At 68.8% G+C, this 56263-nt stretch carries 54 protein-coding genes, 1 tRNA gene and 1 pseudogene (2 of these 56 running past the window's edge); 24 read left to right on the top strand and 32 right to left on the bottom strand.

The window, feature by feature from the left end; all coding sequences use genetic code 11:
• From dhaL to EAO79_RS14410, 3 genes are all read left to right on the top strand, one after another.
• Positions 1-12 carry the end of a dihydroxyacetone kinase subunit DhaL gene (gene dhaL, locus EAO79_RS14420; protein WP_124769391.1) on the top strand. 630 nt of this gene lie to the left of the window's left edge, so 12 of the gene's 642 nt are visible here — the last part of the coding sequence; the start codon falls outside the window, past its left edge; it ends in the stop codon at positions 10-12.
• A complete protein-coding gene (gene dhaM / locus EAO79_RS14415) occupies positions 9-719 on the top strand; it encodes a dihydroxyacetone kinase phosphoryl donor subunit DhaM (protein WP_124769390.1) in 711 nt (236 codons plus the stop codon). The genes dhaL and dhaM overlap by 4 nt, the downstream gene beginning before the upstream one ends.
• Before the next feature lie 83 nt (positions 720-802).
• On the top strand, positions 803-1027 hold the full coding sequence (locus EAO79_RS14410; RefSeq protein ID WP_124769389.1) for a hypothetical protein: 225 nt from the start codon (positions 803-805) through the stop codon (positions 1025-1027).
• A gap of 21 nt (positions 1028-1048) precedes the next feature.
• Here EAO79_RS14410 and EAO79_RS14405 read toward each other — a convergent pair whose 3' ends face one another.
• Complete coding sequence (locus EAO79_RS14405) at positions 1049-1627, bottom strand: TetR/AcrR family transcriptional regulator (RefSeq protein WP_124769388.1); 579 nt, start codon at positions 1625-1627, stop codon at positions 1049-1051.
• Between the two features lie 264 nt (positions 1628-1891).
• On the opposite strand from EAO79_RS14405, the gene EAO79_RS14400 reads away from it, so the two are divergent.
• From EAO79_RS14400 to EAO79_RS14385, 4 genes are all read left to right on the top strand, one after another.
• Complete coding sequence (locus EAO79_RS14400; protein ID WP_124769387.1) at positions 1892-2794, top strand: ATP-binding cassette domain-containing protein; 903 nt, start codon at positions 1892-1894, stop codon at positions 2792-2794.
• A 29-nt stretch (positions 2795-2823) separates the two neighbouring features.
• Positions 2824-3645, top strand: a complete 822-nt coding sequence (locus tag EAO79_RS14395; protein WP_079705993.1) for an ABC transporter permease — start codon at positions 2824-2826, stop codon at positions 3643-3645.
• Positions 3646-3708: 63 nt separating this feature from the next.
• The gene (locus tag EAO79_RS14390) at positions 3709-4920 is read left to right on the top strand and encodes a sensor histidine kinase (protein ID WP_124769386.1); all 1212 of its coding nucleotides are present in this window, start codon (positions 3709-3711) and stop codon (positions 4918-4920) included.
• Positions 4917-5621 carry a response regulator transcription factor gene (locus EAO79_RS14385; protein WP_256386802.1) on the top strand — a complete coding sequence of 235 codons (705 nt, stop codon included), beginning with the start codon at positions 4917-4919 and terminating at the stop codon, positions 5619-5621. The genes EAO79_RS14390 and EAO79_RS14385 overlap by 4 nt, the downstream gene beginning before the upstream one ends.
• 111 nt (positions 5622-5732) lie before the next feature.
• Here the strand turns inward: EAO79_RS14385 and EAO79_RS14380 are convergent.
• Positions 5733-8004, bottom strand: a pseudogene (locus EAO79_RS14380) (ATP-binding cassette domain-containing protein).
• A gap of 142 nt (positions 8005-8146) precedes the next feature.
• On the opposite strand from EAO79_RS14380, the gene EAO79_RS14375 reads away from it, so the two are divergent.
• Positions 8147-8740 carry an HdeD family acid-resistance protein gene (locus tag EAO79_RS14375; RefSeq protein ID WP_164486949.1) on the top strand — a complete coding sequence of 198 codons (594 nt, stop codon included), beginning with the start codon at positions 8147-8149 and terminating at the stop codon, positions 8738-8740.
• A 73-nt stretch (positions 8741-8813) separates the two neighbouring features.
• Here the strand turns inward: EAO79_RS14375 and EAO79_RS14370 are convergent, their stop codons facing one another.
• A complete protein-coding gene (locus EAO79_RS14370; RefSeq protein WP_079705991.1) occupies positions 8814-9578 on the bottom strand; it encodes an SDR family oxidoreductase in 765 nt (254 codons plus the stop codon).
• Between the two features lie 194 nt (positions 9579-9772).
• Here EAO79_RS14370 and EAO79_RS14365 point away from each other — a divergent pair, with 194 nt between their 5' ends.
• The 4 genes from EAO79_RS14365 (at position 9773) to EAO79_RS14350 (ending at position 12563) form a co-directional block, all read left to right on the top strand.
• Positions 9773-10264 carry an NfeD family protein gene (locus EAO79_RS14365; protein WP_124769384.1) on the top strand — a complete coding sequence of 164 codons (492 nt, stop codon included), beginning with the start codon at positions 9773-9775 and terminating at the stop codon, positions 10262-10264.
• Positions 10265-10266: 2 nt separating this feature from the next.
• On the top strand, positions 10267-11286 hold the full coding sequence (locus EAO79_RS14360) for an SPFH domain-containing protein (protein ID WP_124769383.1): 1020 nt from the start codon (positions 10267-10269) through the stop codon (positions 11284-11286).
• Positions 11287-11293: 7 nt separating this feature from the next.
• The gene (locus EAO79_RS14355; RefSeq protein ID WP_124769382.1) at positions 11294-12073 is read left to right on the top strand and encodes a glycerophosphodiester phosphodiesterase family protein; all 780 of its coding nucleotides are present in this window, start codon (positions 11294-11296) and stop codon (positions 12071-12073) included.
• A 127-nt stretch (positions 12074-12200) separates the two neighbouring features.
• The gene (locus tag EAO79_RS14350) at positions 12201-12563 is read left to right on the top strand and encodes an RNA polymerase-binding protein RbpA (protein WP_064296965.1); all 363 of its coding nucleotides are present in this window, start codon (positions 12201-12203) and stop codon (positions 12561-12563) included.
• A gap of 60 nt (positions 12564-12623) precedes the next feature.
• Here the strand turns inward: EAO79_RS14350 and lnt are convergent, their stop codons facing one another.
• From lnt to EAO79_RS14305, 9 genes are all read right to left on the bottom strand, one after another.
• A complete protein-coding gene (gene lnt / locus EAO79_RS14345; protein WP_241160892.1) occupies positions 12624-14207 on the bottom strand; it encodes an apolipoprotein N-acyltransferase in 1584 nt (527 codons plus the stop codon).
• On the bottom strand, positions 14204-16624 hold the full coding sequence (locus tag EAO79_RS14340; protein WP_079705988.1) for an RNA helicase: 2421 nt from the start codon (positions 16622-16624) through the stop codon (positions 14204-14206). Before EAO79_RS14340 ends, lnt begins: the two co-directional genes overlap by 4 nt.
• The gene (gene tatC, locus EAO79_RS14335) at positions 16621-17382 is read right to left on the bottom strand and encodes a twin-arginine translocase subunit TatC (RefSeq protein WP_071260381.1); all 762 of its coding nucleotides are present in this window, start codon (positions 17380-17382) and stop codon (positions 16621-16623) included. The genes EAO79_RS14340 and tatC overlap by 4 nt, the downstream gene beginning before the upstream one ends.
• 138 nt (positions 17383-17520) lie before the next feature.
• Positions 17521-17790 carry a Sec-independent protein translocase subunit TatA gene (gene tatA / locus EAO79_RS14330; RefSeq protein ID WP_124769381.1) on the bottom strand — a complete coding sequence of 90 codons (270 nt, stop codon included), beginning with the start codon at positions 17788-17790 and terminating at the stop codon, positions 17521-17523.
• 81 nt (positions 17791-17871) lie between these two features.
• The gene (locus tag EAO79_RS14325; protein ID WP_079705986.1) at positions 17872-18882 is read right to left on the bottom strand and encodes a YafY family protein; all 1011 of its coding nucleotides are present in this window, start codon (positions 18880-18882) and stop codon (positions 17872-17874) included.
• Positions 18875-19915, bottom strand: coding sequence for a YafY family protein (locus tag EAO79_RS14320; protein WP_079705985.1), 1041 nt, complete (start codon positions 19913-19915; stop codon positions 18875-18877). The genes EAO79_RS14325 and EAO79_RS14320 overlap by 8 nt, the downstream gene beginning before the upstream one ends.
• Before the next feature lie 78 nt (positions 19916-19993).
• Positions 19994-20950: an FKBP-type peptidyl-prolyl cis-trans isomerase gene (locus EAO79_RS14315; RefSeq protein ID WP_124769380.1), complete on the bottom strand. Its 957-nt coding sequence runs from the start codon at positions 20948-20950 to the stop codon at positions 19994-19996.
• Positions 20951-21021: 71 nt separating this feature from the next.
• Positions 21022-22086 carry a tRNA (adenine-N1)-methyltransferase gene (locus EAO79_RS14310; protein ID WP_124769379.1) on the bottom strand — a complete coding sequence of 355 codons (1065 nt, stop codon included), beginning with the start codon at positions 22084-22086 and terminating at the stop codon, positions 21022-21024.
• On the bottom strand, positions 22083-22787 hold the full coding sequence (locus EAO79_RS14305; RefSeq protein WP_241160891.1) for an HAD family phosphatase: 705 nt from the start codon (positions 22785-22787) through the stop codon (positions 22083-22085). Before EAO79_RS14305 ends, EAO79_RS14310 begins: the two co-directional genes overlap by 4 nt.
• Before the next feature lie 81 nt (positions 22788-22868).
• On the opposite strand from EAO79_RS14305, the gene EAO79_RS14300 reads away from it, so the two are divergent.
• Positions 22869-23795, top strand: a complete 927-nt coding sequence (locus tag EAO79_RS14300) for a PAC2 family protein (protein ID WP_064296958.1) — start codon at positions 22869-22871, stop codon at positions 23793-23795.
• A 46-nt stretch (positions 23796-23841) separates the two neighbouring features.
• On the opposite strand, the gene mshC is transcribed toward EAO79_RS14300, so the two are convergent.
• The 3 genes from mshC to EAO79_RS14285 all read right to left on the bottom strand — a co-directional run bounded on the left by mshC (position 23842) and on the right by EAO79_RS14285 (position 27335).
• The gene (mshC, locus tag EAO79_RS14295; RefSeq protein ID WP_124769378.1) at positions 23842-25080 is read right to left on the bottom strand and encodes a cysteine--1-D-myo-inosityl 2-amino-2-deoxy-alpha-D-glucopyranoside ligase; all 1239 of its coding nucleotides are present in this window, start codon (positions 25078-25080) and stop codon (positions 23842-23844) included.
• On the bottom strand, positions 25077-25901 hold the full coding sequence (locus EAO79_RS14290) for an undecaprenyl-diphosphate phosphatase (protein ID WP_071260226.1): 825 nt from the start codon (positions 25899-25901) through the stop codon (positions 25077-25079). The genes mshC and EAO79_RS14290 overlap by 4 nt, the downstream gene beginning before the upstream one ends.
• A 114-nt stretch (positions 25902-26015) precedes the next feature.
• Entirely contained in the window at positions 26016-27335 is a 1320-nt protein-coding gene (locus EAO79_RS14285; RefSeq protein ID WP_124769377.1) for a M20/M25/M40 family metallo-hydrolase, read from the bottom strand.
• A 176-nt stretch (positions 27336-27511) separates the two neighbouring features.
• Between EAO79_RS14285 and EAO79_RS14280 the strand changes: the two genes are divergently transcribed.
• Positions 27512-27595: transfer RNA gene (locus tag EAO79_RS14280), tRNA-Leu, on the top strand.
• 224 nt (positions 27596-27819) lie between these two features.
• On the opposite strand, the gene EAO79_RS14275 is transcribed toward EAO79_RS14280, so the two are convergent.
• On the bottom strand, positions 27820-29637 hold the full coding sequence (locus EAO79_RS14275; RefSeq protein WP_229938898.1) for a DEAD/DEAH box helicase: 1818 nt from the start codon (positions 29635-29637) through the stop codon (positions 27820-27822).
• 148 nt (positions 29638-29785) lie between these two features.
• On the opposite strand from EAO79_RS14275, the gene EAO79_RS14270 reads away from it, so the two are divergent.
• Positions 29786-30595: an SGNH/GDSL hydrolase family protein gene (locus EAO79_RS14270; protein WP_079705978.1), complete on the top strand. Its 810-nt coding sequence runs from the start codon at positions 29786-29788 to the stop codon at positions 30593-30595.
• 39 nt (positions 30596-30634) lie between these two features.
• Here the strand turns inward: EAO79_RS14270 and EAO79_RS14265 are convergent, their stop codons facing one another.
• The gene (locus tag EAO79_RS14265) at positions 30635-31879 is read right to left on the bottom strand and encodes a D-alanyl-D-alanine carboxypeptidase family protein (protein ID WP_124769375.1); all 1245 of its coding nucleotides are present in this window, start codon (positions 31877-31879) and stop codon (positions 30635-30637) included.
• Between the two features lie 84 nt (positions 31880-31963).
• On the bottom strand, positions 31964-32767 hold the full coding sequence (locus EAO79_RS14260; RefSeq protein ID WP_124769374.1) for an RNA methyltransferase: 804 nt from the start codon (positions 32765-32767) through the stop codon (positions 31964-31966).
• A 138-nt stretch (positions 32768-32905) separates the two neighbouring features.
• Between EAO79_RS14260 and EAO79_RS14255 the strand changes: the two genes are divergently transcribed.
• Positions 32906-33808, top strand: a complete 903-nt coding sequence (locus EAO79_RS14255; protein ID WP_124769373.1) for a Sir2 family NAD-dependent protein deacetylase — start codon at positions 32906-32908, stop codon at positions 33806-33808.
• A gap of 4 nt (positions 33809-33812) precedes the next feature.
• Here the strand turns inward: EAO79_RS14255 and EAO79_RS14250 are convergent, their stop codons facing one another.
• Entirely contained in the window at positions 33813-34715 is a 903-nt protein-coding gene (locus tag EAO79_RS14250) for an alpha/beta fold hydrolase (RefSeq protein WP_079705975.1), read from the bottom strand.
• Positions 34716-34819: 104 nt separating this feature from the next.
• Here EAO79_RS14250 and EAO79_RS14245 point away from each other — a divergent pair, with 104 nt between their 5' ends.
• Entirely contained in the window at positions 34820-35593 is a 774-nt protein-coding gene (locus tag EAO79_RS14245; protein WP_124769372.1) for a 3'-5' exonuclease, read from the top strand.
• Positions 35594-35665: 72 nt separating this feature from the next.
• Here EAO79_RS14245 and EAO79_RS14240 read toward each other — a convergent pair whose 3' ends face one another.
• The 3 genes from EAO79_RS14240 to glgA all read right to left on the bottom strand — a co-directional run bounded on the left by EAO79_RS14240 (position 35666) and on the right by glgA (position 38129).
• Entirely contained in the window at positions 35666-35914 is a 249-nt protein-coding gene (locus tag EAO79_RS14240) for a type B 50S ribosomal protein L31 (protein ID WP_056005588.1), read from the bottom strand.
• 157 nt (positions 35915-36071) lie between these two features.
• Entirely contained in the window at positions 36072-36884 is an 813-nt protein-coding gene (locus tag EAO79_RS14235) for an ABC transporter ATP-binding protein (RefSeq protein WP_085510924.1), read from the bottom strand.
• A gap of 63 nt (positions 36885-36947) precedes the next feature.
• On the bottom strand, positions 36948-38129 hold the full coding sequence (glgA, locus tag EAO79_RS14230) for a glycogen synthase (RefSeq protein WP_086473253.1): 1182 nt from the start codon (positions 38127-38129) through the stop codon (positions 36948-36950).
• Between the two features lie 45 nt (positions 38130-38174).
• On the opposite strand from glgA, the gene EAO79_RS14225 reads away from it, so the two are divergent.
• Together EAO79_RS14225 and serB are read left to right on the top strand one after the other, a co-directional pair.
• Positions 38175-39419 carry a glucose-1-phosphate adenylyltransferase gene (locus tag EAO79_RS14225; protein ID WP_064296946.1) on the top strand — a complete coding sequence of 415 codons (1245 nt, stop codon included), beginning with the start codon at positions 38175-38177 and terminating at the stop codon, positions 39417-39419.
• Positions 39416-40111, top strand: a complete 696-nt coding sequence (gene serB / locus EAO79_RS14220; protein WP_124769371.1) for a phosphoserine phosphatase SerB — start codon at positions 39416-39418, stop codon at positions 40109-40111. Before EAO79_RS14225 ends, serB begins: the two co-directional genes overlap by 4 nt.
• A gap of 58 nt (positions 40112-40169) precedes the next feature.
• Here serB and fabG read toward each other — a convergent pair whose 3' ends face one another.
• Entirely contained in the window at positions 40170-40880 is a 711-nt protein-coding gene (fabG, locus tag EAO79_RS14215; protein ID WP_124769370.1) for a 3-oxoacyl-ACP reductase FabG, read from the bottom strand.
• Positions 40881-41041: 161 nt separating this feature from the next.
• On the opposite strand from fabG, the gene EAO79_RS14210 reads away from it, so the two are divergent.
• Genes EAO79_RS14210 through EAO79_RS14200 form a run of 3 tightly spaced genes read left to right on the top strand, consistent with a single transcriptional unit; the run spans position 41042 to position 42416 of the window.
• Positions 41042-41350 (top strand): DUF3099 domain-containing protein, encoded by a 309-nt coding sequence (locus EAO79_RS14210; protein ID WP_086473255.1) that lies wholly within the window; start codon positions 41042-41044, stop codon positions 41348-41350.
• Positions 41347-41571, top strand: coding sequence for a hypothetical protein (locus EAO79_RS14205; protein WP_079705968.1), 225 nt, complete (start codon positions 41347-41349; stop codon positions 41569-41571). The genes EAO79_RS14210 and EAO79_RS14205 overlap by 4 nt, the downstream gene beginning before the upstream one ends.
• Complete coding sequence (locus tag EAO79_RS14200; protein ID WP_085510918.1) at positions 41568-42416, top strand: SURF1 family protein; 849 nt, start codon at positions 41568-41570, stop codon at positions 42414-42416. Before EAO79_RS14205 ends, EAO79_RS14200 begins: the two co-directional genes overlap by 4 nt.
• 51 nt (positions 42417-42467) lie before the next feature.
• Here the strand turns inward: EAO79_RS14200 and abc-f are convergent, their stop codons facing one another.
• The 7 genes from abc-f to sufB all read right to left on the bottom strand — a co-directional run bounded on the left by abc-f (position 42468) and on the right by sufB (position 49535).
• Positions 42468-44066, bottom strand: a complete 1599-nt coding sequence (abc-f, locus tag EAO79_RS14195) for a ribosomal protection-like ABC-F family protein (protein ID WP_056005615.1) — start codon at positions 44064-44066, stop codon at positions 42468-42470.
• A gap of 120 nt (positions 44067-44186) precedes the next feature.
• Complete coding sequence (locus EAO79_RS14190) at positions 44187-45353, bottom strand: MalY/PatB family protein (RefSeq protein WP_124769369.1); 1167 nt, start codon at positions 45351-45353, stop codon at positions 44187-44189.
• Positions 45354-45446: 93 nt separating this feature from the next.
• Entirely contained in the window at positions 45447-45776 is a 330-nt protein-coding gene (locus tag EAO79_RS14185) for a metal-sulfur cluster assembly factor (protein WP_056005622.1), read from the bottom strand.
• 28 nt (positions 45777-45804) lie between these two features.
• The gene (gene sufC, locus EAO79_RS14180; RefSeq protein ID WP_064296938.1) at positions 45805-46581 is read right to left on the bottom strand and encodes a Fe-S cluster assembly ATPase SufC; all 777 of its coding nucleotides are present in this window, start codon (positions 46579-46581) and stop codon (positions 45805-45807) included.
• A 4-nt stretch (positions 46582-46585) separates the two neighbouring features.
• The gene (locus EAO79_RS14175) at positions 46586-46909 is read right to left on the bottom strand and encodes a non-heme iron oxygenase ferredoxin subunit (protein WP_064296937.1); all 324 of its coding nucleotides are present in this window, start codon (positions 46907-46909) and stop codon (positions 46586-46588) included.
• Positions 46909-48117, bottom strand: a complete 1209-nt coding sequence (gene sufD / locus EAO79_RS14170) for a Fe-S cluster assembly protein SufD (RefSeq protein WP_124769368.1) — start codon at positions 48115-48117, stop codon at positions 46909-46911. Before sufD ends, EAO79_RS14175 begins: the two co-directional genes overlap by 1 nt.
• The gene (gene sufB, locus EAO79_RS14165) at positions 48117-49535 is read right to left on the bottom strand and encodes a Fe-S cluster assembly protein SufB (protein ID WP_079705963.1); all 1419 of its coding nucleotides are present in this window, start codon (positions 49533-49535) and stop codon (positions 48117-48119) included. Before sufB ends, sufD begins: the two co-directional genes overlap by 1 nt.
• Positions 49536-49843: 308 nt before the next feature.
• On the opposite strand from sufB, the gene EAO79_RS14160 reads away from it, so the two are divergent.
• On the top strand, positions 49844-50815 hold the full coding sequence (locus EAO79_RS14160; RefSeq protein ID WP_371413693.1) for a heme A synthase: 972 nt from the start codon (positions 49844-49846) through the stop codon (positions 50813-50815).
• A gap of 87 nt (positions 50816-50902) precedes the next feature.
• Here EAO79_RS14160 and EAO79_RS14155 read toward each other — a convergent pair whose 3' ends face one another.
• Together EAO79_RS14155 and EAO79_RS14150 are read right to left on the bottom strand one after the other, a co-directional pair.
• Positions 50903-53452 (bottom strand): RNA helicase, encoded by a 2550-nt coding sequence (locus EAO79_RS14155; RefSeq protein WP_124769366.1) that lies wholly within the window; start codon positions 53450-53452, stop codon positions 50903-50905.
• A 4-nt stretch (positions 53453-53456) separates the two neighbouring features.
• On the bottom strand, positions 53457-54377 hold the full coding sequence (locus tag EAO79_RS14150; RefSeq protein ID WP_064296933.1) for a heme o synthase: 921 nt from the start codon (positions 54375-54377) through the stop codon (positions 53457-53459).
• Between the two features lie 377 nt (positions 54378-54754).
• On the opposite strand from EAO79_RS14150, the gene tkt reads away from it, so the two are divergent.
• Positions 54755-56263: the 5' portion of a transketolase gene (tkt, locus tag EAO79_RS14145; RefSeq protein WP_064296932.1), read on the top strand. It continues 582 nt past the right edge of the window; only the first 1509 of its 2091 coding nucleotides appear in the window; the start codon lies at positions 54755-54757; its stop codon lies off the right edge, out of view.

Raw genomic sequence — 56263 nt, 5'->3', positions numbered from 1 at the left:
GGTGCTGCATGAGCGGGGGAGCCGTCGGCCTCGTCTTCGTCTCGCACAGCGCGCTGATCGCGGAGGGGCTCATCGCCTTGGCGCGGCAGATGGCGCCCGACGCGGCCCTCGCCGCAGCCGGCGGTACCGATGAGGGAGGGATCGGCACGAGCTTCGAGCTGGTCTCCGCCGGGATCGCCTCCGTGGACTCCGGGGCCGGGGTGGTGGTGCTGTGCGATCTGGGATCGGCGATCCTCACCGCTGAGACGGCACTCGACTTCCTCGACGACGATGTCCGGGGCCGGGTACGCATCGTCGACGCCCCGCTCGTCGAAGGCGGGGTCGCCGCAGCCGTGGCCGCGCAGACCGGCGCGTCGCTCGACGAGGTTGTGGCCGCCGCGCGGTCCGCAGCCGGTGGTGGCCCTGCCCAGCACGGCGCCGACGAGGCGATTCAGGCGGGTGGGTCCGACGACCCGACAGCGTCCCACGCCGCAGCCTCCGTGACCCTGCGGAACAAGGACGGGCTCCACGCTCGACCCGCTGCGGAGTTCGTGAAGCTGGCGAGCACGTTCGCGGCCAAGGTGGTCGTGAACGGGAAGGACGCCAAGAGCCTGCTCGGGATCATGTCACTGGGCCTCGTCAAAGGGGCGGTCGTGGAGCTGCAGGCGGACGGTCCGGACGCGAAGGATGCAATCGGGGCACTGGCGTCGCTCATCGAATCCGGCTTCGGAGAGGTCTGACGGGCGCGCTCGGGGCGGAAGCAGGTCGGCGCCCCGTGCGCAACGGGGTGGTCGACGCCGACGGTCGGCGTAGCATGACCCGCATGAACGAGCAGACGAAGACGTCGGACACCGAAGACCGCCAGTGCACGGTCTGTGGCCATCCGCTCGCCGAGCACACCTTCGACCGTTCCTCCGGGCACGATCACTTCATGACCTGCCCGACGGGGGAGCGGCTTCCGGACCCGGCGCAGTCCGCCATCCCGGTCAATGAGTTCGGGATGCCGCTCTGGGACCAGGACCCCGATCGACCTGCTCCGTCGGCCTGACGACCGCGGTGGTCTGCGCCGTCAACCGAGGAGGAGCAGCGACCGGACGGCGACGCTGACACCCGTTGTGCTCGACGCCGGCGTCTCGTGCAGTGCGCTGCCGTCGACGAGCCAGCGCACCCATCGGACGAGCTGCTCCGGCGTGGCGTCGGAGCGGGCTGCGCTGGTGCGAACCGCCTCGGTGATGTGGTCGAGGAGGAAGCGGTCGACCATGTCCCGCTCGACGTCGAGGACGGCCGCCACGGTGTGAAGATGCGCCATGCCCTGGACCGCGCGAGCGAAACCGACCGTCTGGTCGGCGGCCCGTTGGCGGTCGAGTGCGCCCAGATAGGTGGTCAACGCAGGGCGCCCAGGCCCGGCGCGCGTGGCGAGGTGCAGTTGCTCCTCGGTCCAGGCGGCGCTCACGCGCAGCAGCGTGACCAGGATGTCGAGCTTGGTGGAGAAGTAGTGGAACAGGGTCCCCGAGGAGATGTCCGCCGCTCGGCAGATATCAGCCGTCGACGTGGTCTCATACCCCTCGGTGGCGAAACAGCGGTAGGCCGCAGCAAGGATCGCGGTCTGGCGCGCGGTGAACCGCTGTGGGTCGACGATTCTCGGCATGACTACTCCCGTATTCCTAGTGCACCTACTCTAGAGCACGCACTCTATGAATTCGGTCCTGGTCAGAGCTGACTTTCCCGCCGATGCGATCATGGCGCGCAGCTCGGAGCGCACAGCGGTGCTCGCCTCGCGGTCGGACGCTGGACGGTCAGGCCGCCGCTGGGTCCGATGATGATGATCAACCCCTGGTTGGCAGTCGCCGACGCACACGCGTCCGTAGCGTCCATGGCACGAGGTGACCGCTACGAGCAGGAGGAAGACGCCATGACGATCGACGTGGAGGGGCTGACCAAGACGTACCGAGGCACGTACGCGGTGCGCGATGTGAGTTTCAGTGTCCAATCGGGCAAGGTCACCGGGTTCCTGGGGCCGAACGGCGCCGGCAAGTCCACGACGATGCGTTCGATCGTCGGGCTCGACCGTCCCACCGCTGGTCGTGCACGTATCGACGGCTCTGAGTACCGGGCGTTGGCCGCGCCGCTGCGCGAGGTCGGTGCTCTGCTGGACGCGAGGGCGGCGCACCGCTCGCGGTCGGCGCTGAACCACCTCACCGCGATTGCGGCGACGCACCGCATCCCGCGCTCGCGCGTCGACGAGGTGCTCGAGGCGACGGGTCTCAGCGCGGTCGCCAGGAAGAAGGTCGGCGGGTTCTCCCTCGGGATGGGTCAGCGCTTGGGGATCGCCGCGGCACTGCTGGGCGATCCGGGCACGCTCATCCTCGACGAGCCGGTCAACGGCCTGGACCCCGAGGGCGTGACCTGGGTCCGGGAGCTCCTGGCCCGGCTGGCGGCCGAGGGGCGGACGGTGTTCCTGTCCTCGCACCTCCTGAACGAGCTCGCGCTCATCGCGGACCACGTGATCATCATCGGTCGCGGCGAGATCATCGCGGACGCACCCATCGGTTCGCTCACCGAGCAGGGGGACGGTCGTGTCCGCGTTCGCACCCTCGATGCGCCTGCACTCACTCGCCGGATCACCTCAGCGGGGGCGACCGTCGCGTCGAGCGAGCCGGGCGTACTGGACGTGGAGGGCCTCTCCGCGGAGCAGATCGCCCGTGCCGCAAACGAGGCGGGAGTGCTGATCACCGAGCTGACGCCCCTGCGCCAGACCCTCGAAGAGGCCTACAACCGACTCACCCGCGACGCGCAGGAATTCGTCTCCGCCTGACGTCGCGCCCCCTCGAAAGGACCATCCTCATGAGCACCACCACCGACATGGCCACGGCACCCGTCGTGCGGCGCTTCCCCGCAGGCGAGGTCAGCCTCGCCGGCACGATCGTCTCCGAATGGATCAAGTTCCGTGGACTCGCCTCGAACCACGTCCTCGCAGGATTCGCGTTCCTGCTGCTGACCGCGAACGGGATCGCGATGCCCTGGGCGTACGTCTTCCGCGACCGCGGGTCACCGAAGGCGAACTACGACGCCTACCCCGAGATGATCGTCGACAAGACCGGTTACGTCGGGATCGTCCTCGCGGTGCTCGCCGTCCTGATGATCACGAACGAGTACCGGTCCGCGCAGATCGGCACGACACTGCTCGCGGTTCCGCGGCGGACGGCGGTGCTCGTCGCGAAGGCCTCGATCATCGCGGGTGTCTCGTTCCTCATCGGTGTCGTCAGCTCAGCCGTCGGGTTCGCCCTCGCGCCCATCATCCTGGCCGGGGGCGGATACGGCTATGTGCTGGAGACACCCGAGCTGGCGCGGTTGGTGCTCGGATCCGGGCTCTACCTGGCGGCCCTCAGCATCCTCGGAATCGCACTCGGCACCATCATCCGCAACGTCGTCGCCGCGGTGCTCGCGACGATCGTGCTCCTCCTCATCGTGCCGGTGATCCCGCAGATGTTCTCCGAATACGGCACGGAGATCACCCGCTTCTTCCCGATCCAGGCCGGCTCCCTGCTCCTCGCCCCGACTGGTACGGACCCGATGGGACCGTGGACCGGGTATGCCGTTCTGCTGATCTGGACGCTGGCGTCGTTCGTCGTCGCAGCGATCACGTTCTTGCGCCGCGACGCCTGAACGGTGCTCACGAGGGGCGCGAGGGAGAATGGGAGCCGAGCTCAGCGTGGAGGTGGCAAGGGTATGAGTGCGATCCAGCCGGTCATGGACGCCGCGGAGGTCGACCGTGTCCTCGGCACACGCGTGCTGCGCTGGTTCAGCGCCCACCAGCGTGTGGTCGACGCACTGGTCGCTGTGACCTGTCTCCTGGTCCAGGCGCTCGGGCTGGTCCTGCCGGGTGCGCAACCGCTCTGGCCGGGGTTGCCGTTGGTGATCCTCTCGAGCGCGCTCCTGTTGTGGCGGCGTCGGTATCCGCGGGCGATCCTCGTCGCCGTCGCGCTCGCGAACACGGCGGGTGTGCTCCTGCCCGCCCCCGTCGCACCGGTGACGCTGCCCGCCGCCGTCGCGCTGTATACGGTAGCCGCCATGCTGCCCACCAGAACCGCGCTGTCGGGCTATGCGGTCCTCGTGGGACTCCCTGCGGCGGTACTGCTCGTCCGTCTGCTCATGACGGGTTCGTCCCGGGCCCCGTCGTTGCTGGAACCGCTGGCGCTGCTCGCTCTTGCCGCAGGTGTCGCCGCCCGCGGTGTGACGCAGCGACGAGCGGCCCTCACACAACTCGTGAACCAACGACTCACCACGGCGCGGGTGGTGGAGCGGCAGCGGATCGCCGCGGAGATGCACGATGTCGTCGCCCACTCGCTGTCGACGATGATCTCCCTCGCGGACGGGGCGTCCAGCGGCTGGGAACGGCACCCCGAGCGGTCGGCCCGAGCGCTCGCGCAGCTGGGTGGCGTCGGGCGCAGCGCGCTGGGCGAGATGAACCGCGTCCTGCAGGTACTCCGAGAGGGGGATGCGGTGCTGGATCAGCGCCTGCACCGGTCGGGACACAACGTCTCCGACGTGGAGGAGGTCGTCGAGGTCTTCCGCAGCACCGGCATGCCCGTCACGCTCACCCGCTCCGGCGGGGCGATGCCGGAGCAGCCCGCTCTGGTGACGACGGTCTACCGGATCGTCCAGGAGTCGCTCACCAACGTGTTGCGGTACGCCGTCGACCCCACGCGAGTCGAGGTCGGCATCGACGTGGCGCCCGGCACCGTCGCGGTGCGGGTCACCGACGACGGCCGCATCGACACCCACCGAACTCGAGCTCCGAGCCAGGGGAGTGGGCAGGGGCTCCCGGGTATCGCCGCTCGAGCCGCGGCGTACGGTGGCACGAGCGAAGCAGGGCCGTGCGGGGGCGGGGGCTGGTCGACGAGCGCGACGCTGCACATCGAGCGAGGAGCAGCGACGTGAGCGCGACCAGTCCCTCGATCATCAGCGTGCTGGTGGTGGACGACCAGGAACTCGTCCGGATGGGCAGCGCGCTGACCCTGGACTCCGCGCCCGACATCGAGGTCGTGGGGGAGGCGGCGACGGGTGAGGAGGCGATTCGGCGTGCACGGGAACTGCGACCGGACGTCGTCCTCATGGATGTGCGGATGCCCGGCATGGGCGGCGTCGAAGCGACCAGGATCATCACCACGGTCCACCCGGCCACACGCGTCCTCATCCTCACCACGTTCGACATCGACGAGTACGCGTTCGGAGGCCTCGACGCCGGCGCCAGCGCCTTCCTGCTGAAGAGCACCCCACCAGACCGGTTGCAGGAGGCTGTCCGGACGATCCATGCCGGCGATGCCGTCGTCGAACCCAGGATCACGAAGCGACTCATCGAGCACTATGCCTCCGGTGGACGGTCGCGCGAGCATGGGGGAGCAGGTGGGACAGCCCACCCGCTGGACCCGCTCAGTCCGCGCGAGCTCGACGTGTTCGGATGCATCGTCGCCGGGCTGTCGAATCGTGAGATCTCCGACGCACTCCACCTGTCGCCGTCCACGGTCAAGACGCACGTCAACCGGATCTTCGCCAAGTTGCACCTCCGCGACCGGGTCCACGCGGTGATCCTGGGACAGGAGCTTCGAACCCGCGCCGTAGGGCGGGTCAGATTCGACTGAGTTGACATAATGTGCATTATCAGCTCTTTCCAGCCCGCCGCGAGCGGGGTCCGATCGGGTCACGTCCGCCTGCATCACCGAGCTGAGGATCGCGGCGACGACCGGGGCGCGTCAGGAGCCGATGTACCGAGCGAGATGTTCTCCGGTCAGCGTCGAGCGATCGGCGACGAGTGCTGCGGGCGTCCCGGTGAACACCAGACGTCCGCCGTCGTGACCTGCGCCGGGTCCGAGGTCGATGATCCAGTCCGCATGCGCCATGACCGCCTGATGATGCTCGATGACGATGACCGACTTGCCGGAGTCCACCAACCGGTCCAGGAGCCCGAGCAGGTTCTCCACGTCGGCGAGGTGCAGGCCCGTCGTCGGCTCGTCCAGGATGTAGACCTCGCCCGAGTCGGCCATCTGCGTCGCCAGTTTGAGTCGCTGTCGTTCGCCTCCTGACAGGGTCGTCAACGGCTGTCCGAGGCTGAGATAGCCGAGCCCGACGTCGGCGAGTCGCGCCAGGATGAGGTGCGCGGCTGGCGTCCGGGCCGGCCCGTCGGCGAAGAAGGCCTCGGCCTCCGTCACCGACATCGCGAGCACCTCGCTGATGTCCCGCTCCCCCAACTGATATTCCAGAACGGAAGCATCGAACCGGCGACCCTCGCACACCTCGCAGACGGTCGAGACGCTCGCCATGACGCCGAGATCGGTGAAGACGACCCCGGCGCCGTTGCAGTTCGGGCATGCGCCCGCCGAGTTCGAGCTGAACAGCGCCGGCTTGACCCCGTTGGCCTTTGCGAACGCCTTGCGGATGGGCTCGAGCAGACCCGTGTACGTCGCCGGGTTGCTGCGACGCGAGCCGCGGATCGGGCTCTGGTCGACCGTCACCACACCGGCACGCCCGGCGACCGAGCCGTGGATGAGGGAGCTCTTGCCCGAGCCGGCGACACCCGTGACGACCACGAGGACGCCGAGCGGCACGTCGACGTCGACGCCCTGCAGGTTGTGCCGGTCGGCGCCGCGGATCTCGATGACACCGGTCGGTCGACGCAACGCCGACTTGAGCGCGGCGCGGTCGTCGAAGTGGCGTCCGGTGAGCGTGTCGCTCGCCCGGAGGCCGTCCACACTCCCCTGGAACGTCACCTGTCCCCCGCTGGATGTCATGCGGGTGCAGTCCGACGGTCGGCTCGTCGAACACATAGGTCACGTCGGTGAGCGACGACCCCAGATGGCGGATCATCTTCGTCCGCTGCGCCTCCCCACCAGAGAGGGTGCCAGTCGTGCGGTCGAGCGACAGATACCCCAGCCCGATGGCGACGAAGGAGTCCAGCGTCTCCTGGAGGACCGTCAGGAGTGGGCGCACCGACGGTGCGTCGAGCGCCCGGGTCCACGCCGCGAGGTCGCTGATCTGCATCGCGCACAGTTCGGCGATGTTCCGACCGGCGATGCGCGAACTCCGTGCGCCCTCGCTCAGGCGGGTCCCCTCACACGCCGGACACGTGGTGAAGGTGACGGCGCGGTCGACGAATGCGCGGATGTGCGGCTGCATCGCCTCACGGTCCTTCGAGAGGAAGGACTTCTGCACCTTCGGGATCAGGCCCTCGTAGGTCATGTTGACGTCGCCGACCTTGACCTTCACCGGCTCCTTGTGGAGGAAGTCGTGGAGCTCCCGCTCCGTGTAGTCCTGGATGGGCTTGTCCGCGTCGAGGAATCCGGATCCGGTGAAGATCCGCACGCCCCAGCCGTCGGGTGTGTAGCCGGGGATCGTGAGTGCACCCTGGTTGAGCGACTTCGTGGCGTCGTAGAGCTGGGAACGGTCGATGTCGTTCACGGTCCCCATCCCCTCGCACCGAGGGCACATGCCGCCGGTGATCGAGAAGCTCCGCCGTTCCTTCGTGCTCTGTCCCCCGCGCTCGATGGTCACCGCTCCGGCGCCGCTGATCGAGGCGACGTTGAAGGAGAAGGCCTGCGGAGACCCGATGGACGGGTCTCCGATACGACTGAAGAGGATGCGCAGCATGGTGTTCGCGTCCGTCGCCGTGCCCACCGTCGAACGTGAGTTCGCGCCCATCCGCTCCTGGTCGACGATGATCGCCGTGGTGAGTCCCTCGAGCACGTCGACGTCGGGCCGCGCCTGCGACGGCATGAAGCCCTGGACGAACGCGCTGTAGGTCTCGTTGATCATCCGCTGCGACTCGGCGGCGATCGTCCCGAAGACGAGTGAGCTCTTCCCCGAGCCGGACACACCGGTGAACACGGTGAGGCGGCGCTTCGGGAGGTCGACGTCGACGTCGCGCAGATTGTGCTCGCGGGCACCCCTGACCCGGATGACGTCGTGGCTGTCGGCGGCCCTGGTGTGCATCGGCGTCTCGCTCATGGCGATCAGCGTATCCGTCGTCATCGTCGGCGTCTCGCCTCGATCGGCACTGGACCCGCGCGACATGAAAGGTCATGCTGTGAAACACCTGTGTGAATGCGTCACACTGGTGGAACGCACCCGGTCTGCTCGGGAGCGCCGCACTGTCCACCGTCAGGAGCCGACCATGTCCGAATCATCCACCACCACCTACACGCTGAACTCCGCCAAGCTGACCGCGAGCCAGATCTCCGGTGTCCGATGGGCCTTCGCCGTCGGTGGGATCCTCACGATCCTCTTGGGTGTCTTCCTGCTGGTCGCGCCGAAGGCCTCGCTGGTCGCCGTCGCGTGGATCTTCGCCGTCTACTTCCTGGTCGCCGGGATCGCCCGCATCACGCGTGGCGTCGTCGCTCGGGAGCACGGCGGACTCTGGCGGGTCCTCACGATCGTGTTCGGTGTGCTGCTGCTGGCCGCCGGCGTCTACATCTTCATCGATCCGCTGCTCGGCATCGGCGCGCTCGTCTTCGTGATCGGTGTCTCCTGGATCGTCGAGGGCGTGGCCTCGCTGTTCGACTCGGCACCCGACGTGTCGCGGTGGATCACGATCCTCTACGGCGTCATCAGCGTCGTCGCAGGCGTGTTCGTCCTCGCGAACCCGCTGCTCGCCGCCGTGACCCTCCTGCTCGTCACCGCGTTCTTCCTCATCGCGGCCGGCGTCGTCGAGATCATCCAGGCGATCACCTTCGGCAAGCAGGTGAAGCGGGCCGGTCTCGCCGGCTGACACCTGGTGGCAGGACGACGAACGCCCGGTCCCTCGAAGGACCGGGCGTTCGTCGTCGTGTCAGGATCGTCGATTACTCGGCGATGAAGTCGCTCGTGTCCCCCACGTAGCGGGTGTGGTCCTCGGGGATCGGGTCCACGGCGGCCGAGGCGACCTCGGCCGCGAACTCGCCCACGTTGTAGAGACGACCGGCCGACTCCTTGCGGGAGCTGATCGCACCGGGGTTGGCGCGTTCGAGGAGGGTCGCGGTGATGGTCCCCTCGATCATGTCGCCTGAGACGACCACGAACTCGACACCGGCCGCGTCGAACTGGTCCTGCTTGGCGCGGAGCGCGTCCTCGCCTGCCCGCTTGGACGTCGCGACCGGGACGTACTCGGGCATCGTCGGCGTGGTCCGGATGAAGTGCGCCTGGTGGCTCGTGACGAACACGATCCGCGAGCCGGGGCGGAGCAGCGGGAGGGCGTGTTCGACGACGCTCACCTGCGCGTCCCGGTTGAGCTGCATGGCGTAGTCCTCGGCCATGCCGCTCTCCATCCCTCCGGAGGCGTTCAGCACCAGGACGTCGAGGTCGCCGAGTTCGGCCTTCGTCGTCGCGAACATGGCGGCGACCGAGGTGGGGTCGGTGAGGTCGGCTCCGACCACCAGGGCCTGCACACCGAGGGCTCGCACTTCGTCGGCGAGCTTGACGGCGCGAGCCTCCTTGTTCCGGTAGTTGATCACGACGTTGGCGCCGGCACCGGCGAAGTACCGGATGGTGTCGGCACCGATGCCGCGGGACGAGCCCGTCACGAGGACGTTCTTCCCGGAGAGTGATCCGGCGGCCAGGGGGTTCGTCACGTGAGGGCTCCTTCAGATCTGGGGCCGCTCATCGGCGGCTGGTTCCAGCCAACGACCTTACCAACAACCGGCAGACGGATCCGGTTCGGCGGTCCACCCAGCTGATAGCGTTGAACCCGACCGGCGCACCGTCTCGCGCTCCCCCGGACCGCGAGGCGGCAGACGCGAGAGCCGATCCGGGAGGAATCCGCACCATGGACGTCATCACCGATTACGCCTGGATCGCTTGGTTGGTCCTGATCCTCGTGTTCGTCATCATCGAGATCCTGTCGCTCGAGTTCACCTTCCTCATGCTCGCGCTCGGCGGCACCGTCGGGCTGCTCTCCGGCCTCCTCGGCGCTCCGTGGTGGCTCCAGCTGCTCATCGCAGCCGCTGCCGCCCTCCTGCTCCTGTTGGCCGTCAGGCCGCCGCTGCTCCGAGCGCTGCAACGCGGAGCGGACCCGGCGAAGAGCAACGTCGACGCGCTCCTCGGCATGCCGGGGCTCGTGCTCTCGACGGTGACCCCGCACGGTGGCCAGGTGAAGCTCGGCAACGGCGAGGTCTGGACCGCCAGGACCCCGCACGACTCCCCCGCGTCGTCCCTCGAGCCCGGCACGCGCATCGTCCTGTCCGTCGTCGACGGTGCCACCGCCGTCGTCGTCCCCGTCCCAACCCACCCGGCACCGCTGGGCGAGCAGAAGGAGTAGTCGTGAACGACATCTCATCAGGAGCGATCATCGGCTGGGTGATCGCGGCCATCGTCGTCATCTTCGTGCTGGTGGTGCTGTTCCGATCCATCCGCATCATCCCGCAGGCGAGCGCCGGTGTGGTCGAGCGGCTCGGCAAGTACCACAAGACCCTCTTGCCGGGTCTGAACCTGCTCATCCCGTTCATCGACCGGTTGCGGCCGCTCATCGATCTGCGCGAGACCGTCGTCTCCTTCCCGCCGCAGCCGGTGATCACCGAGGACAACCTCGTCGTCTCGATCGACACGGTCGTCTACTTCCAGGTGACCGACGCCCGAGCCGCGACGTACGAGATCGCGAACTACCTGGGAGCCGTCGAGCAGCTGACCACGACGACGCTCCGAAACGTCGTCGGCGGGCTGAACCTCGAGGAGGCGCTGACGAGCCGCGACGAGATCAACAGCAAGCTCCGCATCGTGCTCGACGAGGCGACCGGTAAATGGGGTATCCGCGTCGGACGCGTCGAGCTCAAGGCGATCGACCCGCCGCTCTCCATCCAGGACTCCATGGAGAAGCAGATGCGGGCCGAGCGCGACCGTCGAGCCCTCATCCTCACCGCTGAGGGAACCAAGCAGTCGGCGATCCTGACGGCCGAGGGTGCGCGGCAGGCTGAGATCCTCCGCGCCGAGGGTGATGCCCAGGCAGCCGTGCTCCGTGCTCAGGGTGAGGCGTCCGCCATCCAGACGGTGTTCAAGGCCATCCACGACGGCGACCCCGACGAGAAGCTCCTGGGCTACCAGTACCTGCAGATGCTCCCGAAGCTCGCGGAAGGCCAGGCGAACAAGCTCTGGGTCATCCCGAGCGAACTGACCGAGGCGCTCAAGGGCATCGGCTCCGCCTTCGGGCCGGGCAACACCCGCGACCCTGCGGCCACGGCACGGGCGGCGGCCGCAGCTGCGCAGACGCCCTCCTTCACCACAGCGCCGGCCGCGTCACCCCAGACGCCGCCGGCGCCGACGACCCCCGTCCAGCCCGAGGGCTGAGTACGCGGTGACGACAGCGGTCCTCCCCTACTTCCGTCCGGCCCGCCCTCGGGTCCTCGCCCATCGAGGGCTGGCCGGGCCGGGAGTCCCCGAGAACACGCTGTCGTCCTTCCGCCATGCACTGGCGGCCGGCGCCGAGTACGTCGAGACCGATGCGCACTGCACGCGCGACGGACATGCCGTCCTCTTCCATGACCCGTCCCTGCGCCGCATCACCGGCGATCCGAGACCGATCGCCGACCTCGAACTCGCGGAACTCCAGCGGATCGACCTCGGCGGCGATCGCATCCCGACGTTGTCGGAGGCACTGGCCGAGTTCCCCGGGGCACGCTTCAACCTCGACATCAAGGCGGCGGTCGCGGCTGCGCCGGCGGCTGCGGCGATCGTCGGCGCCGGTGCCGCCGATCGGGTGCTCGTCACCTCCTTCGACGAGGGCAGACGTTCCGCGATCGTGCGGGCCGTGGGGCTGGAGGCCGGTGCCGGCTCCGTGGCCTCATCCGCGTCGGCCCGGATCCTGCTCCGCGTCCTCCCCGCGGCCACCCTCGGTCTCCGCGGAGCACTCCGTCGGTCGCTCGACGGTGTCCAGGCGCTCCAGGTGCCCGAACGGTTCCGCGGCGTGCCCGTCGTGACGAAGCGCCTCCTCGCACAGATGCACGCGCTCGGTGTGGAAGTGCACGTGTGGACGGTCAACGACCCCGACGACATGCGACGACTGCTGGATCTCGGTGTCGACGGCCTCGTCACCGACCGCTGTGATCTCGCGCTCGACGTGGTCCGCTCGCGCTGACGGCTCAGCTCTCCGCATCCGGCGTGGCTGCAGCTGGGCATGAGCTGATAGCCAGATGGGTGAACGGAACAGTTTACCCAGCTTGTGGGTTTATAACTGTGGATGCCGAGCGAGAGGAGACCACACAATGGCAGATCGCAGTTTGCGCGGAATGCGCCTGGGCGCCCAGAGTCTACAAACGGAAGAGGGCGTCATATTCTCGGCGCGGAGCAACCACATCTACCGGTGTCAGAGTTGCGAGCGCGAGACCACCATGACCTTCGCCGCCGATGCGGAAGTCCCCGAACTGTGGGAGTGCCGGCACTGCGGTGCGGAGGCCGTCCTCCTCGTCGACTCGAAGCCCGTCGTCGTCGACCGCGGTGATGTGAAGACGCCCCGCAGCCACTGGGACATGCTGCTCGAGCGCCGCTCGCGCGATGAGCTCGAGGAGCTGCTCGAAGAGCGCCTCTCGTATCTCCGGGCCCGTCGCGGCCAGCAGAAGAGCGCGTGACACCGAGCCCCTGACAGGCCTCCCCTCGATCGGCTGATCCGGTACCGGATCAGCCGATCGTCATGTCCGGGGCCGGTTCGGGACGCGCCGGGGCCTGCCGGCGAAACCGGCGAGGACCAGCGAGGCGAGTCCCATGCCACCGATGAACATCTCGAGCTGGTGACCGAAGGCCATCGACGGCGTGACCGTGTCCGTCAGCGGCACCTCGGAGACCATCGAGCCGGGGCGGAAGGCCGGGATGCTGTCGATCGTCGAGCCGTCGGGCCCGATGATCTGGCTGGTCCCCACCGTGGAGATGTTCACCACGGACCGAGCCGATTCGATCGCCCGGAGCCGTGCGATCGCCAGCTGTTGCTGGTTCTCGTCCGTCTGCCCGAAGTCCGCGTTGTTGGTCTGGGCGAACACGATCCGCGCGCCGCCCGCCACCGCGTCGCGGGTGAGCTGGTCGTCGGCGATGTCGAAGCAGATGCTGATCCCTGCGAGCACGCCGTCGATGTCGAAGACGTTGTCCTTCGTGCCCGGGGTGTACTCGCGCTGGATGAGGCCGATGAGGTCGGGTGCGAACGGCTCCCAGAACTTCCGGTCCGGGACGTATTCACCGAACGGGACCGGGTGCTTCTTGTCGTAGACGTCGCGGACGCCATCCGAGGCGTCCCAGAGGAGTGACGAGTTGTAGTAGCGGTCGCCGCGTTGGGAGATCGCACCGACGACGAACGGTGCGTCCATGCGACGGCTCAACGCGTCGAGGGCCGCAGCCGATTGAGGAACCCGCTGCGGGTCGAGGTCTGCGCTGCCCTCGGGCCAGACCACGACGTCGACGTCCGCGTCGAGCACCTGCAGCGTCTCGTCGATCTGGGTCTGCATGACGGTGCCGGGTGCTGCGGCGTCGAAGTAGCCGGCGGGGCCGTTGCCCTGGATGGCAGCCACCCGCATGCTCCCGGTCGTCGCCGTCGGCCATGCCGGCACGACGAGCACCGCGATGACCGCGAGGACCGCGGTCCCGACCCGGCTGACCGTCGGGAGCTCGGCGGTCGCCGCGAGCTGGAGGGCGAGTGCCACGAGCAGCACCATGAGGAACGACAGCCCCGAGAACCCGACCCAGGCCACGAGTGGTGCGAACGGGCTCTCGGACTGGCTGAGCGCCATCCTCGCCCACGGGAATCCGCCGTAGGGCCAGGTGCTCACGAGCGTCTCGCGCGCGGTCCACAGGGCGGCGACGACCGCGGCGGTCAACCAGACCCGCCCCCCGATCCCGGGGAAGGCGCGCGGCACCCAGCGGTACGCCAGGGTGATGAGCACGGCTCCGAGCGCGAAGAAGATGGCCTCCAGCGTCGACAGTGCCGCCCACGGGACGGGACCCAGATAGGCGGTCGCCCACTCGATGTGGATGAGGTAGAACGACTCCCCCGCCAGGAAGCCGACGAGGAGCGCACCGCCGACGCTGCGCCCCATGAGGGTGAGGAGGACGAGGGCGATGCCGACGAACGTCAGGGGCCAGACCCCGCGGTCCGGGAAGCCGGCGTCGAGGACCGGGCCGGCGGCGATGGCCACGACGGCCGCGAGCCAGAGCGGGAGCGGCGGACGACGGTCGATCAGCGCGTCGATCGGTCGGAGCCGGTCGCTCCGACGGTGCAGGGACCTCACAGCGAGCTGTACGCGACGATGCCGCGTCGGATCGAGTCAAGCGCCTCACGCGAATGACGACCCACCGGTCCGTCGACGACGCGGAGCTGATCGAGCAGGTCGATGGTCTGCTTGCACCACCGCACGAAGTCGCCGGCGGCGAGTTCCGCCTCGATGAGCACCGTGTCGAGGTTCGCACCCTTGGCCCACTGGTGCATCGCGAGGGAGAGACCGGTCGAGATCGGGTTGCTCCCCGGGAGGCGGTGCTCCCGTTCGCTGTCGTCGAGCCGGCTCCAGAGGTCCTGCGTCCGTTCGAGCGCGGAGCGGAACGGGCCGCGGGGCAGGAAACGCTCCGGGGTGTTCTGCTCCTCACGCCGTGGTTCGTACACGATCGCGGCGGCCATCGCCGCGAGGGATGCGGCATCGAGGTCGTTCCAGGCACCGGTTCGCAGGCATTCCGCCACGAGGAGGTCCCGTTCTCCGTAGATGCGCTTCAAGGTGCGTCCGGGAGCCGCGACGACGACCGCGCCGTGCTCGTCGCGTGCCAGGTACTCGTACTCGAGCAGGACGTCGACGACCCGGTCGAACACGCGCGCGACCGCGCCCGTCCGCGTCTGGATCTGCTGCCGCAGCTGGTCGGTCTGCTTCTTGAGCTTGAACCATCGTTCCGCCCAGCGAGCGTGGTCCTCGCGGTGCGGGCAGACGTGGCAGGCATGAGCCCGCATCCGCTTGCGGAGTTCGGCGAGCTTGCGTTGGCGACGGTCCTTCGACGCGCGCGAGCCGTTCGGTTCGCCCTTGCGTTCGAGGTCCGTGAGCTCACGGCGAATGCCCGCGTACTCGACGAAGTTCCCGAGGTGGCAGGCCATGGACTTCTCGTAGCCGGCGAGCGACGACTCCTGCTCGCGCACCTTCCGGGCGATCCCGACGACGGCTCGGTCCGCCTGGAACTGTGCGAAGGACGACTCGAGGATCTGACGGGTGCGTTGACGGCCGAACTGGTCGATCAGGTTGACCGCCATGTTGTAGGTCGGGCGGAAGCTGGAGTTGAGCGGGTAGGTGCGTCGGGAGGCCAGCGAGGCGACGGATTGCGGGTGCAGCCCCTCGGTCCACTGGATCACGGCGTGGCCCTCGACGTCGATGCCGCGGCGTCCGGCACGCCCGGTGATCTGGGTGTACTCCCCCGGGGTGATCGGGACGCGTGCCTCACCGTTGAACTTCTCGAGCTTCTCGAGGACGACCGTCCTGGCCGGCATGTTGATGCCGAGCGCGAGGGTCTCGGTCGCGAAGACGACCTTCACGAGCTTCCGCCGGAAGAGCTCCTCGACGACCTCCTTGAACGCCGGGAGGAGACCGGCGTGGTGGGCGGCGACGCCCCGCTCCAGACCGTCGAGCCACTCCCAGTAGCCGAGGACGGCGAGGTCCTCGTCGAGCAGGGTCCGGCAGTGCTCGTCGACGATCTGGCGGATCTCGTCGCGTTCGTGCGCCTCGGTCAGCCTGATGCCGGAACGGAGGACCTGCTTGACGGCCTGGTCGCACCCGACACGGCTGAAGACGAAGAAGATCGCAGGGAGCAGGTGGTGGTCGTCGAGCATCTGGACGAAATGCCCACGGTCGAGCTTCTCGGCCCGATGCGGGGCTCGGCGCTGGTTGTAGCGGCTGACGTCCTTGTATTGACGGCTGTTCGGCGCACGGCCACCGAACTGCGCCATGCGGACGAGCTCCGGGTTGACCTGATGGGTGTCGGCGAGGCTCGGCGCGGCGAACAGGTCGATGAGTTTGTTGCGCATCAGCACGTGCTGGGTGAGGGGCACCGGTCGCTCCTCGGACACGATCACGGCGGTGTCGCCGCGGACGGCCTGCAGCCAGTCACCGAACTCTTCGGCATTCGACACGGTCGCGCTCAGCGACACCATCCGGACGGCCTGCGGGAGGTGGATGATGACCTCCTCCCACACCGCTCCGCGGAACCGGTCCGCCAGGTAGTGCACCTCGTCCATGATGACGAAGGCGAGGTCGGTCAGCGCGTCGGAGTCCGCGTACAGCATGTTGCGGAGGACCTCGGTCGTCATCACGACGATGCGGGCGTTGCCGTTCACGTTCGTGTCGCCCGTGAGCAGGCCGACGTGCTCGGACCCGTACTCGGCGGTGAGCTCCTGGAACTTCTGGTTGCTGAGCGCCTTCATCGGCGTGGTGTAGAAGACCTTGCCGCGGTCGCCGTGCATGGCCAGCGCGATCGCGAACTCGGCGACGATGGTCTTGCCGGCACCCGTCGGTGCTGCCACGAGGACACTGCTGCCGTTCTCGATCCGCTCGCACGCCTCGAGTTGGAACGCGTCGAGGTCGAAACGCTGCCTCGCGCGGAACTCCTGGAGCCTCGGTGTCGCGTTCCGGACCGCTGCTGCCCGATACCGCTCGGCAGGGGAAGCGGTGTCGCTCATGCGAGCCCCGCGCTACCGAGTTCGGCGTCTATGCGTCGCTGCCGCTTGGCCGCACTGCGGTCGTGGAGGACGGCGACGCCGTAGGCCGCGAAGTACAACAGGACCATCGGGATCGCCAGGACGAACATCGACACGATGTCGGCGGCGGGCGTGGCGATGGCCGTGAAGAGCACGATGACGAGGATCGCGACCCGCCACGCCTTGATGATCGCCGCCGCGGAGAGCACGCCGACGAAGTTCAACAGGACGAGGAACACGGGCAGGACGAAGGCGACACCGACCGCGAGCACCAGCTTCAGGACGAAGTCGTAATAGGTGGTGGCGTCGAGGAAGTTGGCCGCCGCCGTCGGGGTGAAGCCGAGCATGAGCTCGACGATGTGCGGCAACACGAACCAGCCCGCGTAGCAGCCCGCCAGGAACAACGGCACCGCGGTCGCGAAGAACCCGATCGCGTACTTCAGCTCCTTGCGCGTCAGGCCGGGCACGAGGAACGCCCAGATCTGGTAGAGCCACACCGGGCTGGACAGGACGACGCCGGCGGTGAGGGCGATCTTCATCCGCAGGTCGAACGCGCTCGTGACGTTGGTGAAGTTCAGGAACGCCTGCCCGCGATCGTCGGCGATGACGAGGATGGGGGCGCTCATCGCCTCGATGATCCACTCGGAGGCGATGAAACCCGCGACCATGCCGACGATGATGCCGATGGCGGAGTAGAACAGCCGCTTCCGCAACTCGACGAGGTGCTCGCCGAGCGACATACGCCCTTCGCGGTTCTGTTTCTTGGGACGCTTCTCGGTCAGGGCCACGGCGACATCGTCCGTTCCTGAGCAGCGTGTTCGAGGCGCACTCGTCGGGGGCCAGGTGCTGGCGTCATCGGGCTCGGGTGGTCCTCAGGGTTACGGCTTGACCGGCGGGTCGGTCGGCTTCTGCGGGGCCGTCGTGGCCGGAGTCGGGTCGGCGGGCGTCGTACTCGCGGGCGGAACCGTGCCCGTCGCGTCGGGCGAGGCGGGCTCGTCGTCGCGCATGCTCTTGACCTCGCTCTTGAAGATCCGCATCGACTGGCCGACGCTGCGGGCGAGACCCGGGAGCTTCGGTGCTCCGAACAGCAGCAGGACGATGAGGAGGATGATGACGAGGTGCCACCCGGTGAATGCGTTGCCGAACATAGTCTTCGTTCCTGATCTTCGAGGTCGAGGTCCACTCACTCTACCCTGCATCTCCCGCTCTGCTGCCGGGAGTCTCGGGAGTCAGCTCGCGGATGTCGTGCGGTACTGCGCGAGACCGGCGGCCGCCCAATCGGCGACCGCGTCGCGCGCGTCCGCCGGGCCGAGCACGGTGATGAGCCCGGGGTGTGCGGCGACCAGTCGTTTGAGGCCGTGATGGTGCGCGAGGCGTAGGGTCGCGGTCACCTCGGCGTCGCTGTCCTCGCGGGCTGCGGAGCCGCCTGGTGCGCTGTCGACGGCGACCACGTAGTCGTCGATGAGCGGCAGGACCGAGCGTCGGACGAGCACGGTGACGTTGCGGTCGGAGTCGCTCGGCTCGAACAACGCGGTCGGGACGACGACGTCCGCTTCGCGGAACACGACCTCGGCGTCGGTCTCCCGCAGCTCGGTCATCCGATCGAGACGGAAGCGACGCGTCGCCTCGCGCAGGTGGCACCACCCGTAGAGATACCAGTCCTGATCCTGGGACTCGAGACGCAGCGGGTCCACCAGTCTCGCCTCGGTCGCCCCACTCGCGTCGACGTAGTCGAACGCGACGCTGTGGCCGGCGGCCAGAGCCGACCGGATGATACCGACCGCGTGTGCTGAGTAGGACTCGGTGACCGCGAGCTGGCCCGGTGCGGACGACGCCCCGCGGGCGAGCTTCGCCATCACGCCGCCGATGACGTCGCTGTCGACGAACTCGGGAAGGCGCTGGAGCGACTGCAGGCCGGCGATGAGGGCGGAGGCCTCGCGGGCTGAGAAGCGAGGACTGTCGTCGAGGGCGACCCGGTGGGTGAGGACGATCTCGTCGTCCTCCTCGAAGCTGCCCCAGTCGATGTCGAAGAGGTCGCCGGCGAGGTACTGCCGGGTGTCGCCCGGCACGCCGGACACCGTCAAGAGCTCGACCGCTTCTCGGATCTGGCGCGGGGACAGACCGAAGTGCCGAGCGGCCTCGTCGACCGTGACCCGCTCGCGGTCGATGAGGTACGGCACGAGCGAGAGGAGGAAGATCAGCTTGTCCTGGGCGCGGGGCGCCGCCGGTCGCTTAGCCACGGGCGGTCTCCTCGGGGTGGGGTGCGTCGTCGGTCGCGCGGTGGCGGGCGACGACCAGCTCGAGTCTGGACGCCACGGCCTCGACGAGCGCCGGAGGGTCGAGGACGACGACCTCCGGGCCGAACCCGGCGAGCTCGTCGGCGAGGATGTGGTGGTCGAGGTACGGGATGGTGAGTTCCGTGCGCTCCGTGTCGCTGACGCCGTAGCGGTTGCCGAGGCGGGCCGCGGCGTCGGTCCCGGGCCGGACACGGACGAGGGCGCGTTGCGACGAGGACACGCGGCGCAGGCCGTCGATCGCGTCGGCGGCGTGGTCGCGGTCGTCGGCGGGGAACGACTCCCCCGTCGGCTTGACCGGACCGACGATCCGCGACAGGAGGAACGTCCGGGGCTCGTCCACCGTCCGGTCGGTCGCGTAGAGGTGCCAGCGACCCTCGTGCTGGACGAGCGCCAACGGTGCGACGGTGCGGACGCGTGGCCGCGCCTCGCCGGGCTTCAGGTAGGGGAAGGCGACCACGGACCGACGTTCGAGGGCCGCGTCGAGCGGTTCGAACGAGGCCTCCCGGGTGCGGAGTCTCGGCGCGTATCCGATGATCGGTTCGTCGGGCTCGATGCCGAGCGACCGCAACTTCGTCATCGCGCGCTGCGACTGGCCGGAGAGCGACCCCTCACGCCAAACGGTGGCTGCGAGCGACAGCAGTGACAGCTCCGCCGGGGTGAACCGGACGTCGGTGGGGAGCTCGTAGGCGCCCTTCGGGATCCGATAGCGCATCGACTGGTTGTTGCCGGGTTCACCCGGCTGCTCGATCGTCTCGAGCGGGACGCCGAGTTCGCGGATGTTGTCCTTGTCGCGCTCGAACTGTCGCTCGAGGCTGGCGTTGCCACCGCCACTCGAATACTGCTGGCGGTACCCCTGGACGGTCGACAGGATCTCGTTCTTCGTCAGGCCGGTCTGCGTGGCGAGGAGCGCGAGCACGAGGCTGAAAAGTCGCTCCTCCACCGGGACCGGCTTCGGGGACTCGCGGGCTGAGGACACCGGTCCAGTCTACCGACGGACGGCCCGTCCCCCACCCGCGACGCGGGCGTGGGACGGGCCGTATCCGAGGCGTGTCGGTTACTGCGCCGCGCGCTGCGTGCCGAGCACGTCGATGACGAACACGAGCGTGGCGCCGGCCGGGACGCTGCCCGAACCCTGCTCGCCGTAGCCGTCCTTCGGCGCCACCACGAGGATGATCTGCGAGCCGACCTGCTGGCCGACGACCGCGTCGTTGAAGGCCTTGATCATCTGACCGCCGTCGGCCTGGAAGACGAGGGGCTGGCCCTTCTCCCAGCTGCTGTCGAAGACGCTCTTCTGATCCCACAGCACGCCGGTGTAGTTGACGATGACCTGGTCGCCGGCCTTGACCGTGGCACCGTCGCCGACGCGGGACAGGGTGTGCTTCGTCTCGGTCGGTGCTGGGGCCGCCGGGATGGTGATGCCGGGCTGACCACTCGGAGCGGTCACGACGGAGGGGAACCCTGACGGGATCGGGCGCTCGGCACCGTCGGCCTTGGGCAGCGCCGCACCCTGGATGTCGGCGACGAGGATGATCGCGTCGTCCTTCTTGATGCCGTTCGCCTCGCTGCCACCGCTCGGGCCGAACGCGTCCTCGGGTGAGATCGCCGCGACGACACGGGATCCGACCGTCGTGCAGGCGAACGCCTTCGCGAAGCCGGGGAGGCTTCCGGACAGGGCGATGAGGGTGCTCGCGGGCCCGTTGAAGTCCGTCTGCTGCAGGACGTCGCCCGTGCGTCCGTTGAGGAGCATCAGGTTGAGGTTGACGGTGCCGTCGGCCGAGACCTGCTGACCGTCGCCCTGGATCACGACCTGGCGCTCCGTCGTCTTCGTGTACAGCGGCTTCGGGAGCTCCACCTTCGGGGTGGCGCCGAAGTCACCCGACACGCTGATGAGCTTCGTCGCGTCGCCGGCGGACGCCGCGGTGTCGCACGAGGCCGAGCCCGGCGCGGTGCACCCGGTGAGGGAGACGAGCAGGAGGCCTGCTGCGGCGATGAGAGCTGGTGCAGTGCGCACGGATCCTCGTTTCGGTGGTACGGGTGGGACGGCAGGTCGCCGTCGCACAGTTTAGTCGACGTGAACCTCGGTCAACGCTCGTCGCCGAGCGGCGGCTCAGCGGCGGACGGTTCGATCGACCCGTCGGGCCCCGCACTCTCGTCGTCGAGGCCCCGCGCCCGGGAGAGCTCGGCGCTCGCCCCGGCGCTCCTGGCACGCTTCCGCAGGATCTTCGCGCTCGCGGAGCGTTCCCCGAGGGCGCCCGGTGTCCACAGCTCGACGTCCTCGGCGCTGAAGTCGCTCTTCGAGGCGCGTCGCTTCAGCTCGGGCAGGACCGTGCCGGGTGCGAGCTTCCGCGCGGTGATGAGGAAGCCCGTGTGTCCGATCATCCGGTGGTCCGGTCGCACGGCGAGTCCCTCGACGTGCCACCCGCGCATCATCGTCTCGTTCGACTGCGGGTTCGTGAAGCCGCCCGTCCCGCGGATCGCCTCGGCGACCCGGGACAGCTGGGTGACGGTGGCGACGTAGCAGAGGATCACTCCACCGGGCTTCAGCGCCTCCCACGCGACGTCGAGGCACTCCCACGGTGCGAGCATGTCGAGCACCACGCGATCGACGGATTCGGCGGGCATCGTGTCGGGCAGGGTCTCCTGGAGGTCGCCGACCGTGACCGACCAGTTCTGCGGGTCGTAGCCGAAGAAGGTCGCGACGTTGCCGCGGGCGACGTCGGCGAACTCGTCCCGACGCTCGAAGGAGGCCAACCTGCCCGACGGTCCGATGGCCCGGAGGAGCCAGAGGGAGAGCGCGCCGGAACCGACACCGGCCTCGACGACCGTCGCGCCGGGGAAGATGTCCGCCTGGCCGATGATCTCGGCCGCGTCCTTCGGGTAGATGATGGCGGCACCGCGAGGCATCGACATCACGAAGTCGACCAACAGCGGCCGGAGCGCGAGGTGCTCGATGCCCTCGGTGTTGGCGACGACGCTGCCGTCCGGCAGGCCGATGATCGTGGTGTGCTCGATCATCCCGCGGTGCGTGTGGAAGACCTTGCCGGCCTCCAGCGTGATGGTGTTCTTCCGCCCCTTCGGTCCGGTCAGCTGGACGCGGTCGCCTTCGCGGAAGGGCCCGCTGTTCGCCGGCTGGTGGTTCGCGCTCATCGCTGTGCTGCCTCTGTCTCGGGGTGGTGGGTGGGGCCGCTCGCGGTCGAGCGCAGCTCGGCGAGGTCGGCGACGGAGCGCCCGGCGAGGGTGTCCCAGGTGGTGTGGTGCGGGCCCTCGGGGATCGGCACGATGTGCGGGACCGACACGGCGATGGTCCCAGCCGCGAGCGCGGACGCGAGACCGGTGGCGGAGTCCTCGATCGCGATGCACTCGCGCGGGTCGACACCGAGTGCCTCGGCGGCCCTCAGGTAGGGGTCCGGGTGGGGCTTGGGCTGCTCGACCTCGTCGCCGGCGACGATGAGGTCGAACGCGTCGAACGGGATGCCGCTCGCGATGTCCTCGGCCATGGACCGGATCGACATGGTGACGAGTGCGGTCGGCACGCCGGCCTCCCGGAGCTCGTGGAGCAGCTCCTGGGCGCCGGGACGGAACGGGACGCCGCGTTCCTGGATGAGGCGCCGGACGTGGTCCGTGAGGTGGGCGACGATCGTGTCCGCGTCCAGCGCGACGCCGCGGCCCTGGAGGACGGCGGCGGAGTCCCAGAGCCCGTTCCCGACGAGCAGGAGGCCGTCCTCATGGGTCCAGGTGCCACCGTGGGCCGCGACCAGCTCGGTCTCGGCCTCCATCCAGTAGGGCTCGGTGTCGACGACGGTGCCGTCCATGTCCCAGAGGACTGCGGCAGGGAGGAGAGTGGTCACGGGGTGCCATGCTACCGGGTGGTGAAGCGCCTATCCTGGATGGATGGTCGCGGAAGGTCCCCGTGCACCGAGGAGTGAGACGTGACGGAAGACACCAAGGAGCCGCTGGGCGGTCGCCTGCTCGTCGTGGCGTTCGAGGGTTGGAACGATGCCGGCGAGGCGGCGAGCGGCGCGGTGCGCGTGCTTCGCGACTCGCTCGCCCTCCGCCCGCTGCTCGAGATCGACCCGGAGCCCTACTACGACTACCAGTTCAACCGGCCGACGGTCGGCGTCGACGAGGACGGCAAACGGTCCCTGACCTGGCCCGGTACCACGATCTCGGGGCCCGACCCCGAAGCGGCGAAGCCCGCGACCCCTCTTGCGGAGGACGCTGCGCTCCGGGTCAGCGAGGGCGGCGGCGACAACGTCTACGTGTTGCTCGGCGCTGAGCCCTCGCGCGGCTGGAAGGCGTTCGTCGACGAGATCCTCGCCGTGATCACCGAGCAGCGCATCACCGGCATGGTGATGCTCGGTGCGATGCTCGCCGACGTCCCGCACACGCGACCCATCTCGGTCTTCGCGTCGAGCGAGAACGCGGAGCTGCGGCAGGCCCTGCAGCTCGAGCGCAGCACGTACGAAGGGCCGGTCGGCATCCTCAGTGTGCTGGCCGACGCCGCCGAGCGGCAGGGCGTCCAGAGTCTGTCGGTCTGGGCCTCGGTCCCCCACTACGTGCACAGCGCGCCCTCCCCGAAAGCCGTCCTGGCGCTGATCGACAAGCTCGAGGAGCTCATCGACGTCGTCATCCCCCGCGGAGCCCTCGTCGAGGAGTCCGGCGAGTGGCAGAGCGGGATCGACACGCTCGCCGCCGAAGACGAGGACATGGCCGCCTACATCCAGCAGCTGGAGCAGGCGCGCGACACCGTCGAGTCGCCCGAGGCGAGCGGCGAGGCCATCGCCAAGGAGTTCGAGCGGTACCTCCGTCGGGACGAGGGCAAGGGCGACGAGCCCTGGCGGAAGGACCGCGAGTAACCCGGTCCCTTCGCAGTCGCGCGACTCCGGTGAGCCGTCGTCCTGCTCAGCGAACGCCGAGGAGCGCGTCGACGGCCGACCGCGCGAGGTCGGCGTCGTCGACGCCGGTCGTCGCTGCGGCGTCGACGAGTGCGATGGCACCCGGGGTGTCGAGGTCGTCCGCCAGTCGGACCCGCATCGCCTGCAGCAGCTCGACGGCGGACGCTCCACTCGCGGCGTCCGTCGCGAAGGCCGAACGCCAGGTCCCGAGCCGACGATCGGCCAGGACGAGGTGCTCGTCGTGCCACTCCCAGTCGCTGCGGTAGTGGTTCGCGAGGATCGCGAGTCGGATGGCCGAGGGGTCTGCTCCGTCGGCGGCCAAGCGTGAGACGAGGACGAGGTTGCCGAGGGACTTCGACATCTTCGTGCCCTCGTAGGCGACCATGCCGGCGTGGCTGAACACCTTGGCGAGCGGGCGACCGGACAGCGCTGCGGCGTGCCCGGCACTCAGGTCGTGGTGCGGGAAGACGAGGTCGGAGCCGCCACCCTGGACCGTGAAGTCGGATCCGAGGTGCTGGAGGGCGATGACCGAGCACTCGATGTGCCAACCGGGGCGTCCTTGGCCGACGGGTGACTCCCAGCTCGGCTCGCCGTCGCGCGCCGCCCGCCAGAGCAGTGGATCGAAGGCGTCGCGTTTCCCGGCGCGGTCGGGGTCTCCCCCGCGCTCGGCGAAGAACGCGGCCATCGTCGCCTCGTCGAGCCCGCTCTCCGCACCGAGGTGCCAGACGTCGTCGGCCGCGGCGCGCACGTCGAAGTAGACGTCGTCTCCGGCGGCACTGTCCGGGGTGGCGACCGTGTAGGCGACACCGCGCTCGATGAGCAGCGCGACGGCGTCGGCGATCGGTCCGATGACCTCGGTGACCGCGACGTAGTCCTCGGGGGGAAGGATGCTGAGGCGTTCCATGTCGCTCCGGAAGAGTTCGACTTGGCTCGCTGCGAGTTCGACCCAGTCGACGCCGGTCGCGGTGGCCCGCTCGAGCAGCGGGTCGTCCACATCGGTGACGTTCTGGGCGTAGTGCACCTCGTAGCCGGCGTCCAGCCAGACGCGCTGCAGGGTGTCGTAGGCGAGGTAGCTCGACGCGTGGCCGAGGTGGGTCGCGTCGTACGGCGTGATGCCGCAGACGTACAACCGCGCCGTGCGTTCGGCGGAGGCCTCGATGAGCCCGGCGCTCGGGGTGTCCCAGAGACACGGGGCCGTGCCGGAGCCGGGCAGCTGCGGGACGACCGGGGCGGACCAGGCCCTCACGCGTTGATCACGCCCGTGCCGAGCAGCACCAGCAGGACGACGCCGAGCACGATGCGGTAGACGACGAAGGGCAGGAAGCTGCGCTTCGAGATGTAGCTCATGAAGAAGGCGATGACCGCGAGGCCGACGACGAACGCGATGACCGTGGCCACGAGCGTCTCGACCGGTCCGTACGGGCTCGGCTCGCCGATGCTCTTGAAGACCTGGTAGAAGCCGCTGCCGAACACCGCGGGGATCGCGAGCAGGAAGGCGTACCGCGCCGCAGCACGGCGCTCGTAGCCCATGAACAGCCCCGCCGTGATCGTGCCACCGGAGCGGGAGACACCGGGGATGAGGGCGAGGGCCTGGGCGCCTCCGAAGATCGCGCCGTCGCGGTAGGTCAGGCTCTTCAGTCGTCGCTTCTTCGCTCCGACGGCGTCGGCGACACCGAGCAGGATGCCGAACACGATGAGCATGATCGCGACGATCCACAGTGAGCGGAAGGTCGTCTCGATCTCGTCCTGGAACAACAGGCCGAGCACGACGATGGGGAGGCTGCCGATGATGATCAGCCACCCCATGCGGGCGTCGGCGTCATCCCTCGGGATCTTGCCGACGAGGGCCTTGCACCAGGAGGAGATGATGCGGACGATGTCGCGCCAGAAGAACACCACGACGGCGGCCTCGGTACCGATCTGGGTGATCGCGGTGAACGCCGCGCCAGGGTCCTTCGCCCCCGGGAGGAACTCGCCGAGGATGCGCAGGTGTGCGCTCGACGAGATCGGCAGGAACTCGGTGAGTCCCTGGACGAGTCCGAGGATGATGGCGTTGATGAGGTCCACAGGGCACCTTTCTGCAGCCGGATGGCTGGTGTTCGGCCGGATCCGGCAGTCGTCGGCGGGGCGGCTCCTGGAGCGTCTCGCGGCTCGGAGGGCGCGGAGACGGACCGTGGGAAGTCAGTAGTCGAGGAGGAGGTCCGTGAGGACCTGCCTGCCAAACCCTAGCGCGTCGAGCGGCACGCGCTCGTCGACTCCGTGGAACATCGCGGGGAAGTCCAGGTGTTCCGGCAGGCGCAGCGGAGCGAAGCCGTACCCGGTGATGCCGAGGAGCGAGAGCGCCTTGTTGTCGGTACCGCCGGAGAGCATGTACGGGAGTACCGGGGCGCCGGGGTCATGGCGCCCGAGGGTCTCGACGACCGCGTCGACGAGCGGACCCGAGAACGGTGTCTCGAGGCCGATGTCGCGGTGCATGACGACGATCTCGATGTCCTCACCGACGATCTCCGCGACGCGCGCGAGCACGGCGTCCTCCTCGCCGGGCAGGGTGCGGATGTCGACGAGCGCCTCGGCGCGATCGGGGATCACGTTGTGCTTGTACCCGGCCTGCAGCAGGGTCGGGTTGCTCGTCGTGCGGAGCGAGGCCTGGATGAAGCCGGAGGCCGTACCCGTCGCGAGGGCGAGCTCGTCCGGGCCGAGCCGTTCGGGCGTGGTGCCGAGGATGGTGGCGATCTCACGGAGCAGCTGCTCGGTGGTGTCGGTGAGTCGGACGGGCCACTCGGTGCGTCCGATGGCCGCCACCGCTTCCGCGAGGCGGGTGACGGCGTTGTCCTGCACGTAGCGGGATCCGTGGGCCGCTCGTCCGGTCGCGACCAGTTTGATCCAGACGAGGGCCTTCTCCGAGGTCTGGAGGAGGTAGGAGCGGCGTCCGCCGAACGTGATCGAGTACCCGCCGACCTCGCTGATCGCCTCGGTCGCGCCGGCGAAGAGCTCCGGTCGTTCCGTCACGAGGTGGTGCGAGCCGAACACGCCGCCGTTCTCCTCGTCCGAGAACATCGCGATCACGAGGTCGCGTTCCGGGCGACGGCCGCTGCCGAGGATCTCGCGGAGCGACGCGAGGATCATCGCGTCCATGTTCTTCATGTCGACGGCCCCGCGTCCCCACAGCAGGCCGTCCTTGATCTCGCCGCCGAAGGGGTCCACCGACCAGTTCGCGGGGTCGGCGGGCACCACGTCGAGGTGCCCGTGCACGACGAGCGCAGGCTTCTCGGGGTTCGCGCCGGTGACCCGTGCGACTACGCTGGTCCGGCCCGGAGCGGCGTCGATCAGCTCCGGCTCCAGTCCGAGGTCGCGGAGGTACGCCTCGACGTACTCGGCCGCCTCCGTCTCGCCGTTGGAGCGGCCCTCGCCGTAATTCGTCGTGTCCATTCGGATGAGGTCCCGCGCGATCCGCGTGGTCTCGTCGAGCGTGAGGTCGGATGCGTCTGAGCCGGAGGTCATGGTTCCACGCTACCCGTCGGCCCTGACCGCTGCACCTCTCCCCTGTTCTGCTCGGTCGGCGCACGGCCGGAGGGCGTCGGGAACTTCGTCTGGCCGTGCGAGGTGGTGAACGGCTGTCGAAATCCGTGCTAGAGTTTCTTCTCGTGCCCAGCGAAAGCCGGACACGATCACAACACGCGCGGGTGGCGGAAATGGCAGACGCGCTAGCTTGAGGTGCTAGTGCCCTTACGGGCGTGGGGGTTCAAGTCCCCCTTCGCGCACACCGTGTTGAGACGGCGAACGGCCGGAGCGAAAGCTCCGGCCGTTCTTGTTTTCCCGCCGGACTCCACGACACGCCGACACCCGAGATCGTCTTCCGCCAGAGCGAGAACCGGCGCACCTCCCCCGGTCCCTGAGCCTGCACCGCCGGTCCCTGAGCCTGTCGAAGGGCAGCTCCGGCGGGCCGACCGCGAAGCAGGAGCACGCGTGCGGAGAAGCGCTGTCCTCAGTGCCCGTGACCCAGGCGACGCCGGAGCAGGTCGATGCGTGACTGCAGCTGCGTCACGCTCGCCTGTGCCACGGCGGGCCCGCCGCAGACGCGTCGCAGTTCCGCGTGCACGAGTCCGTGCGGCTCCTTCGTGTGCTTGGCGTAAAGGCCCACCAGGGTGTTGAGCACCTGGCGCTGCTCCTTGAGGGTGCGGTAGAGCGGAGCGGGGATGTCCGCCTGCGGACTCGGCGAGGCGGCGTTCTTGTCGACGAACGCCCCGCGCTTGGCCTGGCGGCTCTGGCGCTGCACGAGCAGTTCGTGCACCTGTTCAGGCTCGAGGAGCCCGGGGAACCCGATGAAGTCGAACTCCTCCTCGGTGCCCGGCTGGGCGAGCTCGCCGAACTCGTCGCCGTCGAACACCACCCGGTCGAAGTGCGCGTCCGAAGAGACGGCCTGCCAGGTGAACTCCTCGAGGAGTGAGTCGGAAGCCTTGTCCTCGCGCTCCGCGGCCGCCATCATCGCGTCCTCCGGGTTGAAGAGGTCGCCCTCCGCGTCCGGGTCGCTCGGGCGGTCGAGCGCGTGGTCGCGTTCGAGCTCGAGTTTCTCAGCGAGGGCCATCAGGTTCGGCACGTTCGGGAGGAAGATGCTCGCGATCTCGCCGCGTCGACGTGCCCGGACGAATCGCCCGATCGCCTGCGCGAAGAACAGCGGCGTGGCGGACGACGTCGCGTAGACGCCGACGGCGAGTCGTGGGACGTCCACGCCTTCCGACACCATGCGGACCGCGACCATCCAGCGCTTGGTGTTCCCCGAGAAGTCGGCGATCCGATCGCTGGCCTCCTTCTCATCGGAGAGGACGACCGTGGGCTGCTCCCCCGTCAGCTCGTGCAAGATGGCCGCGTAGGCTCGCGCGGTCGTCTGATCGGTGGCGATCACGAGTCCGCCGGCGTCCGGGACCGCTTGACGGACCTCGGACAGCCGGAGGTCGGCGGACTTCAGGACCGCCGGGATCCAGTCACCCTGCGGGTCGAGGGCGGTGCGCCAGGCCGCGGAGGTGATGTCCTTGGTGTTGCCCTCGCCGAGACGGGCCTCCATCTCGTCGCCGGCCTTGGTCCGCCAGCGCATGTGACCGGCGTAGACCATGAAGAGCACCGGACGGACGACCCCGTCCTGGAGCGCGCGACCGTACCCGTAGTTGTAGTCGGTGACGGAGGTCCGGATGCCCTGGTGGTCCGGCTGGTAGACCACGAACGGGATCGGTGCCGTGTCGGACCGGAACGGGGTCCCGGTCAGCGACAGGCGACGGGTCGCCCGCGAGAAGGCCTCGTGGATGCCGTCGCCCCAGCTCAGGGCGTCGCCGCCGTGGTGGACCTCGTCGAGGATGACGAGGGTGCGACCCGAGTCGGTCGTGCGCTGATGCACGGGCGGGTTCGCCGCGACCTGGGCGTAGGTGACGGCGACACCGTGGTAGTGGCGGCCGAAGACCTGGTCGCGGTTCGCGAAGTTCGGGTCGAGGCGGATGCCGACCCGGCTCGCGGCCTCGGCCCACTGGCGCTTCAGATGATCGGTCGGGGCGACGACCGTGATGCGGTCGATCGTGCCGCGATGGAGGAGTTCGGACGCGAGCCGTAGCGCGAACGTCGTCTTGCCTGCGCCCGGTGTCGCCGCCGCGAGGAAGTCACGGGGTTCGGTCGTGAAGTACTGCTCGAGCGCCTCGGCCTGCCAGGCTCGAAGCTTGCTCGCCGTGCCCCACGCTGCGCGTTCCGGGAAGGCCGGTGAGAGGTGTTCGGCTGCGGACCCGCCCAGGTGCTGGGTCGAAGAGATTTCCGCGTTCACTGGAGACCACTGTACCCGGCCGCGCCGACACCGCCGACCATCGTGTGCGGCCTCGACACCCATCCGGATGTCCGACTCGCGACTGATCCGCCAGCCGAGGGGCGGGCGTACGCTGGAGGTTCCGGATGCACAGCAGGAGGAACCACCCATGACCGAACAGCACCATCCCTGGTCGCGGTACGTCGCCATCGGCGACTCGTTCACCGAGGGGATCGGTGATCCCGAGCCGGGCGCGCCGGGCGGGCACCGTGGGTGGGCCGATCGGGTCGCCGAGGTGCTGGCCGCGCAGAACTCGGACTTCGCCTACGCCAACCTCGCCGTGCGCGGCAAGCTCGCGCAGCAGATCCTCGACGACCAGGTGGAGCCCGCCCTGGAGCTGCACCCGGACCTCATCACGATCTCGGCGGGCGGCAACGACGTGATCCGGCCCGGCACCGACCCCGACGACATCGCCAGACGACTCGAGCAGGCGATCATCCGCCTCCGGAGCGACGGAGCGACGGTCGTGCTGTTCACCGGCGTGGACGTCGGCTTCTCTCCCGTCTTCCGCAGCATCCGCGGCAAGGTCGCGATCTACAACGAGAACCTGCGGGCCATCGCCGCCCGACACGACTGCATCATCGCCGACCAGTGGGCACTCCAGGCCATCCAGGATCCGCGGATGTGGGCGCCGGACCGCCTGCACCTGAACGCGCTCGGCCACCATGAGGTCGCCCGCCTCGTCCTGCACGCGCTGAACGTGGAGAACGACCTCAAGCCGCTGCAGCCGGAGCCGCTCCCCGTCAGGCGTTGGCGTCAGGCCCGGACCGAGGACTTCGCCTGGGCGCGTGAGTACCTCGTGCCGTGGGTGCTCCGTCGGGTGCGGCACCAGTCGTCCGGCGACCACATCACCGCCAAGCGACCGCTCGCCGGCCCGTTCCTCACGGTCGCAGCGCAGGACCAGGAACTCGACGTCTGACCGTCCGGCCGATCACCCGGGCTCCGGCGTCTGCTGCGGTCACGGGTTGGTCAGGCGCCACCAGGGCGTGACCGGGGCGACGTCCGCGTCGAGGGCCAGCGGGACGTCGATCGTCGCCGCACCACCCTCCGCGCCCGCTCCCACGGTGTAGCTGAGCTTCCCGACCGTCGAACCGGCGGCACCGGCGTCGATGGCTCTGGCGCGGCTCTCGACCGTGATCGGGGTGTCCTGCCAGACGAGCACGGAGGCGTCGGACGCCACGACGACCTTCGCGGCCTGATCCCATGCGGTCGAGTACGAGCCTACCGATTGCCCGGCGGTGGCGAGCTGGACCTGGTGGAATCCGGCCGGCACGCTCTGCAACAGGGAGACCACGGCCTCGTTGAGCACGGTGTGGTCGTCGGCACCGAGGATGACGCCGACGACGGTCACCGTCCGCCCCTGCACCTGGAGGTCGGCGGAGAACAGCAGGCAGGCGCCGGAGGCGTCGTCGGTCCCCGTCTTCATGCCGGTCACCCCGTACTGCCCGAGGAGGGCGTTCGTGTTCTCGACCTCGCCGATGGCGGGCAGCACCGCGGTGGGCTCCTTGACGATCGACGAGAGCACCGGGTCGGCGAGCACGAGCTTGCCGATGGTCACGAGGTCGCTCGGGGTGCTGACGTTCGTCTCGCCCAGCCCGCTCGTGTTCGTGACGGTCGTGCCCGTCAGCCCACGTGCATCGAGCCAGGCGCGCGCCGCGTCGAGGTACGCGTCGACCGAACCGAAGGCCCAGACGGCGAGGGAGATGCTGTAGTTGTTCGCCGACGGGAGGAGCAGTGCTTCGAGCATCTGCCGCTGGGTGAACACCGACCCGGCGACGACGGGTGCCGCTGAACCGTTCTCCGCGATGGTGTCGTAGTAGAACCCGACGTCGGCGTCGGTCAGCGTGATGGACGGGCCCTGATCCCCCGCCGCGAGCGGCTTCGCCTCCAGCACGACGAGGGAGGTGATCGTCTTCGTGATGCTCGCGATGGGGAACGGCGTCTGCTCGCCACTCGAACTCAGGACGCCGTCGAACCCGACGGCACCGATGGCGCCCCGACCGAACCCTGGCCAGGCGACCGGTGTGGTCTGCTGGACGAGCGAGGTGGTGAGGGCGTCGCTGGATTCGAGCATCGCAGCCGCGGCCGGCACCGGACGGAGCAGCGCGCCAGCGCTGTAGCCGAACAGCCCGATGAGGAGGGCGAGGACGCCGAAGACGGCGAGACGGCGGCGGCGGTAGATCTGTCGTCTCGTGAGTGGCACCCGGTCATGCTACCCGGCGCTCCTGCGCGTACCCTGTCGCGACGTGCCGCCGACCGGGCGTCCTCGAGCAGCGTGGGACCGTGGTCAGCGGACCCGGAGCTCCCAGAGGGCGACGGCACTGGCCGACGCGACGTTCAGCGAGTCGACGCCGTGGAGCATCGGGATGGTCACGATCGTGTCGGCGGCGGCGAGGGCCGAGGCGCTCAGACCGTCGCCCTCGGCGCCGAGCACGATGGCGAGCCGTTCCGGCGCGGTTCGAGCATAGGTGTCGAGGTCCACGGCGTCGTCGGCCAAGGCGAGGGCGGCCGTCTCGAAGCCGGCATCCCGCAGGACGCCGGAAGCGACGTCCCATTCCGGCAGGCGGGTCCACGGCACCTGCAGGACCGTGCCCATGCTGACGCGGACGCTTCGACGGTACAGCGGGTCGGCGCAGCGCGGGGTGATCAGGACCGCGTCGGCACCGAGGCCGGCGACGGAGCGGAAGATGGCACCGACATTGGTGTGGTCGACGATGTCCTCGAGGATGACCACCCGGCGGGCGTCGGCGAGGAGTTCGGCGGGGCCGGCGAGCGGTGGGCGGTGCATCGCCGCAAGCGCCCCCCGGTGCAGGTGGAAGCCCGTCAGCTGCTCGAGGAGTGCGGGCTCGCCGACGAAGACCGGGACGTCGTGGTCCTCGAGGAGAGGGGAGACGTCCTCGAGCCACTTCTCCTGCAGCAGGACGGATCGTGGTCGGTGGCCGGCGCGCAGCGCACGTTCCATGACCTTCGTCGACTCGGCGATGTACAGGCCACCCGCGGGTTCGGACACCCGGCGTAAGGCGACGTCCGTCAGTCGCGCGTAGTCGTCGAGTCGTCCGTCGTCGAGATCGGTGATCCGGATGACCTGCATGGGAGACGTCCTCTCGACGCGATGTTCGACCTCCACCTTGCCAGAGTGGGAACACGATCGAAAACGAGGCCGTTTAGACTCAGGGGAAGCGATGGCCCGGAGCACTCCGATCATCGCGGACGGATGGACGGAGCAGGCATGAGCACGCTGATCGCAGCAGGGGATCCCGCTGACGAGACGGCCGAGGCCGGGCTCGAACGGGCGATCGAGCTGCTCACGGACCGCCGTGTCGCCTTCCTCACCGGGGCCGGCGTGAGCACGGACTCCGGCATCCCCGACTACCGGGGCCAGGGCGCTCCGGTGCGGACCCCCATGACGGTCGACCAGTTCCTGTCCAATGACGACGCCGCGCGCAAACGCTACTGGGCCGGCAGCCACCTCGGGTGGAAGCGGTTCGACGGAGCTCGCCCGAACGCCGGCCACCGGGCGATCGCGCTCCTCGAGGAGGCCGGCATCGCCGACGGCGTCATCACGCAGAACGTCGACGGCCTCCACGTCAGGGCCGGCTCGCGCCGAGTGGTCGACCTGCACGGGTCGATGGACCGCGTCAGCTGTCTCTCCTGCGGTCAGAGCTACGCCAGGTCGAGCATCGCGGAGCGCATGACGGCCCTGAACCCCTGGCTCGACACCGAGACGGACGTGACGATCAACCCGGACGGTGACGCCGAGGTCGGGCGCGTGGACGAGATCGTCGTCCCCGTGTGCACGGTCTGCGGCGGCATGTTGAAGCCGGACGTGGTCTTCTTCGGCGAATTCATTCCGACGGAGAAGTACGCCGAGGCGGCAGCACTCGTGCGCGGCGCCGACGCACTCGTGATCGCCGGGTCGTCGCTCGTGGTCAACTCGGGGATCCGGCTCCTCGAACTCGCCCGCCGGAAGCGGTTGCCGATCGTCGTCATCAACCGCGGCGTCACGAAGGCGGACGGCCGCGCGGACGTGAAGCTCGACGCTGGTGCCAGTGAGACGCTCACCGGGATCGCCGCCCGCCTGGTCCCGTCCGCATTCACGAGCGTCGTCTCGCAGGAGGCGACCGACGCCTGACGCCTCAGGCGTCGGTGCGGTCGTCCGCGAGGAACGCGGTGAGGCGCTGCGCCGCGTCGTGCGGCTCCTCGTAGTGGATGAGGTGTCCGACGCCCGGGATGACGTGCAGCTGCGCGTCGGCGAACCGCTTCGCGAGCGCGTACTGCGCGGCCACGGGCGTGATGTCGTCACGCTCGGCTGCGATGAGCAGCGTGCGGCTGGGGATGCGGTCGGCGTACTCGCTGACGTCGTGGCTGACCGAGGCGGTGAACGACTCGAGGACGACCTCCCGGTCGGCGAAGGCGCTGAAGTACTGGTCGTGCTGGGCGTGGATCCACCGACGGAGCGTGGGGTCCTTGGTCTTCGACATCGCGACGCTCATGATGCGCACGACGCCCTTGTTCCGGAGGAAGGCGAATCCCAGGCGTTTCGGGAGCTTCGCGGACGACCAGTAGTAGAAGACCGCGAGCCTCGTCAGGACACCTCGAGGGCCCTGGAGCGCGGGGGCGGCGATCGGGTTCACGAGGACGAGGTCGTCCGGTCGGAGTCCCCCGGCGACGGCGGCGCTCGACACGATCGAGCCGAACGAGTGCCCGAGCAGGACGACACGGCCGGTCAGGTGCAGCTCCTCGATGAACCGTCCCAGCCAGGCGGCGTACCCCTCCACGGAGTGGGTGGCCTCGGGGAAGGGTGCCGAGCTGCCGAAGCCGGGGAGGTCCGGAGCGATGATCCGGAACCCGGAGAGCTGCGCGACGACCGGTTCGAGGCCGTGGTGGTCGCCCCGGAACCCGTGCACCATGACGATCGTCGTCGACGCCTCGTGGTCGCCGTAGTCCCAGAACCGCGTCTCGGCTCCGTCCACGATGAGCGAGCGCTCCCGGACGGGGATGCGGTCGAGCTGGTCGGCGTACGGTGATTCGACGGGCATCCACTCAGTCTAGGCAGTCCGGCTCTGCGTTCACCCGATGACGCGGACCGTGCCGCCCCGGCGTGGCACAGGACCCTGTCGGAGGTGCGTCATAGGGTGAAGGCGTGAACACGGTCGACGCGAATCCCCACTGGACGGACCGCCTGGCGGTCTTCGATCTCGAGACGACGGGCATCGAGGTGGAGACGAGTCGCATCGTGACCGCCTTCGTCGGTGTCATCACCGCGGACGGTTCGGTCGAACGCTCGTGGTCGTGGATGGCCGACCCCGGGGTCGAGATCCCCCCTCGCGCCGCCGAGATCCACGGCGTCACGACGGAGCGGGCCCGGGCGGAGGGGCGTCCGGCACCGGCCGTCGTCGGCGAGATCGTCGCCGTCCTCACCGAGCTGTTCGCCGCACGGACCCCGGTGGTCGCCTACAACGCGCCCTACGACTTCTCCCTCCTGCACTTCGAGGCGGAGCGACACGGGGTGACCTCGATCGACGACCCGTCCCCCGTCGTCGACCCGCTGATCCTCGACCGGCGGCTCGACACCTTCCGGCGCGGCAAGCGGACGCTCGAGGTCGTCGCCGCCCTACACGGCGTTCCGCTCGAGGGTGCGCACGACGCGGGGGTGGACGCCGTCGCCGCCGGACGCGTCGCTCAGGCCATCGGTCGGCTTCATGCCGACGCCCTGCCGACGAGCGTCGACGAGTTGCACGAGGCCCAGCGGACCTGGTCGCTCGAGCAGGCGGAGAGCTTCCAGTCCTACATGCGCCGCGTGCGCGATCCCGAGTTCATCGCCGACGGTGCCTGGCCCATCCGCACCGGACGCCCTGCCGCCCGACCCGAGGCACCGATCATCGTCCCAGCGGACCAGCTGCCCATCGGCATCTGAGCCGTACGGCTCGCCACGACGACGAACGCCCCGATCCGAGGATCGGGGCGTTCGTGTATTCCAGCGGAAGGACTACTTGCCGAAGCCCTTGAAGCGCTGGTTGAACTTCTCGACGCGACCGGCGGAGTCCATGATGCGCTGCTTACCCGTGTAGAACGGGTGCGACTCGGACGAGATCTCCACGTCGATCACCGGGTAGGTGACGCCGTCGAGGTCGATCGTCTTGCCCGACGAGACCGTCGAGCGCGTGAGGAACGTCGCGCCGGAGGCGAGGTCGCGGAAGACGACGGCTTCGTACGTGGGGTGGATGTCAGATTTCATCAGCAGTCCTTGTTGAGTGGATGGTGTGGGTAGTACCCGCGCTCGGAACTCCAGGCACGAGGCAGAAAGCTCTTGGCTCCGCGAGCCAAAGGTCGACTTTACCAGACTCGGCGCGCATCTGCTCGCCAGCCGAGGACGACTCGCCGAGGCGTGGCGGTCAGGAGGGGGCGACGGCCGAGCGTCCGGCGCGGACGGAGCGGGCGTGGAACCGGCCGTCCTCCTCGCTCAGCTCGATCGGGAGGTCGAAGGTCTCGCTGAGGTGCTCGGCCGTGAGTGTCTCGGCGATCGGACCGGCGGCGACGATGCCGCCGTCGCGAACGAGCAGGACGTGGGTGAACCCGACGGGGATCTCTTCGACGTGGTGGGTCACCATGATGATCGCCGGTGAGTCGTCGGCGCTCGCGTAGCCGCCGAGCAGCTCGACGAGCTCCTCGCGCGTGCCGAGGTCGAGGCTCGCTGCCGGCTCGTCGAGCAGGAGGAGTTCGGGGTCGGTCATGATGGCCCGCGCGATCTGCACGCGCTTCTGCTCGCCGTCGCTGAGCGTGCCGAAGCGGCGGTCGGCGAGGTGGTCGAGCTTCCACTCCGCGAGGACCCGCGACGCGCGCTTCACGTCGATGTCCTCGTACTGCTCGACCCAGCGCCCGGTGACCGAGTAGGCCGCCGTGAGCACGACGTCCAGGACGGTCTCCTCCGGCGGCACCCGCTTCGCGAGGGCGGAGGACGCGAAGCCGATGCGCGGGCGCAGTTCGAAGACGTCGACCCGGCCGAGCGTCTCGTCGAGCACGGAGACCGTGCCCTTCGAGGGGTGGATGAGCGTCGCCGCGAGCTGCAGGAGCGTCGTCTTGCCGGCGCCGTTCGGGCCGAGGACGATCCATCGCTGGTCGCCCGTCACCGTCCAGTCGACGCCATCGAGGATGGGGTTGAGGTTACGGACGACGGACACATCGGAGAACTGCAACACGCTCGGCATGGTCCTAGCCTATCCGCCAAGACTCGTCGCGCGTCGCCGTCCTCCGAGGTGTCCGCAAGTGGTTCAGACCAGGCTGCGGTACAGCTCCGCCGTCTGGGTGGCGATGCGCGACCAGCTGAAGTCGGACTCCGCGCGTCGGCGACCAGCGGCCCCGTACGCCCTCGCCTGGGCGGGATCCTGGACGACCTCGGTGAGGGTGGCGGCGAGGTCGGCGACGAAGCGTTCCGGGTCGAGCGGGGTGCCGGTGCCGTCGGAGGCCTGCGCGAGCGGGACGATCCTGCCGGTCACACCGTCCTGCACGACCTCCGGGATGCCGCCGGTCCCCGTCCCGACCACGGCGGCACCGCAGGCCATCGCCTCGAGGTTGACGATGCCGAGTGGCTCGTAGATCGACGGGCACACGAAGGTCGTGGCGGCGGTGAGGACGGTGCACAACTCGTGACGCGGGAGCAGTCGTTCGATCCACACCACCCCGGTGCGCTCGCGCTGCAGCTCCTCGACGAGCCCCTTGACCTCGGCGAGGATCTCCGGGGTGTCGGGAGCGCCGGCACACAGGATGAGCTGCACGTCGGGCGGCAGCAGTCGGGCCGCGCGGAGCAGGTACGGCAGCCCCTTCTGACGGGTGATCCGACCGACGAAGACGACGGAGGGACGGGACGGGTCGATGCCGAGGGACCGCAGCAGCTCGTCGTCCACGCGTGGCTGCCAGTCGGTCAGGTCGATGCCGTTGTAGATGACCTGCACCTTGGCCGGGTCGAGGCTCGGGTACGACCGCAGGATGTCGCGACGCATGCCGTCGCTGACCGCGACGACGGCCGCGGCGCCTTCGTAGGCGGACTGCTCGATCCAGCTGGACACGCGGTACCCGCCGCCGAGCTGCTCGGCCTTCCACGGGCGGAGCGGCTCCAGACTGTGCGCGGTCACGACGTGCGGGATGCCGTGCAGCAGTGACGCGAGGTGACCGGCGCCGTTCGCGTACCAGGTGTGCGAGTGCACGAGGTCGGCCCCGGCGACGTCCTGGGCGATCAGGAGGTCCGTCCCGAGGGTCGTTAGGGCGCCGTTCGCCCCCTGGAGCTCGGCCGGGACACCGTACGCGACGGTGTCGGCCTCGTCGCGCGGAGCGCCGAAGCAGCGCACGGTCACGTCGATGTCGCTACGGAGGGATTTCACCAGCTCCGACACGTGGACGCCTGCGCCGCCATAGATCTCCGGCGGGTACTCCTTTGTCACAAGATCAACTCGCATGTCTAGACGCTAGTACAGGTCTCGTCCGGCATCTATTGTGAAGCCATGGCCGCCTCAAAGAAGATCTTCGGAATCGTCCTCGCTGGTGGGGAAGGGAAGCGGTTGATGCCGCTGACCGCAGACCGCGCGAAACCGGCCGTACCGTTCGGCGGGCAGTACCGCCTGATCGATTTCGCGCTGTCGAACCTCATCAACTCCGGACTCACCCAGATCGTCGTCCTCACCCAGTACAAGTCCCACAGCCTCGACCGCCACGTCTCGCAGACCTGGCGGTTGTCCGGCCTGCTCGACTCCTATGTCGCGTCCGTGCCGGCGCAGCAGCGTCTCGGGAAGCGCTGGTTCAGCGGATCCGCCGACGCGATCCTGCAGAGCCTCAACCTGATCCGCGACGAGAAGCCCGACATCGTCGTGGTCGTCGGCGCCGACCACGTCTACCGCATGGACTTTGCGCAGATGATCGAGGCGCACATCGCCTCGGGCAAGAAGGCGACGGTCGCCGCGATCCGTCAGCCCATCTCCCTCGCCGACCAGTTCGGCGTCATCGACGTCGACGCGGACGACCCGACGACCATCGCCCGCTTCCTCGAGAAGCCGCTCGACGCGCCGGGCCTGCCCGACTCCCCCGGCGAGGTGCTCGCCTCGATGGGCAACTACGTCTTCGACGCCGACGCACTCATGCAGGCGGTCATCGACGACGGTGAGGTGACGAGCTCGAACCACGACATGGGTGGCGACATCGTCCCGTACTTCGTCGACCGCGGTGAGGCCGGCGTCTACGACCTCCAGCGGAACGACGTGCCCGGCTCAACGGATCGCGATCGCTACTACTGGCGCGACGTGGGGACGATCGAGTCGTTCTACGAGGCCCACCAGGACCTCATCTCGACGCTGCCGATCTTCAACCTGTACAACCGCGACTGGCCGATCTTCAGTTCGCAGCTGAACTCGCCGCCGGCGAAGTTCGTGCGGGACGCGAAGGGCAACCTCGGCCAGACCATCGACTCGATCGTCTCCCTCGGTTCGCTGCTGTCCGGTGCCCACATCGAGCGCAGTGTCCTCGGGCCATGGGCGCTCGTGGAATCCGGCGCCCACGTCTCCGACTCGGTCGTGTTCGACAAGGTCCACATCGAACCGGACGCCGTCGTCAAGCGGGCTATCCTGGACAAGGATGTGGTGGTCACCTCCGGCGCGAGCGTCGGTGTCGACCACGACCGTGACCGCGCTCGCGGTTTCACCGTCACCGAATCCGGTCTCACCGTGGTTGGCAAGGGAGTACGCGTCGTTCCATGAGTACCGAGCGTTCGGCAGTGGCGGATCCCGAGGCAGCACTCCCCCCACAGGCCGGACGAGGCGTCCGGTTCCTCGCGGTCCTCGACGCCGACTCGACGCTCATCCAGAACGAGGTGATCGAGCTGCTCGCCGAGGAGGTCGGCAGCCTTCCTGAGGTCGCCGCCATCACCGAGCGCGCCATGCGCGGTGACCTCGACTTCGCCGACAGCCTCCGGGCCCGGGTCGCGACGCTCGCGGGCCTGCCCGTCGACCGGATCCCGGTGATCGCCGAACGGATCCGGACGACGGCCGGCCTGGAGACGCTGATCGGCCGGCTGCATGCGCACGGGTCACGGATCGGTGTCGTGTCCGGCGGGTTCCATGAACTGCTCGACCCGCTCGCGGAGGTACTCGGCCTCGACCATGTGCGGGCGAACCGCCTCGAGACCGCCGACGGTCGGTTGACGGGAGGCCTCAGCGGTCCCATCATCGACGCGGCGGCGAAGGCGGCCGCACTGCAGGAGTGGGCCGACGAGGACGGCGTGCCGTTGGGACGGACGATCGCGATCGGCGACGGAGCCAACGACCTCGAGATGATGGCCGTCGCCGGGCTCTCGGTCGCGTTCAACGCGAAGCCGATCGTCCGCCGCCATGCCGACGTCGTCGCCGGGCGGGTCGACCTCGCCGGCGTCCTCCCGCTCCTCGGGCTCTGATCCGCGCGTCGGGGTCAGCGCCCGAGGTCGGGTTCTGCTCGGTGCGGTGCTGCCCGGGTCAGTGACCCATGCCGAGGCCGCCGTCGACCGGGATGACGGCGCCGGAGATGTAGCCCGCGTCGTCACCGGCGATCCACGTGACGACCTTCGCGACCTCGTTCGCACTCGCGAAACGCGCTGCCGGGATGCTCTTCTTGTACTCGGCCTGGGTCTCGGCGGGCAGTTCGGCGGTCATGTCGGTCTCGATGAACCCCGGGGCGATCACGTTCGCCGTGATCCCACGTGCACCGAGCTCGCGGGTGATGGATCGCGCCATGCCGATGAGGCCGCTCTTCGAGGCCGCGTAGTTGACCTGGCCGGCGGACCCGTAGAGACCCACGACGCTGGAGATGAGCACGATGCGTCCAAAGCGTGCCTTGAGCATGCCCTTGGACGCGCGCTTGACGACGCGGAAGGAGCCGCCGAGGTTCGTGTCGACCACCTGGTCGAAGTCGTCTTCGCTCATCCGCATGAGCAAGGTGTCCTTCGTGATGCCCGCATTCGCGACGAGCACCTCGACCGGCCCGAGCTCCGACTCGATCTCGTTGAACGCCGCGTCGACGGAGGCGGCGTCGGTGACGTCCGCGCGGACGGTCAACGTGCCAGCGGGGCCCTCGCCGGATCGTGCGGTGACGGCGACGCGGTGACCCTGCGCGACGAACTCCTCGGCGATGGCGAAGCCGATCCCCCGGTTGCCTCCGGTGACGAGTACGGTGCGTGGTGCGGTCATGGTCGATTCCTCTCCTGCGGCGATACCGGCCGACTCGTGCGGCGGCCGTCGGGGCGCGCGACGTTCCGGCCGCGGGCCCGTACCAGCATATGGGGGTACTCCCTTTCTCCCGGTGATTTGGGGGCTTCGCCCACCCGCCGAGCGCGTAGGCTGGTCATGGCATGAAGCAGCAGAGCATCACCTCCCTCCCACCGGCTCCCGAACAAGAGCGCCGGCAGCGGCTCATCAAGTACTCGATCACCATGGGTGTCCGGTTGCTTTGCCTCGCTGCGCTCCCGTTCGTCCAGGGCGGTTGGATGTTCGCGGTCGCAGCCGGTGCCATCTTCCTGCCGTACGTCGCCGTCATCATCGCGAACGCCGGGTCGCTGCCGTCGCAGGGGGCCATCGAGCGCCCCACCGGTGTCGTCGTGTCCCAGCGGCCGATCATCGTCGACGACTCGGTTCCGCCTCGTCCGGCCGACCAGGCATGATCGGGTTCGGTGCTGAGCCCGACGGCGTGATCTGCTCCCGGGCCGGCTGCCGCGCGGCGGCGAGCTGGCGGATCGAGTGGCGCAATCCGAAGATCCACGCGGAGGACCGCGTGAAGGTCTGGACCGCCTGCGACGAACACGTCGACTTCTTGGAAGCCTTCCTCGAGGCCCGCTCCTTCCCGCTCGAGCGGCGTCCGCTGGCGTCGGCGGTCGGCTCATGAGCGCGGGCTGGCGGTTCGCCTTCAGCCGCCGTTGGCTCGGCTACCTCGGCGTCGCGATCGTGTTCGCGATCGTGTGCGTCCTCCTCTCCAACTGGCAGCTCGCCCGCGCGAGCGAGAAGGAGGAGGAGGTCCAGCGCATCGAGACCAATTGGGACGCGACCCCGATCCCGCTCGACGAAGCGCTGCCGTCGCTGGACTCCTTCAGCGTGGCCGACGAATGGCACCCGGTGTCGATGAGTGGCACCTACCTGCCTGACGAACAGCTGCTGGTCCGGAACCGTCCCCGGAACAACCAGGCGGGCTTCAACGTCCTCACGCCGCTCCGACTTGCCAACGGAGACGTGTTCATCGTCGACCGTGGCTGGGTCGCTGCGAACGATTCACTCGAAGCACCCGAGTCGGTCCCGGCCCCTCCGAGCGGTGAGGTCTCGGTCGTCGTCCGCATCCGACCCGGCGAACCGACGCTCCCGGGCCGCGGGGCCGCCGACGGCCAGGTGGCCACGATCAACCTCCCGCAGATCGCCGAACTCCGCGGCGAGACGCTCTACTCCGGTGCGTACGGCATGCTCCTCTCGGAGAGCCCGGCGCCTGCCGAGGCGGCACCGCTCGGTCCGATCAAGCCCGAGCCGAACGAGGGGATGCACCTCTCGTACGCGCTGCAATGGGTGGTCTTCGCGCTGATGGGCTTCATCTTCCTCGCCTATGCCATCCGTCAGGAGTACCGCATCCTGAACTCCGACGACCCGAAGGAGCAGCGGCGTGCGGCTGCGCGCGCCGAACGGCTCGCCGCGAAGGCACGGTCCGACGCCGACATCGAGGATGAGATCCTCGAAGCGAGTCGCTGACCCGACCGCCCCGAGCCGTCGACGGACGGGGCGCGCTGGCCCGCTGGCGCGCTAGGCCAGGCTGACGAGGTCCTGGTAGTCCTTGTTCCAGTGGTCCTCGACGCCGTCGGGCAGGATGAGCACCCGCTCGGGGTTGAGCGCCTCGACGGCGCCCTCATCGTGACTCACGAGCACAACGGCACCCTCGTAGTGGGCGAGCGCGTCGAGGATCTCCAGACGGCTGGCCGGGTCGAGGTTGTTGGTCGGTTCGTCGAGGAGGAGCATGTTCGCGCCCGAGACGACGATCATCGCGAGAGCGAGTCTCGTCTTCTCGCCACCGGACAGCACGCCCGCGAGCTTGTTGGAGTCGTCGCCGGTGAACAGGAACGAGCCGAGGACCTTGCGCGCTTCCATCTCGGTGATGTTCGGCGACGAGGAGACCATGTTCTCGAGCACGCTGCGCTTCACGTCGATCGTCTCGTGCTCCTGCGCGTAGTAGCCGATCCGCAGGCCGTGCCCGGGCTCGAGCTGCCCGGTGTCGGGCTGGTCCACTCCGGCGAGGATCCGCAGCAGGGTCGTCTTGCCCGCGCCGTTGAATCCGAGGATGACGACCTTCGAGCCACGGTCGATCGCGAGGTCGACGGCCGTGAAGATCTCGAGCGAGCCGTAGCTCTTCGACAGGTTGCTCGCCATGAGCGGCGTCCGGCCACAGGGCGCCGGGGTCGGGAACCGCAGCTTGGCCACGCGGTCTTGCGCGCGGACCTCTTCGAGCCCGGAGAGCATCCGTTCGGCGCGAGCCACCATCTGGTGGGCTGCGGCCGCCTTGCTGGCCTTCGCACCGAACTTGGCCGCCTGGAGCTGGAGCGCCGTCGCCTTCTTCTCGACGTTGGTGCGCTCCTTCTTCCGGCGCTCCTCGTCGGCCTCGCGCTGACGCTGGTAGTTCTTCCAGTTCATGTTGTAGATGTCGATGACGGTGCGGTTCGCATCGAGGTAGAAGACCCGGTTGACGGTCTCGCCGACGAGCTCGATGTCGTGCGAGATCACGATGAACCCGCCCTTGTACTGCTTGAGGAACTCACGCAGCCAGACGACGGAGTCGGCGTCGAGGTGGTTGGTCGGCTCGTCGAGGATGAGCGTCTCGGCGTCGGAGAACAGGATGCGCGCGAGTTCGATGCGGCGGCGCTGTCCACCCGAGAGCGTCTTCAGCTGCTGATCGAGGATGCGGTCGGGCAGGTTCAGGTTCGACGCGATCGAGGCCGCCTCGGCCTCTGCGGCGTACCCGCCGAGCGCGTTGAACCGGTCGGTGAGGTTGCCGTACTTCTTCATGGCGGCTTCCGCCACCTTCGGGTCGTCGCTCGCCATGGCCATGCTCGACTCGTGCATGCCGAGCGCGAGCTGGCCGAGACCGCGCGCATCGAGGATGCGGGTGCGGGCGAGGTCCTCCGGGTTGCCGGAGCGCGGGTCCTGCGGCAGGTACCCGATCTCGCCACCGCGATCGATCTTGCCGTTCGTCGGGAGGGTCTCCCCCGCGAGCGTCTTGGTCAGGGTCGTCTTCCCGGCACCGTTGCGGCCGACGAGGCCGATCTTGTCGCCGGCGGACACGCGGAAGTTCACGTGCTCCATGAGCACGCGTGCCCCCACGCGGATCTCGAGGTCGTGCACACTCAGCACAGGCATAGTCCATTTCTTCGGGTGCGTTTCGACAACGCGGAGGGTGGGGGTCAGCCTCCCAGTATAAATCGTGAATCCGATGCTCAGCACCGCGGCCGTTCCGGTGCGGCCGGACGGCCGTCAACGCAGGGCGGAGATCCGTCCGACCGCCTCGGTGAGGAGCTCGGGTGAGCAGGCCAGGTTGAGTCGTGCATGGCCGACGCCGCCGGGCCCGAACGGGGCTCCCTCCTGCAGGGCCACGCGCGCCTCGCGCAGGATGCGCCGCGCCGGGGGCTCGGTCCAACCGAGCGTGGTGCAGTCCAGCCAGGCGAGGTACCCGGCGGCAGGCGGACAGTAGCCGACCTCGGGCAACTCGGTGCCCAGCAGCTCACCGAGCAGCCGCCGGTTGCCGTCGAGCAACCCGAGGAGCCCGTCCAGCCAGGGCTCTCCGGCCTCGAAGGCGGCGACCGAAGCCAGTACACCGAACTGGCCCGTCCGCCAGAACACCTCGACCGGCATCCCGGCGACCACGCTCCGCGGCCCGGGGCCGGCGGTGACCATCACCGCGCACTTCAGGCCGGCGAGGTTCCAGGCCTTGCTCGCCGACAGGACGGCGTACCCGTGTTCGGCGGCCTCGTCGGACACGCTGAGATAGGGGACGAACCGCTCGCCCGGCTGGGTGAGCGGAGCGTGGATCTCATCGCTCACGACCGTGACCCCGTACCGCGCGGCCAGCGCGGCGACCGAGCGGAGTTCGTCGACCGTGTGCGGCCGACCGACCGGGTTGTGCGGGTTGCAGAGGAGGAACGCCTTCGCGCCGTTGCGGAAGGCGGCTTCGAGACCGTCCAGGTCGAGCCGCCAGCCCCCGGCGGGATCGTCGGCGCGGCTGGACCCGAGCAAGGGGGCATCCACCACGACTCCCCCGGCCTCGGTGACGAGGTCGAAGAACGGCGGGTAGACCGGCGAGGTGATCACGACGCCCTCGCCGGGCGAGATGACGCGCCGCAGGATCTCGACGATGCCCATGCTGACGTCGGCGGTGGTGAACACGGAGCCGGGATCCACGTCCCATCCCCAGCGTCGCGCTGCGAAGTCGGCGAACGCCTGTGGGAGCCGTGTGCGGCTCGCGACATACCCGGCGTCACCGCGGTCGATCGCCGCGTGCAGGGCATCGCGGACCACGGGTGCCAGGGGGACGTCCATCTCGGCGACGAACATGGGCAGGACGTCGTCGGAGTACTCGGACCACTTCTCGCTCGTCCGGCTGCGCAGGACGTCGAGGGGGTCTGCGGACACGATCTCGGTCATGCCTCGACCCTATCCGGGATCAGCCGGACGACGCTGCCGGGAACAGGACGACGGACGGCTGCAATGCAGCCGTCCGTCGTCGGGGAGGTTCGATCAGATCGAGAAGCCGAGGGCACGCATCATGTCGCGCCCGTCGTCCGTGATGCGCTCCGGGCCCCACGGCGGCATCCACACCCAGTTGATGCGGAAGGCGTCGACGATGCCGTCGAGCGCTTGACCAGTCTGCTCCTCGAGGACGTCCGTGAGCGGACATCCGGCGGAGGTCAGGGTCATGTGGATGATGAGCGCGTCGTTCTCGTCATCCCAACCCAGGTCGTAGATGAGACCGAGGTCGACCACGTTCACCCCGAGCTCGGGGTCCATGACGTCCTTGAGCGCCTCTTCGACCTCGTCGAATCGTTGCGGACTGAGCGTTGTTACCATGTCGTTATCTTAGACCGCTCGCGCGGCTTCAGGCACCTTCCGGGGCGACGACGGCATCGACGAGGAAACGGTCGTAGCCTTCGTTCTCGAGTCGGTCGGCGAGCTCGGGACCGCCCTGCTCGGCGATCTTGCCGGCGACGAAGACGTGCACGAAGTCCGGCTTGATGTAGCGGAGGATCCGCGTGTAGTGCGTGATCAGCAGGACGCCGAGGCCCGTGTTCTCCTTGGCGCGGTTGACGCCCTCGGACACGATCTTGAGGGCGTCGACGTCGAGGCCGGAGTCGGTCTCGTCGAGGACTGCGAACTGCGGCTTCAGCAGCTCGAGCTGGAGGATCTCGTGACGCTTCTTCTCGCCACCGGAGAAGCCCTCGTTGACGTTGCGCTCGGCGAAGGCAGGCTCCATGCGCAGGTTCTTCATCGACTCGCGGACGTCCTTGATCCAGCCGCGGATCGCGGGCGCCTCGCCGTCGACGGCGGTCTTCGCCGTGCGGAGGAAGTTCGTGACCGTGACGCCGGGGATCTCGACGGGGTACTGCATCGCGAGGAAGAGTCCGGCACGGGCGCGCTCGTCCACGCTCATCGCGAGGACGTCCTCGCCATCCAGCGTGATGGATCCGCTGTCGACGGTGTACTTCGGGTGGCCGGCGATCGTGTACGCGAGCGTGGACTTGCCCGAACCGTTCGGACCCATGATCGCGTGCGTTTCGCCCGTGCGGATGGTGAGGTCGACGCCACGCAGGATCGGCTTGGTGCCCTGCTCGGTTTCGACGCTGACGTGCAGGTCGCGGATTTCGAGGACTGACATGGTGCTAGATCTCTTTCGTTGCGGTCGGGTCGATGTAGATGTCGCCGTCGATGAGCTCGACGGTGTAGACGGGGACCGGCTCGTAGGCCGGAAGGGTGAGCGGCTTGCCCGTCGTGAGCGAGAACTGCGAGCCGTGTGCCCAGCATTCGAGGTTGCCGTCCTCGACGAAGCCTTCGGACAGCGAGATGTCGCCGTGGGTGCAGACGTCGCCGATCGCGAACAGTTCGTCCGACGCGTCGCGCACGAGGGCGATCGGCACGCCGTCCACCACGACCCGCTTGGCCTGGTTGACGGCGAGCTCGTCGAACGAGCACACCTTCGTCGCCATCAGTGCTGCGCTCCGCCGGTGCCCTGTCCGTCGGCGCCGAGCAGTTCGGCCTCGATGGCCGCCGAGAGGCGCTCCTGCAGCTCGGTGTCACCGATCTGCTGGATGATCTCCACGAGGAAGCCGCGGACGACGAGTCGTCGTGCCTCGTCTTCAGGGATGCCTCGAGCCTGCAGGTAGAAGAGCTGCTCGTCGTCGAATCGTCCGGTCGCGCTCGCGTGACCGGCACCGGCGATGTCGCCGGTCTCGATCTCGAGGTTCGGCACCGAGTCGGCACGGGTGCCGTCGGAGAGGACCAGGTTGCGGTTCTGCTCGTAGCTGTCGGTGCCGACGGCACGGTTGCTGATGAGGACGTCGCCGATCCACACGGACCGCGCACCCTCGCCCTGCAGTGCGCCCTTGTAGGTCACGCGCCCGCGGGTGTTCGGTGCGTCGTGGTGCATGTAGACCTGCTGCTCGAGGTGCTGACCCGCGTCGGAGAAGTACACGCCGAGCGAGTCGAGGTCCGAGCCCTGACCGGCGAGGTGCAGGGTCGGGTTCACCCGGACGACCTTGCCGCCGAGCGACACCACGACGTGCTTGAGGTGGGCGTCGCGACCGATGGACGCGAAGTGGCTGGCGAGGTGCACGGCGGCGTCGTCCCACCACTGCACGGTCACGACGGTCACGTCGGCCTGTTCGCCGACGACGATCTCGACGTTCTCGGTGAGGCGGGCGTCGCCCGCGTTCTCGATGATGATGAGGCCACGGCTGAACGGCGCGGCGGTGATGACGGTGTGCGCAGCGCGGGCGCCGTCGCCGAGCCCGCTCCGCTCGAGGCGCAGGGTCTTGGGCTCCTCGCCCGTGACCGAGATCGCCAGTGCCTGGTCGAAGCTCGACCAGGCGTTCGCGGAGGCGCGCTCCTCCGGCACGCCGGCGGAGCCGACGCGCGCGTCGTCGCGACTGACCCACTCGACGCTGAAACCGTCGACGTCGTCGTGCGTGATCGGGGTGGGCGAGCCGTCGAGCTCCCCCGCGGTGAGGTCGGTGAACTGCGCGACCGGGCTGAGCTTCCAGACCGCCTCGCGTCCCGTCACCGCTGGGAAGTCGGCGACATCATAGGAGCTGAAGCGCTCCGATCGGGTCTGCACCGGGATGACGCGTCCTGCGCCGTCGCTGTGTGCCGTGATGCCGTGCTGTCCTTCGGTCTGAGTCGGTGCTGCAGTCGTCATTAACCGACGGATCCTTCCATGCCCATCTCGATGAGCTTGTTGAGTTCGAGTGCGTACTCCATGGGCAGTTCGCGGGCGATCGGCTCGATGAAGCCGCGGACGATCATCGCCATGGCCTCGTCTTCCGGCATGCCGCGGCTCATGAGGTAGAAGAGCTGCTCCTCGCTGACCTTGGACACCGTCGCCTCGTGTCCGAGCTGGACGTCGTCCACCCGGATGTCGATCGCCGGGTACGTGTCACTGCGGGAGATGGTGTCGACCAGGAGCGCGTCGCAGCGCACGGTGTTGGCCGAGTGATGGGCGTTGGCGTCCACCCGGACCTCGCCGCGGTATCCCGCGCGTCCGCCGCCTCGGGCGATCGACTTGGAGACGATGGACGACTGCGTGTACGGAGCCATGTGGATCATCTTCGCGCCGGCGTCCTGGTGCTGGCCGGGACCGGCGAACGCGACGGACAGGGTCTCGCCCTTGGCGTGCTCGCCCATGAGGTAGATGGACGGGTACTTCATCGTGACCTTGGATCCGATGTTGCCGTCGATCCACTCCATGGTCGCGCCTTCGGCGGCCGTAGCGCGCTTCGTGACCAGGTTGTAGACGTTGTTCGACCAGTTCTGGATCGTCGTGTAGCGGACGCGGGCGTTCTTCTTGACGATGATCTCGACGACCGCGGAGTGCAGCGAGTCCGACTTGTAGATCGGCGCGGTGCAACCCTCGATGTAGTGCACGTAGCTGCCCTCGTCGGCGATGATCAGCGTGCGCTCGAACTGGCCCATGTTCTCGGTGTTGATCCGGAAGTAGGCCTGCAGCGGGATCTCGACGTGCACGCCGGGCGGCACGTAGACGAAGGAGCCACCCGACCACACGGCGGTGTTCAGCGCGGCGAACTTGTTGTCGCCGGACGGGATGACCGTGCCGAAGTACTCCTCGAAGAACTCGGGGTGCTCGCGCAACGCCGTGTCGGTGTCCATGAAGATGACACCCTGCGCCTCGAGCTCCTCGTTGATCTGGTGGTAGACCACCTCGGACTCGTACTGCGCGGCGACGCCGGAGACGAGGCGCTGGCGCTCCGCCTCGGGGATGCCGAGCTTCTCGTAGGTGTTCTTGATGTCGTCCGGCAGGTCCTCCCAGGTCTGAGCCTGCTTCTCGGTGGACCGGACGAAGTACTTGATGTTCTCGAAGTCGATCTCGGAGAGGTCGGCACCCCATGTCGGCATGGGCTTGCGCTCGAACAGCTGCAGGGCCTTGAGGCGGCGCTGCAGCATCCAGTCCGGTTCGTTCTTCAGTGCGGAGATGTCGGCCACGACCTCGGTGGAGATGCCGCGGCGCGCTGAAGCGCCGGCGACGTCGCCGTCGTGCCATCCGAACTCGTATTGGCCGAGTCCGGCGAGCTCCGGGCGATCGATCAGGATGTCTGACATGTGTCCCTCTTTCCTCCCTGGAGACAACCACCGGCTGGAGGTCGTCATTCCCTCCCATGGCACGCGCCTGATCGGAGCGGATTGGGGAGGGGATGTGCGGGCGGCTTCTTCGCGAACCTACAATGTTCATGAACCATGGCGCTTCTCGCGCGCACCGTGAACCTCATAATCCTACAGCTTCCTGTGGGTTGTGGGTGAGGACGGTGGATACGGCAGCCGTGGCCACCGCGAACCGAAGGATCGACCCCGTGTCACACCACTCCAAGACCGCCGGTCGACCGACGCCGGCACCGTCCCTTCCCGACCGGGTGCGGGCCACCCGGTTCTGGCAGTGGTTGCCGACGACGATCGACAAGCGCGTGCGGGTCGTCGCCTGGCTCTCCTTTGCCTTCCAGCTCGTCCTCATCGGGACCGGGGGCGCCGTGCGTCTGACGGCCTCCGGGCTCGGGTGCCCGACATGGCCGCGCTGCACGGACGACTCCTTCGTCAACACGCCGGAGATGGGCATCCACGGGTTCATCGAGTTCGGCAACCGACTCCTGACCTTCGTCCTCGCGGCCATCGTCATCGCCGCGTTCCTCGCGGTGATCCGCATGCGTCGGCAGCGCCCCGACCTCTTCCGACTGACCCTGCTCCAGGGCCTGTCGATCCCCGCGCAGGCGGTCCTCGGCGGCATCACCGTCCTCACCGGGCTGAACCCGTACGTGGTCGGGCTGCACTTCGTCATCTCGATCGTCCTCGTCGCCCTCGCGACGATGCTCGTCCATCGGGTCTACCGCGGCCCCCGCGGTGCGGTGAAAGTCATGCCCGGCTGGTACCTCGGCGTCGTCCACCTGACGAGCCTCTTCGTCGCCGTCACCGTCGTGTTCGGCATCCTGACGACGGGCTCGGGCCCGCACGCCGGCGACAACTCGAAGGAGGTGCCGGCGCCGCGCAACGGGTTCGACCCCGAGTTCCTCCAGCACCTCCACAGCTGGCCCGCCTACGCGACGCTCGCCGGCACCATCGTGCTGCTCGTCGGTGCGATCGCGCTCGGCGCCCGCCGCGGGTCGCGTGGGGTGCGCACCGCGGTCTCCACACTGCTCGCGGTCGAAGTGGTGCAGATCATCGTGGGGCTCACCCAGGCCCGCCTCGGACTCCCCGAGGTGCTCGTCGGGCTGCACATGGTGCTCGCCGGACTGCTTGTCGCCGCGATGACCTGGGTCGTGCTGCAGCAGCGGATCCCGGTCCGGACCGCGTCACGCGTCGACGAGTCGGCATTCCTCAGCGTCTCCCGCTGACGACTCAGACGCTCTCCCGCCGACGGTTCAGGGGGCCTGCTGACGGCTCAGCGCGCCTGCTGACGGCTCACTGCGCCTGCTGACGGCTCAGAGCATCCCGACCGCGGTCACGCGGACGACCGCGGTCCCGGTCTCGTCGGAGGCGTCGAGATCGATGACCGCGCTGATCCCCCAGTCATGGTCGCCGGCCGGATCGGCGAACACCTGACGCACCCGCCAGACACCGCCCGTGTCGCCGACGGGGCGCTCGTCCTCGTCGTCGACGACCAGCAGCGCCGGGCTCCGTGCTGCGGCGCCAGTCGGGAGTTCACCGTGCTCCTCGAAGTACGGATCCATGGCGTCCGCCCAGGTGTCGGCGTCGAATCCAGCCGACGCGTCGAGCTCGCCGAGCGCGTCGTAGTGCTCAAGCGACGCGAGCTGGACCCGGCGGAAGAGTTCGTTCCGGACGAGGACGGTGAACGCCCGGCGGTTGGCGAGGACGCTCCGTGGCGTGGGCGGGAGTGACCGACTCGCCTCCGCATGGCGTTCGGGGTCCGGGTGGGACAGTTCCTCCCACTCGTCGAGCAGACTCGAGTCGACCTGTCGGACGAGTTCTCCGAGCCACTCGATGAGGTCCTGGAGCTCCTCGTCCTTGAACTCGTCCGGCACGCTCTGCCGGATCGCCCGGAAGGCGTCGGAGAGGTACCGCAGGACGAGTCCCTCGGACCTCGAGAGACTGTAGAACGAGACGAACTCGCTGAAGTTCAGTGCACGCTCGATGAAGTCGCGCACGACCGCCTTCGGGCGGAGCTCGAGGTCGAGTGCCCACGGCTGCGCGGCGGTGTAGCTCGTGAACGCCGCCTCGAGGAGTTCCGCCAGCGGTCTCGGATGGGTGACCGCCTCGAGGAGCTCCATGCGCTGGTCGTATTCGATCCCCTCGGCCTTCATCGCCTGCACGGCCTCGCCCCTGGCGAGGTGCTGCTGGGCCATGACGATCTGGCGCGGATCGTCGAGCGTCGACTCGACCACCGAGATGACGTCGAGGGCGAAGCCGGGCTCCGCGGGGTCCAACAGCTCGAACGCGGCGAGGGCGAACGGCGACAGCGGAGCGTTGAGCGCGAAGTTCGGCTGCAACTCGACCGTGAGGCCGATGACGACCTCGCCCGTCTCGGGGTCGATCGTCTGAGTAATCACCCCTGCCGTTCGGAGGGTGCGGTAGATCTCGAGCGCCCGCCTGGCCAGGGCGAAGCGTCTCGCCCGAGGCTCGTGGTTGTCGAAGACGAGGGAGCGGATGGTGCCGAAGCTGTCACCGCCGCGTGCGATGACGCTGAGCATCATCGCGTGGGTGAGCTGCATGTGGCTGGTCAGTGTCTCAGGCTCGGCCGCGACGAGACGCTGGAAGCTCGGCTCCCCCCAGGACACGAACCCCTCCGGCGCCTTCTTCCGGATGATCTTCCGGCGCTTCTTGGGGTCGTCGCCGGCCTTCTCGATGAGCTTGAGGTTCTCGGTCTCGTGCTCGGGGGCCTGGACGACGACGGTGCCCGCGGTGTCGTAACCGGCCCGACCCGCACGACCGGCGATCTGGTGGAACTCCCGGGCGTTCACCTGCCGCATCTTCGTGCCGTCGTATTTCGTGAGCGCCGTGAACAGGACGGTGCGGATCGGGACGTTGATCCCGACGCCGAGGGTGTCCGTCCCGCAGATGACGCGGAGGAGACCACGTTGGGCCAGCTGCTCCACGAGGCGTCGGTACTTCGGCAGCATGCCGGCGTGGTGCACGCCGATCCCGCTGCGGACGAGCCGGGACAGCGTCGTGCCGAACGCGGTGCTGAACCGGAAGTCGCCGATGGCGTCGGCGATCTCGTCGCGTTGCTCGCGGGTGACGACCTTGAGGCTGGTCAACGCCTGGGCCCGCTCGAGCGCCGCCGCCTGCGCGAAGTGGACGATGTAGATCGGAGCCTGTCCCGTGTGGAGGAGGTCTTCCACGGTCTCGTGGATCGGTGTGGTCGCGTAGGAGAAGTGGAGCGGCACCGGTCGTTCGACGCCGGTCACGATGGCGGTCTCACGGCCGGTCCGGCGCTCGAGGTCGTGCGCGAGGTCGCCGACGTCGCCGAGGGTCGCGGACATGAGGATGAACTGCGTGTCCGGGAGGGTGAGCAGCGGCACCTGCCACGCCCACCCGCGGTCGGGGTCGGCGTAGAAGTGGAACTCGTCCATCACGACCTGGTCGGTGCCGGCGTCCTCGCCGTGCCGGAGCGCCAGGTTGGCGACGATCTCCGCGGTGCAGCAGACGATCGGCGCGTCGGCGTTCACCGAGGAGTCCCCGGTGACCATCCCGACGTTCTCCGCGCCGAACATCTCGACGAGTGCGAAGAACTTCTCGCTGACGAGCGCCTTGATCGGGGCCGTGTAGTAGCTGCGGCGACCGGAGCTCAGCGCCGCGAAGTGTGCGCCGGCGGCGACGAGGCTCTTGCCGGTGCCCGTCGGGGTGGAGAGGATGACGTTGGCGCCGTCGACGATGCCGATGAGCGCCTCCTCCTGCGCCGGGTACAGGCTGAGTCCGCCGGCCTCGGCCCAGGACACGAACCGGTCGAAGACGATGTCGGGGCTCTCCCCCGTCGCAGCGATCAGCCGGCCGCGTTCCGCTGCGTCAGCCACCGGGTCAGAACGGGAGCAGCGGGTCGATGCCGACGGCGAGGAACAGGAGGGTCAGGTAGGTGATCGAACCGTGGAAGACACGCATCGGCGAGACGTGCTCGTGGCGGATCGCGAGGTTGTAGAGGCGGTGGGTCTCGTAGACGAACCAGCCGCCGGACAGGAGGGCGACGGCGCTGTACAGCAGCCCCATGTCGGCCACCGGGATGAGCAGGAGCGAGCAGACGACCGTCGCCCACGCGTACAGGATGACCTGGAGGCCGACCTGCGCGCGACCGCGGACGACGGCGAGCATCGGCACGCCGACGGCCTGGTAATCACTGCGGTACTTCATGGACAGCGGCCAGTAGTGGGGCGGCGTCCAGAGGAACACGACCGCGAAGAGGATGATCGGTGCCCACGAGAGCGAACCGGTGACGGCGGCCCAGCCGATGACGACGGGGAAGCAGCCCGCGATGCCACCCCAGATGATGTTCTGCTGGGTGCGTCGCTTCAGCCACAGCGTGTACACGAAGACGTAGAAGAGGATCGCGCCGACGGACAGTGCGGCCGCCAGCCAGTTGGTGGTGGCGAGGAGCCAGACCGTCGAGACGACGCCGAGCGTCCACGCGAACACGAGTGCCTCACGGGGCGTGAGCTCGCCGGTCACGAGGGGGCGCTTCTTCGTGCGGTCCATGACCGCGTCGATGTCGCGGTCGATGTAGCAGTTGAACGCCGCCGCGGAGCCGGCGCTCAACGACCCGCCGATGACGGTCGCGATCACGAGCCACCAGTCGGGCAGACCGCCCTTCGCGAGGATCATGACGGGGATCGTCGTCACGAGCAGCAGTTCCATGACCCGCGGCTTGGTGAGGGCGATGTACGCCTTCGCCTTGCGTCGGAAACCGAGCTTGGGGCTCGACACACGTTCTGCTACAGCGACGTCCATTGCTCCTCTAACGTTCGGTTCACCACGCACTGCTCGCCCGGTGCGCGGTCCGCAGACGATTCTACGACACGCGCGGACGGCTCCCTACTCACGGTGCGCAGACGCGCGGTCCCTCACCGGGTCACGCCTGTCCTGCAAGCTCTGCGACGATCCGTGACGTCGCGTGTTCGCGCTCGTCGAACATCGACCCTCGGCTGCAGGGGTTCGCTATGCTGGGAAGTGCTCGCCAGCCACTGTGCACGCGTGCGCCCCCCTTCACCCAGTTCGAAGAGCGGTGTCGTGTGCTCGGACGCCGAAGACGACGTGGGCCGCGAACGCACAGAAGAAGGCTCGACCGCTCGTCGGCCTCCTGTTCCGATGAGAAGGGTCAGTATTCAGTGGCAGATCTGCAGTGGGAAAGCATTGACAGCAAAGCAGTCGACACGGCGCGCATCCTCGCCGCCGACGCGGTGGAGAAGGTCGGCAACGGCCACCCGGGAACGGCGATGAGTCTCGCCCCCGCCGCCTACCTGCTGTTCCAGAAGGTCATGCGACGCGATCCGAAGGACCAGGACTGGCTCGGACGCGACCGCTTCGTCCTGTCGGTCGGGCACAGCTCGCTGACCCAGTACGTCCAGCTCTACCTGGGCGGCTACGGTCTGGAACTCTCCGACCTCGAGGCGCTCCGCACCTGGGGCTCGCTCACGCCGGGTCACCCGGAGTACGGCCACACCGACGGCGTCGAGATCACCACCGGTCCCCTCGGCCAGGGGCTCGCCTCCGCCGTGGGCTTCGCGTACGCGTCCCGCTTCGAGCGTGGCCTGTTCGACCCCGAGGCCGAGGCCGGCACGAGCCCGTTCGACCACTTCGTCTACGTCATCGCCGGCGACGGCGACCTGCAGGAAGGCGTCACGAGCGAGGCCTCCTCGCTCGCCGGTCACCAGCAGCTCGGCAACCTCATCGCGATCTACGACTCCAACCAGATCTCGATCGAGGACGACACCAACATCGCCTTCACCGAGGACGTCAAGGCCCGCTACGAGGCCTACCACTGGCACGTCCAGGTCGTCGACTGGAAGAAGACGGGCGAGTACGTCGAGGACGTCCACGCGCTCAACGACGCGATCGAGGCCGCGAAGGCCGAGACCGACAAGCCGTCGCTCATCATCCTCAAGACCATCATCGGTTGGCCGGCTCCCAAGAAGCAGAACTCCGGCAAGATCCACGGTTCGGCGCTGGGCGCCGAGGAGCTCGCGGCCGTCAAGGAGGTGCTCGGCTTCGACCCCGAGCAGAACTTCTTCGTCGCCGACGAGGTCATCGAGCACACCCGCAAGGCGATCGACCGCGGTGCCGAGGCACGCGCCGAGTGGCAGCAGACGTTCGATGCCTGGGCCGCGGCCAACCCGGAGCGCGCTGCGCTGCTCGAGCGTCTCGAGGCCGGCGAACTCCCCGAGGGTGTCGAGTCGGCGCTGCCCGTGTTCGAGGCCGGCAAGGACGTCTCGACCCGCGCCGCATCCGGCAAGGTGCTCAACGCCCTCGGCCCGGTCATCCCGGAGCTCTGGGGCGGTTCGGCCGACCTCGCCGAGTCGAACAACACGACGATCGAGGGCGGTGCGTCGTTCATCCCGAGCGAGCACTCCACCCACGAGTGGACCGGTAACCCCTACGGTCGCGTCCTGCACTTCGGCATCCGCGAGCACGCCATGGCCGCGATCCTCAACGGCATCGTCCTGCACGGCCCGACCCGCGCGTTCGGTGGCACCTTCCTCATCTTCAGCGACTACATGCGTCCGGCCGTCCGTCTCGCCGCGCTCATGAACGTGCCGTCCATCTTCGTGTGGACCCACGACTCCGTCGCCCTCGGTGAGGACGGCCCCACGCACCAGCCGATCGAGCAGCTCGCCTCG

This window comes from Plantibacter sp. PA-3-X8 (assembly GCF_003856975.1).
GTDB classification, from domain to species: Bacteria; Actinomycetota; Actinomycetes; order Actinomycetales; family Microbacteriaceae; genus Plantibacter; species Plantibacter auratus.
This window is presented reverse-complemented; position numbering and strand designations above follow the sequence as displayed.

Excerpts from the sequence above, each read along its gene's own strand:
- EAO79_RS14190 (WP_124769369.1), bottom strand. The coding sequence starts at position 45,353 with ATGACCGAGATCGTGTCCGCAGACCCCCTCGACGTCCTGCGCAGCCGG.
- tatC (WP_071260381.1), bottom strand. The coding sequence starts at position 17,382 with ATGTCGCTCGGCGAGCACCTCGTCGAGTTGCGGAAGCGGCTGTTCTAC.
- sufD (WP_124769368.1), bottom strand. The coding sequence starts at position 48,117 with ATGACGACTGCAGCACCGACTCAGACCGAAGGACAGCACGGCATCACG.
- EAO79_RS14260 (WP_124769374.1), bottom strand. The coding sequence starts at position 32,767 with ATGCAGGTCATCCGGATCACCGATCTCGACGACGGACGACTCGACGAC.
- EAO79_RS14400 (WP_124769387.1), top strand. The coding sequence starts at position 1,892 with ATGACGATCGACGTGGAGGGGCTGACCAAGACGTACCGAGGCACGTAC.
- EAO79_RS14310 (WP_124769379.1), bottom strand. The coding sequence starts at position 22,086 with ATGAGCGCGAACCACCAGCCGGCGAACAGCGGGCCCTTCCGCGAAGGC.
- sufC (WP_064296938.1), bottom strand. The coding sequence starts at position 46,581 with ATGTCAGTCCTCGAAATCCGCGACCTGCACGTCAGCGTCGAAACCGAG.
- EAO79_RS14185 (WP_056005622.1), bottom strand. The coding sequence starts at position 45,776 with ATGGTAACAACGCTCAGTCCGCAACGATTCGACGAGGTCGAAGAGGCG.
- EAO79_RS14200 (WP_085510918.1), top strand. The coding sequence starts at position 41,568 with ATGAGCGCGGGCTGGCGGTTCGCCTTCAGCCGCCGTTGGCTCGGCTAC.
- dhaM (WP_124769390.1), top strand. The coding sequence starts at position 9 with ATGAGCGGGGGAGCCGTCGGCCTCGTCTTCGTCTCGCACAGCGCGCTG.
- EAO79_RS14365 (WP_124769384.1), top strand. The coding sequence starts at position 9,773 with ATGGACGTCATCACCGATTACGCCTGGATCGCTTGGTTGGTCCTGATC.
- EAO79_RS14390 (WP_124769386.1), top strand. The coding sequence starts at position 3,709 with ATGAGTGCGATCCAGCCGGTCATGGACGCCGCGGAGGTCGACCGTGTC.
- EAO79_RS14410 (WP_124769389.1), top strand. The coding sequence starts at position 803 with ATGAACGAGCAGACGAAGACGTCGGACACCGAAGACCGCCAGTGCACG.
- glgA (WP_086473253.1), bottom strand. The coding sequence starts at position 38,129 with ATGCGAGTTGATCTTGTGACAAAGGAGTACCCGCCGGAGATCTATGGC.
- EAO79_RS14175 (WP_064296937.1), bottom strand. The coding sequence starts at position 46,909 with ATGGCGACGAAGGTGTGCTCGTTCGACGAGCTCGCCGTCAACCAGGCC.
- fabG (WP_124769370.1), bottom strand. The coding sequence starts at position 40,880 with ATGACCGCACCACGCACCGTACTCGTCACCGGAGGCAACCGGGGGATC.
- EAO79_RS14405 (WP_124769388.1), bottom strand. The coding sequence starts at position 1,627 with ATGCCGAGAATCGTCGACCCACAGCGGTTCACCGCGCGCCAGACCGCG.
- EAO79_RS14340 (WP_079705988.1), bottom strand. The coding sequence starts at position 16,624 with ATGAGCGACACCGCTTCCCCTGCCGAGCGGTATCGGGCAGCAGCGGTC.
- EAO79_RS14350 (WP_064296965.1), top strand. The coding sequence starts at position 12,201 with ATGGCAGATCGCAGTTTGCGCGGAATGCGCCTGGGCGCCCAGAGTCTA.
- tatA (WP_124769381.1), bottom strand. The coding sequence starts at position 17,790 with ATGTTCGGCAACGCATTCACCGGGTGGCACCTCGTCATCATCCTCCTC.
- EAO79_RS14255 (WP_124769373.1), top strand. The coding sequence starts at position 32,906 with ATGAGCACGCTGATCGCAGCAGGGGATCCCGCTGACGAGACGGCCGAG.
- sufB (WP_079705963.1), bottom strand. The coding sequence starts at position 49,535 with ATGTCAGACATCCTGATCGATCGCCCGGAGCTCGCCGGACTCGGCCAA.
- EAO79_RS14250 (WP_079705975.1), bottom strand. The coding sequence starts at position 34,715 with ATGCCCGTCGAATCACCGTACGCCGACCAGCTCGACCGCATCCCCGTC.
- EAO79_RS14270 (WP_079705978.1), top strand. The coding sequence starts at position 29,786 with ATGACCGAACAGCACCATCCCTGGTCGCGGTACGTCGCCATCGGCGAC.
- EAO79_RS14285 (WP_124769377.1), bottom strand. The coding sequence starts at position 27,335 with ATGACCTCCGGCTCAGACGCATCCGACCTCACGCTCGACGAGACCACG.
- EAO79_RS14395 (WP_079705993.1), top strand. The coding sequence starts at position 2,824 with ATGAGCACCACCACCGACATGGCCACGGCACCCGTCGTGCGGCGCTTC.
- EAO79_RS14205 (WP_079705968.1), top strand. The coding sequence starts at position 41,347 with ATGATCGGGTTCGGTGCTGAGCCCGACGGCGTGATCTGCTCCCGGGCC.
- EAO79_RS14150 (WP_064296933.1), bottom strand. The coding sequence starts at position 54,377 with ATGGACGTCGCTGTAGCAGAACGTGTGTCGAGCCCCAAGCTCGGTTTC.
- EAO79_RS14240 (WP_056005588.1), bottom strand. The coding sequence starts at position 35,914 with ATGAAATCTGACATCCACCCCACGTACGAAGCCGTCGTCTTCCGCGAC.
- serB (WP_124769371.1), top strand. The coding sequence starts at position 39,416 with ATGAGTACCGAGCGTTCGGCAGTGGCGGATCCCGAGGCAGCACTCCCC.
- EAO79_RS14235 (WP_085510924.1), bottom strand. The coding sequence starts at position 36,884 with ATGCCGAGCGTGTTGCAGTTCTCCGATGTGTCCGTCGTCCGTAACCTC.
- EAO79_RS14375 (WP_164486949.1), top strand. The coding sequence starts at position 8,147 with ATGTCCGAATCATCCACCACCACCTACACGCTGAACTCCGCCAAGCTG.
- EAO79_RS14225 (WP_064296946.1), top strand. The coding sequence starts at position 38,175 with ATGGCCGCCTCAAAGAAGATCTTCGGAATCGTCCTCGCTGGTGGGGAA.
- EAO79_RS14210 (WP_086473255.1), top strand. The coding sequence starts at position 41,042 with ATGAAGCAGCAGAGCATCACCTCCCTCCCACCGGCTCCCGAACAAGAG.